The sequence below is a fragment of the Rugamonas sp. FW305-51 genome (genome assembly GCF_058786935.1).
On the sequence record NZ_JBYSZG010000003.1, the window covers coordinates 224,950 to 281,195 of the forward strand.

Sequence of the window (56,246 nt, forward strand, 5' to 3'; positions counted from 1 at the left end):
CTGGGTTCTCTCCCGATTTTGTAACATGCTTCAGCCCTTGTGGCGTCAGCCGATATTTTTGCAGGCTGCTTTGAGGCTTGCCCGGAATGGTCATCTCTATCAATCCGGCCTCAATGGCAGGGCGAAGGTAGGTGTTGCGGAGGTGTTTTTCGTCTCTCAAGCCGAGTGCCGCCAGAATATCGGCCCGCTTCATCTCGCCCCGCAGCACAGCCACAAGCCGTGCGACTTCGGGGGTGACTTCGGGGGTGACTTCGGGGGTGGCTCTGGCGCTCACGGTCCGCGATGCCGGCCGTGCAATGACTACGCGGAACTGGTTGGCGGCCATGTCTTCGATCAGCTCAATCGCGGGCCAGTCATGCAATGCCCGGGGAATGCCCGTGCCCAATCCTCGATAGGGCAGGATATGGACGGCGTGTTCAGTGAGCGTGGGATTGCGGCGATTGGTCGCGCCACGACGGATCGCCTCGGTATTCAAGCTGTCGGGCAGATGGCCGGGGCTGACGATCTCTACCCTGTCGGCAAACACCATCAGCCGGATCGAGGCGCTGGTGAAATAGTCGCGGTGTATCAGCGCGTTGACCAGTAACTCCTCCACGGCCGGTTCCGGAATTTCCAACTGCCCCAGCGTATTGAAGCCTTGTTCGCCCTGCACATGGCGCAGGTTGCGACGGATAAAGGCAAAGCTGCGCTGATATTGCTCCAGCAATGGGCCGTCGATGTCTTCGCTATCGAGGTAACGCGCATCGTGCAATGCCGTGCCGGGGAAGGCCACGGCCTTTACCTCGAAAGCTGGGCGAAACTGTTGCGGATGTTTGCCAAACAGTAGCAGGCCCGCCAGGTTCAGTTCGCTCCCGTCGCCCAGGCCCAGGTTGCGCAACATCTGCTCCAGCGGTTGGCCGGCGAGCTCGCTGTTATTGGCATAACGGCGGTTGAAATAGGCATTGAAAGCCTTGTTGTCGATATCCGCCGCCGAGCTGCCGGCCACGCGCACTACATCGGCGTAGACCAAGCCGGCGCGCTGGAACATGCGCTGCAATTCTTCACGGGCCGTCACATGGCGTTTGTCGGCACCGTTCTTGACCCATACCCGGCCTTGCAAGTCCATGTAGGGCTTGCTCAAACCATCGGCTACTGTCACCACCAGCACGACGCCCTGCGCCGTCTGGATGTTCTCGGTCAGCGGATGCACGGGCGGGCGCATATGCTGGCTGGCGGCGTTGCTGAGCAGCTGGTTCAGGCGCCGCACCGCCGCGGCATCCAGGCCGGCAATGCTGCCGTCATCGGCCACGCCGATAAACAAGCGGCCGCCACCGCTGTTGGCGAAAGCCGCCAACTCGGCCGCCAGACCGTCGGCGTTGGTGGCATCGCGCTTGAACTGGTGGCGGCTGTCTTCGCCACCAGCCAGCACTTGCCGCAGTTGTGCCTCCGTCATGGGGGTCATATCAGTCGCGTCCTCCCGGTCAGCAGTTCTTGCATCATGCCTTGCTTGATGGCTCGGGTTTTGGCGAGGCGGGATTCGAGGGCGGCGAGCTCGGCGCGCTCGTTGTAAATTTAGTCCCAGCGACTTTATCCATACTGACCAACCAGTTTTTGTGGCCGATTCCTCTTGTTCGCGGCCCGCGCCATGGCTCCGGTGTTATTTGTGACTTTAATTGTCGTCAACGGTGATTTGCACATCGGGGCGCTGATACTCCGCATGGCCTCAACCGGGGTGCGGATGCCCCCCATGCTTGGATGCTTTGGTCCGGGCTGGCGGCGTGGTATGCGCAAGGGCACGGTAGCTCCACCTTAGCCTTGCAATGGCCAGAGTCCGTTGATAATCGGCAGAGCGATTACAGAAAAGTTGGACCGATGTGACGGCTTGCCACAACGCCGCTAAAACACTCCGCCACGAGCTGCGGCGGCAAGCCGGCCGGGATTCGCTTGCGGAGCTGCCTCCGCCCGCCTAACCCGGCACCACGCAGCGCGCCACCAGGCCGCCGCCGGGGCGGTTCGATAATTCGAGCGTGCCGCCCATGGCGGTCAGCAGCTGGTGCACGATCGCCAGTCCCAGGCCCGCGCCGCCCGTGTCGCGGTTGCGTGACGCTTCGAGCCGGTAGTAGGGTTGGATGACGCTGGCCAGTTCACCCTCAGGTATCCCCGGTCCCCGGTCGCGCACTTCCAGTTCGAGCGCGCCGCCTGCGCCCACGCCCAGGCCGATCTCTACGTCGCCGGCGTAGCGCAAGGCATTGTCCACCAGGTTGGTGACGATGCGGCGCAGCGCTTGCAGGCGCACGCGCAAGGCCTTGCCGCAGGCGCCGTCGATGCGGATCACTTGCCCTGCATCGCGGTAGTCGCAGACCAGCGCGTCGATAAACGCGTCCACGTCCAGCCGCACCGCCGCCTCGCTGGCGCTGTTCGCCGTGCGCGCGTAGGCCAGGCCCTGTTCCACCAACGCCTGCATCGCGTCGAGGTCCGCTTCGATCCGGTTGCGCTGGCTGGCGTCGTCCATCAGGTCCGCCCGCAGGCGCATGCGGGTGATCGGCGTTTGCAGGTCGTGCGCGATGGCGGCGAGGATTTGCAGGCGCTCCGCGAGGTGGGCGGTGATGCGGCGTCCCATCGCATTGAAGGCGCTGGCGGCGCGCCGCACTTCGAGCGGGCCTGCTTCCGCCAGCACCACCGGGTCCGCCGTCGTGCCCAGCCGGTCCGCCGCGTCGGCCAGGCGCGACAACGGCATGGTGGCCTGTCGCACGGCCAGCCAGGTGAAGAAGACGATCGACACCAGTTGCACGACCACGTACACGCCGGGCCAGAGCCGGTCCGGCGGCGCGGGCGGCGCCACGTCCACGTGCAGCGGCGTGCCGTCCGCCAGCGTGACGCCGAGCGACAGCGCCGCCTCCGGCCGCGCGGCTTCGCTCGCGCGCACCACGTATGGCGGACCGAGCGCCGCTTGCACCCCGGCCGCGAAGCGTGCCGCGTTTTCCGATGCCAGCGCCTTCCCATCCGGTCCGCCCAGGCGGTAGGTGTATTCGCGCCGCGCCAGGTGCCGCAGCCACGCCGCGCGCTCGGCGGCGGGGCTTTGTTCCAGCACGCCGATCAGCGCCGCCATGTCGCGCCCGACGGTGTAGCTCGCGCCGCTGCGCGCGGCATGGCTCTGCACGTAGAACGCCACCGTGAAGTTGAGCACGTGCGCCGCCAGCAGGGCCAGTACGGCGATGGCCACCAGGCGGCCGAACAGCGTGCGCGGCCAGGCTCTCATTCGGAACCTCCCCCTTCCACCGTCGCCGCAAACACATAGCCCTCGTTGCGCACCGTCTTGATGTAGGCGACGTCGCTCTGGCCGTCGCGCAGGCGGCTGCGCAGGCGCGAAACGAGGATGTCGATCGAGCGGTCGTAGGCGTCGGCGTCCCGTCCCTGGGTCAGGTTGAGCAACTGGTCGCGGCTCAGCACCCGCTGCGGGTGGTCGAGGAAGACGCGCAACAGGCGGTATTCGGCGCCCGACAGCACCACCGTGGTGCCCTGCCGGTCGAGCAGGTTGCGCGCGTGCGTGTCGACCCGCCAGCTGCCGAAGGCCAGCATGCCCGTGTCCTCGCGCCGCGCCAGGCCGGGCGGCAGCGCGCGGGCGCGGCGCAGCACGGCGCGGATGCGCGCCAGCAGCTCGCGCGCGGCGAAGGGCTTGGCGAGGTAGTCGTCGGCGCCCATCTCCAGCCCGAGGATGCGGTCGGCCTCGTCGCCGCGCGCCGTCAGCATGACCACCGGCAGGTGCGCGCCCGCGCCCGCGCGCAGGTCGCGGCACAGTTGCAGGCCATCTTCGCCCGGCAGCATCAGGTCCAGCACCACCAGGTCCACCGCGCCGGCGGCGAGGGTGGCGCGCATCTGGCGGCCGTGGGCGGCCAGGCTCACCTTGAAGCCGTTGCGCTCCAGGTATTGCGCGAGCAGTTCGCGGATGTCGGCGTCGTCGTCGACGATCAGGATGTGGTCAGTGGGGGGCATGCCGTTGTTATAGCCGAAAACCTTGATGGAACGCTATCGTTTTGTTTCCCAATGTTGCTGGCCGGGAGCGGGAAATCTTCGGAAGAAAAAATGCGGAGGCCAGACATGTGCCAGCAATGCGGCGGCGTTCCAATGGCGTCACTGTCACCACCGAGGGAACCACCATGACCAAACCACCATTGATCACCATGCGGCGCGTCGGCAAGCGCTATCCTGTCGCCGGGCGCAGCTTCACGGCGTTGCGCGACGTCGACCTGCAGGTGCAGGCCGGCGAATTCGTCGCCATCGTCGGCAAATCCGGCAGCGGCAAGTCCACCCTGCTCAACCTGCTGGCCGGCATCGACAGTCCCAGCGCGGGGGAGATCCACGTCGCCGGCACCGCCGTGCACGCGCTGGACCAGGAGCAGTTGTCCGCGTGGCGCGGCCTGAACGTGGGCATCGTGTTCCAGTTCTTCCAGCTGCTGCCCACGTTGACGGTGGTGGAGAACGTCATGCTGCCGATGGACTTTTGCCAGCGCTGGCCCAACGCCGAGCGCCGCCCGCGGGCGCTGGCCCTGCTCGACAAGCTGGGCATCCGCGAACAGGCCGACAAGCTGCCCTGCGATCTGTCCGGCGGCCAGCAGCAGCGCGCGGCCATCGCGCGCGCGCTCGCCAACGACCCGCCACTGCTGGTCGCCGATGAACCGACCGGCAACCTCGATACCCACACGGCCGGCGAAGTGATCCGCCTGTTCCAGTCGCTGGTCGGCGAGGGCCGCACCATCATCATGGTGACGCATGAGCGCGAATACGCGCCGCGCTTCTCGCGCGTGCTCACGCTGGTGGACGGCGCCTTCGTGGCGGAAGCGAGCCCGCAGCGTGTGGAGGAGCTGAGCCATGACTAGTCCGCGCTGGACCAAGATCGCCCGCGACCTGTGGCTGGCGCGTGGCCGCATGCTGATGATGGTGGCCGCCATCGCCGCCGGCGTGGCGGGCGTGGGCACCCTGCTCGATGCGTACACGGTGCTCACGCGCGAGGTCAACCGCAATTACATGGATACGCGGCCGGCCTCGGCCTCGCTCGAAGTCGATGCGATCGATGACGCCTTGCTGGCGCAGGTGCGGGCCCTGCCCGGCATCGCCGCCGCCGAGGTGCGCGCCACCGGGCAGGCCCGTGTGCAGAGTCCAGGCGGCCAGTGGTACGGCATGAAGGCGTTCATCGTGCCGGACTTCCGCGCCATGGGGATCAGCCGCTTCTTCCCCAACAGCGGCGCCTGGCCGGCGCCGGACGGCGCCATCCTGCTGGAACGGGAGGCGGCCGCCATGCTGGACGCGAAGGATGGCGCCACCCTGCAGGTCAAGGATGGCGAGGGACAAACGCATGCCGTCGTCCTGGCCGGCACCGTGCATGACCCCAGCCTCGCGCCGGCCGGCCAGGAGCAGGCCGCCTACACCTACATGACGCCGGCCACCGCCGCCGCGCTGGGCGACATCCACCTGCAAGCCATCCTGAAGATCATGGTCGCCGGCGATCCGATGAGCGAGCAGTCGATTACCCGCATCGCCGGCCAGACGGCCAGCTGGCTGCGTGCCCGCGGCCACACCGTCCACGCGATCTACGTGCCGCCGCCCGGCAAGCATCCGCACCAGGGCCAGATGTCGGGCATGTTGTTGATGCTGCTGATGTTCGGCGTGCTGGCGCTGGTGGTCAGCGCCATCCTGTCGGCCACCATGGTCAATGCCATGCTGGCGCAGCAGGTGCGCCAGATCGGGGTGATGAAGACCGTCGGCGCGCGCTCCTGGCAGATCGCCCGGCTGTACCTCGGCGCCGTCGCCGCGAGCGCCGTCCTGGCCTGCGCCATCGGCATACCGCTCGGCGCCGTGGCGGGCGATGCGCTGACCGGCGCCGTCGCCAGACTGCTGAACTTCACGCTCGCCAGCCGCGCCGCGCCGCATTGGGTCTATCTGGTGCAGTTCGCGGCCGGCACGTTGGTGCCGCTGGCCTTCACGCTGCCGCCGGTGCGGCGCGCCAGCCGCATCACGGTGCGCGCGGCCATCGACGACACGGGCGTGGGCAACAAGGACTTCGGCCGCCACCGCATCGACGCCCTGCTGGGCCGTGTGCGCGGCGTGGACCGCACGTTGTTGCTGGCGCTGCGCAATATGTTCCGCCGGCGTGGCCGCCTGCTGCTCACGGTCGGGCTGCTGGCGACTGCCGGCGCACTGTTCATCGCCAGCCTGGATGTGACGGCGGCATGGAAGCGCAACATCGCCATGTCGGCGGACGAGCGCCATTACGACCTGGAGGTGGCGCTCAACCACGTCCAGGACGCAGCGGCCGTGATGCCGCTGTTGCGCGGCCTGCCCGGCGTGCGGGCGGTCGAGGCATGGGACACCGTCGCCGCCAGCCGCGCGCGCGCGGACGGGCAGTCCATCGAGCGCACCTATCCCGACGGCGGCCACGGCAGCCTGGACCTGCGCGCGGCGCCGGCCGGCAGCACCATGCTGGCGCTGCCGGTGCTCGCAGGGCGCTGGCTCGCACCGGACAGCGGCGACGAGATCGTCCTCAATCCCGGCGCGCGCGCCCGCTTCCCCGAGGCCCGTGTTGGCCAGCCGCTCATGGTCGACGTGGAAGGCCGCGCCATACGGTTGCAGGTGGTCGGCATGGTGCGTGAAATCCTTTCGCCGGCGCAGGGCTTCGTTTCGCCGCGCGCCCTGGCGCTCGCCGGTGGCCGGCCGGACGGCCAGGTCGCCCTGCTGCGCGTCGCGCTGGACCGGCATGACGCCGCGAGCCGGGCCGGCGCGGCCGCGCTGGTGGAACGGCGCCTGGAACAAGCCGGCGTCGGCGTGCGCCGCGTGATCACGGAGTCGGCCCTGGACACGGCGCTCAATGGCCATGTGTTCATCCTGATCTTCAACCTGGTCGCCATCTCGGTGGTGATGGCATTGGTGGGCGTGCTGGGATTGGGTTCCTCGATGGCGACGGCGGTGGTCGAACGGACGCGCGAAATCGGCATCATGCGCGCCATCGGGGCGCGCGGGCCCACCTTGATGCGCAACATCCTGGGCGAGGGCCTGGCCATGGCGGGCCTGAGCTGGGTGGCGGCTGTGCTGCTGTCCTTGCCGCTGTCGGCGGCGCTGGGCGACTTCCTGGGGCGCGCGTCGTTCGGCATGCCGCTGCCCTTCGTCGTCTCGGCGCAGGCATCGGCGCTTTGGCTGGCCCTGGTGCTGGCCGGCGCGCTGATGGCCGGCTACCTTCCCGCCCGCCGCGCCGCCGCTTTGCCGGTGCGCGTGGCACTGGCCCACGCTTGAGGAGCTACCATGAAAAAGACCATTGTCGTCACCGCCGCCGCCGTGCTGGGTGTGGCCCTGCTGTTCCACCTGTCGCGCGGATTCGATTTGCTGGGAATGTTAAAGGCGATGCACGGCAGGTAGGCGTAGTCGAGGAGGTAAAACGAAAACGCCCCGGGCGGGGCGTTTTTTTTCAGCTGCGGCCGCGGTCGGGGGCCTTATGCGCTCGCCTTGAGCGCCTCCAGCTCGGCGCGCAGCGCGATGCGCTCGGCGTTGGATTTGTCGAGCTTGCTGCGCAGTTCCTTCGCATCGGCCTCGAAGTTGTCGCGCGCCGTGGCGGCGCCCACCAGATCCATTTCGGCCTTCAGGCGGGCGTCCGACAGCGCGGCCGACGAGGCCACGTTGCGCTCCATCTGCTGGCGCAGGTCGGCCAGCTGGGCGTCCTTGCCCTCGATGGCCAGCTGGTCCTTGGCCTTGCCCACCAGCGCGTCCGTCGCCACCTGGCGCGCGTCGCGCAGTTCGGCCCGCAGCCGCTCGATGTCTTCCGTCTGCTCGGCCGACAGCGCCAGCGCCTGGTCGCGCGCGATCGTCACGCTGGCCAGCTGCGCCTTCAGTTCGTCGCGCTCGCTTTCGAGCGTTTCGCCGGCCTTGGCCAGCTCATCCATGTCGCGCTCGGCCTGGATCAGCGCTTCGCGACCGCGCCATGCGGCCAGGTGCCGGTGGATGGCGCCCGCCGAGCCGGTGCCCAGTGCTTCGCGCACCGTGTCGGGCGACACTTCCTTGCCCTCGTTCCGCAGGTCGATGGCCGCCGCCGTGACTTCGTCGAGTGTGACTTCTTGGCGTGGCATAGCTGTCTCCAGAAAAAGGTTGGGTTTTGGTAAAGTTCAATGGTAGCGCATCGCCTGCGCGCTGGCGACCAATACGATACCGTACATTCTTGCCTCATAGCAAGGTGAGACGGCGTGCGCCGTGCCCGCCAGCCATGCCGCTCGGGCATGGCGCGGGCCGGGCGCCGCCAGTTGTTGTTTCCATGCTGCGTGGCCGGCATGGCCCGCCTTGGGACGCCTTGCCCCGGGCGGCAATATCCTGTTGCCGCCCGGGTACAAGATATTGACCAGTGGCACGCCGCAGAGTACAACGGATATTCATCGGCGACTTGCATTGCCAGCTGCGCCATGCCACGGAGGATCAGCGTGAAACGATTTATACCGATATGCCTGGCGCTGGCGTTGCAGCCCATGCTGGCGCACGCGCAGGTCCAGGTGTACGGCGTGCTGGACCTGGCCATCACCTCCGACAGCGATTCCGGCAAGCGCCTGACCCGGGTCGACAGCGGCCAGCAGACGGCCAGCCGGCTCGGCATCAAGGGCACGGAAGACCTGGGCAGCGGCTTGCGCGCCATCTTCGTGGTCGAATCGCAGATCGAGGCCGACACGGGCCAGCCTTCGTTCGCCGGCCGTCCGTTCGGCAGCCAGTCCTGGGTGGGCCTGAGCGGCGCGTTCGGCGCCGTGCGCGCGGGCCGCATGTTCACCCCCTATTTCGGCGCCATCGCCACCAACGACCCGTTCGACGCCAAGGGGCCGGGCGAATCGACCCGGGTGTTCTACGACTCCGGCGTGCGCATGGATAACACGGTCAAGTATTCGCTGCCGTCCACACTGGGCGGGGTGTATGGCGATTTGGCCTACGGCGCCGGCGAAGTGGCGGGCAACAGCCAGGCCAACCGCCAGCTCAGCGGCGACATCGGCTACGCGGCCGGCCCGCTCAACGTGGTGCTGGCTTACCACAACGCCAACGACCTGCTGGGCATGAAGCTGGCCCGCAGCCACCTGCTGGGCGGCAGCTACGATTTCGGCCGCTTCAAGGGCTGGCTGGTGCTGGCCCGCAGCCGCAACGACACGACGCTCGACACGCGCGACACCCTGTTCGGCCTCAGCCTGCCGGTCGGGCGCAACCTGATCGCGGCCGACTATGTGCACAAGAGCGACTTCTACAATCGCGACGCGGACGCCACCCAGCTGGCGTTGGCCTACTATCACACGCTGTCCAGGCGTACCAATTTGTACCTGATCGGCTCTCATTTGAGCAACGACGGCGGGGCCAGTTACCAGGTCTCGCTGCCCGGCGGCGCGCGGCGCGTGATCGCGGCGGGGATGCGTCACCAGTTTTGAACGGAGTGTGTCATGTGGGCGGAAAGCGGTGGACCTGGCCGGCGGCTGCGGTGGGCGGCGGCAGCGTCGTTGTGCCTGTGGACGGTGCTGGCGCGCGCCGACGAGATCACCATGGCGTTCGGCGAAAAGATCCCGCCGTTCTGCTTCCCCGAAACCAATTCGGGCATCGAAATCGAAGTGCTGGGCCAGGCGCTGGCCTACCGCGGCCACGTGCTCAAGCCCATCTACTATTCGTTCGCCCGCATCCCCGTCGCCTTCAAGGCGCATCAGGTGGACGCGGCCATGACGGACCTGGGGCAGGACATGCGGGCCGTGGGCGCCTACTACGGCGACCCGGCCGTGTTCTACGATAACGTGTTCATCACGCTCAAGGAGCGCAACCTGGTGATACGCAAGCCCGAGGATTTGCGGGGCCTGAGCGTGCTGTCCTTCCCCGGCGGCGCCAAACGCTATCCCGACTGGCTGGGTCCGGTGGACAAGGCGGGCCGCTACTTCGAGCAGAACGACCAGGCGCTGCAAGTGCTCACGCTCGACAAGGGCCGCTATGACGTGGTGCTCAGCGACCGCAACATCTTCCGCTATTTCACCCTGCTGCTGTCGCTGAACAAATCGATCCAGCTGCGGCCCGTGGCGGAGCAAAGCTTCGTCAAGTTCAACCCCATGGACTACCGCCCCGTGTTCTGGAACAAGCGCTACCGCGACGACTTTAACGCCGGCCTCAAGCACATCAAGGAAAACGGCCACTTCGACGCCATCTACCGCAAATACCTGGGCGACAACAAGGCCGAGCCGAAGGCCGACTAACGGCGGGCGCCGCGGTGGCGCCGGCCATGACGCGCCATCAGCCCTGTTCGCGTGCGAGCCAGGCGCGGGCCTGGCTCAACGTGTCGGACAGTGCGGCATGGACGGCTTGCCAGTGGGCCTGGGCGGCGTCGTCGTTCTGCTCGGTGATGCCGCTTTCGGCCGCGATGGTGGCCTGCACCAGGCGCTTGGCGCCCAGCACGCCGACGGCGCCCCGCAGGCTGTGATAGAGGCGGGCCGCGTCTTCCGTGCGGCCTTCCCGCAGCGCCGTGGCCGCGTCAGTCAGGGGCTGCAGGCCCGTGTCGAGTACGCCCTGCACCATCTTGTACATCACCTGGCGGCCCTTGGGGTCCTTGCCCATCACGCGCATCAGGCTGTCCATGTTGAACGCGCTGTCGTCGGCGGCGGGCGGCGCCGCTGGCACCGCGGATGCCACCGCCGCTGGCACCGCGGATGCCGCCGCCAGCGCCGGCAACTGGCGCGCGATCACGGCCAGCATCTGTTCCACTTCGATCGGCTTGGGAATGAAGTCGGAGATGCCGGCTTCGACGCAGCGGCTGCGTTCGGACGCCAGCACCCCGGCCGTCATGGCGATCACGGGCAGTCGCAGGCCCAGCTCCTGGCGCAGGATGCGGGTGGCGCTGAAGCCGTCCAGCACCGGCATCTGCATGTCCATCAGCACGGCGTCGTAACGGCCCGCCGAGCTGCGCAGCAAGTCCACCGCCTGCTGGCCGTCGCCCACCACGTCCAGCGTGGCGCCGGCCTGCTCCAGGATGCCGCGCGCCACCGTCTGGTTCAGCAGGTTGTCCTCCACCAGCAGCAGGTGCACGCCGCGCAGGCGGCCGCCGATGCCGCGTTCCGGCGCCGGCCCATCGTCGCCGCCGGCCTTGGCGGCCAGCGCCTGGTGCAGCGCGTCGAACAGATTGGAACTGGTGATGGGCTTGACCAGCACCACGTCCGCCTCGGGCGCGCTGGAAATCTCTTCCAGCCGGTCCAGCGCGAAGGCGTTGATCATCACCACGATGGGCTGCTTGCCGTGGGCCGCCTGGCTGATGGCCTTGGCCGCCGTCAGGCCGCCCATGTCGGCCATGTGCCAGTCGGCCAGCACCACGTCGTAGGGCTGGCCCGCTTCGCGCTGGGCCCGGTAGCGGGCCAGGGCGGCCGTGCCGGAGTCGGCCTCGTCGGCCTGCCAGCCCCAGGCCCGGATCAGCTTGCCGATCAGTTCGCGGCTGGTGCGGTTGTCGTCCGCCACCAGCACGCGCAGCGGTCCCAGCGCGGGCGTGCGGCGCGGCCGGCCCTGCTCCGGCAGCACCTCGAACGGCAGCGTGAACCAGAAGCGCGTGCCCTGCCCGGCCACACTGCTGACGTCGATCTGCCCGCCCATCAGTTCGATCAGGCGCTTGCTGATGACCAGCCCCAGGCCGGTGCCGCCGAAGCGGCGCGTGATGCTGACGTCGCCCTGGGAAAAGGCCGCAAACAACTGGCCCTGCTGCTGCGCCGTGATACCGATGCCCGTGTCGCGCACCTCGAAGCGCAGCCGGGCCGTCTGGCCGTCGCGCTGCGCCAGCGCCACGCTCACCACCACCTCGCCCTGGGGCGTGAACTTGATGGCGTTGCCGGCCAGGTTGACCAGCACTTGCTGCAACCGCAGGGCGTCGCCGTGCAGCAGGCACGGCACTTCCGGCTCCACCATGATGGCCAGCTCCAGTTCCTTGTCGCCGGCGCTCATGGTCATGGTGGTGGCCAGCGTGTTGAGGATTTCATCGAGCTCGAATTCGGCCGGCGACAGTTCCATGCGGCGCGCCTCGATCTTGGAAAAGTCGAGCACGTCGTTGAGGATGGCCAGCAGCGACTGGCCCGACATGCGCACCATGGTCAGGTATTTGCGCTGCTGCGCCGTGAGCGGCGTGTTGGCCAGCAGGTAGACCATGCCCAGCACGCCATTCATGGGGGTGCGGATTTCATGGCTCATGTTGGCCACGAAGTCGCTCTTGGCCCGGTTGGCCGCCTCGGCCCGGTCCCGTTCGCGTTCGAGCTCGCGCGCGCGCGCCTCCAGCTCGCCGCGCAGGCGGTGCTGCTCGGTGACGTCGGCGATCACGGCCAGCACCTTGGTGCCCTGGTCCGTGCGCACGGCGCTCAGGTTGATTTCGACGGGGAACTCGGTGCCGTCCTGGCGCAGGCCCAGCAACTCGCTGCCCTTGCCCATGCGCACCGGCTCGTCGCTCAGGCGGACGGTCACGAACTGCAGGCGGTGCGCCGCGTGGCGATCCCGCAGCCGGGCCGGCATCAGCATTTCCAGCGGCTGGCCGATGACGTCGGCCCGCCCGTAGCCGAAGCAGCGTTCGGCCTCGCGGTTGAAGGTTTCGATGTGGCCGGCGCCATCCACCACCACGATGGCGTTGGGCGCCAGTTCGATCAGGCGCTGCAGGCGGGCGTCGGCCGCCAGCCGTTCGCGCATCAGGCTGTTGAAGGCCGTCGTCAGCTGGCCGATCTCGTCCTGGCTTTGCACCGGCAGCGGGCTGAAATGGCTGGTGTCGCGCCGCAGCCGGACAATGGCTTCATGCAGGCGCAGCAGCGGCGCCACCAGGTGCAGGGTGAGCCAGCCGATCAGGATCGCACCGAGCGCGGCGGCCAGCGCGCTCCACAGGGCCACGCGGTACAGCACGCCGTCGAAGGGCTCGAACGCTTCCTCGGCCGGCAGCGAGGCGCCCAGCACCCAGTCGACCGACTTCAGGGCCTTGAGGCTGGTCAGGGCCCGCACCCCGGCGCTGTTGGCGGAGATCACCGTGCCTTCGTAGCCATCGCGCAGGGCGCGCGTGGTGGCCGGGTTGGCGTTGGGGGGGCGGGGCTGGAGCAGCCGCTTGAGGTCGGGATGGAGCACGTACACGGGCGCCGGACCGCGCGTGAGGGCAAAATAGTAGCCGCTGCGGCCCACCTTGGCCGTGCGCAGGTGGCCCAGCAGGTTGTCCTTGTACAGCCGCAACACGCCCACCAGCACGCATGCCACCTGGCCGTGCGCATCGAACACGGGCGCGGCCATCTGCACGATCGGTTGCTTACCGATCTTGCCCACCAGCGGCTCCGTGATCATCGGTTTATGGGTACGCATGACCTGCTGGAAGAAGGCGCGGTCGGCGGCACTGGTACCGGTGCGCCCCGGCACGGCCGGCAGGTCGGCCACGATGGCACCGTCCGGGCCCAGCACCAGCAAGTCGTCGAACAGCGACAGCACGGCGCGCTCGCGGTAATAGGCCCGCAGCTGGTCCGTCGAAGCGGCGATGGCGGGCGGCTGCAGCTTGGCCGACCGCTCCACGATGGCCAGCAACATCAGCAACTTGTCGTCCAGTTCCTCGGCCGTGCGGTTGACCAGGGCCGTCTGCTGGTCGAACAGCACCTTGGTGAAATCGTCGCGCATGCGTTGCGTCTGCACCACGGTCACCAGCGCGATCATCAGGATCGAGGTGAGACTGGTGGCCAGGGCGACTTTGGCTTTGATGCCGAGCGGCTTCATGAGGTCCTTGCTTGGGGAGTGGAACGGTCAGCAGTGTGCGCGGCCGCGTAGGAATTCTCCTATCATTGACTGTGCATGGCAAGAACGATAACAGCCGCGGCGCGCTACTTGCAAGCCGCAAGTTTCAGGCTTGAATACCTGATTGGATGAGTGTGGCATTGCCGGAATTTGGCGGCAAATAGGCTACACTGGCAGCATGATACAAGCTCTTCCCTCCCTCGTTTTGCCGGGTGTATCGGTAGAAGCGTTGCGCGCGCGCTGTTCCAGTTGCAGCATGCACCAGCTGTGCTTGCCCATGGGGCTGGACACGGCCGACATGGACCGTCTCGACCAGATCATCGGCCGGCGCCGCAAGGTGCCGCGCGGCGGCACCCTGTTCCGCATCGGTGATCCGTTCGCCAGCCTGTTTGCGATCCGCCTCGGGCATTTCAAGACGTTCCAGGTCAACCCGGACGGCGCCGAACAGATCACGGGTTTCCAGATGGCCGGCGAGTTGCTGGGCATGGACGCCATCAGCACCGACCGCCACCATTGCAATTCGATCGCCCTGGAAGACAGCGAAGTGTGCGAGATCCCGTTCGGCAGCCTGCAGCAATTGCTGGTCGATATGCCAACCTTGCTGCGCCACTTCCACCGCATGATGAGCCAGGAGATCACGCGCGAGCAAAGCGTCATGCTATTGCTGGGCAATATGCAAGCGACGCAGCGTTTCGCCGCCTTCCTGGTCAACCTGTCGTCGCGCTACGAGGCGCGCGGCTACTCGGCCACCACCTTCCAGCTGCGCATGACGCGCGAGGAAATCGGCAACTACCTGGGGCTGACCATCGAAAGCGTCAGCCGCCTGCTGTCCAAGTTCAAGAAGGAAGGCATGCTACGGGTCAGCAACCGCGAAATCGAGCTGCTCAATCCCGCCATGCTGAAAGCCATCACGGCCGGCACCCAGACCTGCGGCTGAAAAAAAATCGGGGGTTCTCAAACTGACCCTCAACACGCAAAAAAAGGGGGACGTAACGCAGTTACGTCCCCCTTTTTTGTCCGGCGCCGCCGTTATTCGGCCGGTGCGGCGGCGGGCGTGTCGGCATGCATCTGGATTTCCCGTTCGGCTGGCCAGTTCCAGGTGCCGTCCAGGCGCCAGTCGCGTTTTTCGTTTTCCACCTGTACCAGCCAGCGGCTGCGCTCGAGCATGGGCAAGGCGATCGTGAAGCCGCCGTCCGCGTCCGGCTGCACCACCAGCTGCACATCCTTTTCCGGCAGCGTGGCGTGGGCCAGGTGCAGCAGCAGGCGGCCGGGCTGGGCCTTGACGGGACTGTCCAGACGGCCCATCAGCACGCCCTGTTCCGGGTTGTAGCGCAGCGCCACGGCCAGCTTCAGCGCCGTGGCCACGCGGTCGCGCCGCAAGTCCTGGTTGATGGCCTTGCCCTGCTTGTAATAGTCGCCCACCACCAGCGCGTCCTGGCGCGTGTAGGCCAGCCACATGGTGTAGCTGCCGGCCACCACCACCAGGAACGGGCCCAGCATCAACAGCCAGGGCCAGCGGTGGCGGTACCAGGGCAGGTTGCGGGCGTGCTGGTCGATGGGTATCACTTGCGACATGCTGTTACTCCTTAGCGCGGTACGATGAAGACCGCATGTTCACGGACGTGCAGGCTGGGGTCGTCGATCGCTTCCAGCTCCACGTTGATCTTGTTCGAACCCTTGTGGCCGGCGCCATGCGCGGCGCGCAGGCGGATCGGGTGGGCCAGCGTTTCCGTCGGGCCCACCTTGACGGTGTCGGCCGTCACCTGGCTCAGCTGGTCCATGCCGGACACGCGGATGCGGTAGGTGTGGGCTTGCTCGGTGGTGTTCATGATCTGCAGCCGGTAGACGTTCTCGATCATGCCGTCCTCCACTTCGCGGCCCATGGCGCCGCGGTCGCGGATCACGTCCATCTTGAGCGGAGTGCGCAGCCACAGGGCGGTGCCCACGGCGGCCACGATCAGGCACAGGATGCCGGTGTAGATCAGCACGCGGGGCCGCAGGGCGTGGGCCCGGATCTGGGCCGTCGTGTAATTCTCCGCCATGGCGTGGTCCGTGCTGTAGCGGATTAGGCCGCGCGGCAGGTCGACCTTGTCCATCACGCCGTTGCAGGCGTCGATGCAGGCGGCGCAGCCTATGCATTCATACTGCAGGCCCTTGCGGATGTCGATGCCGGTCGGGCACACCTGGACGCACATGGTGCAGTCGATGCAGTCGCCCAGCTTGCTGGCGTCGGCGTTCTTGCTGCGGGCGCCGCGCGGTTCGCCGCGCTTGGTGTCGTAGGTGATGATGAGGGTGTCGCGGTCGAACATCGAGCTCTGGAAGCGGGCATAGGGGCACATGTATTTGCACACCTGCTCGCGCATCCAGCCCGCGTTGCCGTAGGTGGCGAAGGCGTAGAACACGACCCAGAACCATTCCCACGGACCGAAACTGAGGGTGGTCACTTCCGCCGCCAGTTGCTTGATGGGGGTGAAGTAGCCGACAAAGGTGAAACCGGTCCACAGCGCCAGGGCGCCCCAGACCAGGTGTTTGGTGCTTTTCTTGAGGAATTTCTGCAGCGACGGGCCTTGCTTGTCGAGCAGCATGCGCGAACTGCGCTTGCCTTCGATCTGCCGTTCTATCCACAGGAAGATTTCCGTGTAGACCGTCTGCGGACAGGCGAAGCCGCACCACACCCGCCCGGCCACGGCCGTGGCCAGGAACAGCAGGTAGGCGCAGATGATGAGCAGTGCCGCCAGGTAGATGAAGTCCTGCGGCCACAACACCAGGCCAAAGATGTAGAACTTGCGGGCGGCCAGGTCGAACAGCAGGGCCTGGCGGCCATTCCAGGTCAGCCATGCCGTGCCGTAGAAGGCCAGCTGGGTCAGCCAGACGAAGACCCAGCGCAGGCTGGCATAGCGGCCCTTGGTTTCGCGCGGGTAGATTTCCTCCCGCGCCGCATACATCTTGATTACTTGGGGTTGTGGCGCATTCATCACATGGCTTCTTTACGGCTTGGCGGCAGTGGCTGAGGTGTCGGTATTGGCCGCCACCTCGGCTGTGCCGGGGGTGTTGGACAGGCTCCAGATGTAGGCGGCCAGCACATGGACCTTGCCTTCACCGAGGAACTCGCCAAAGGCCGGCATGGTGTTGTTGCGGCCTTTGCGGATGGTTTCCATGACCGTTTCCAGACTGCCGCCATAGAGCCAGATCTTGTCCGACAGGTTAGGCGTGCCCAGTGCCTGGTTGCCATGCGCGTCTGCGCCGTGGCACGCCATGCAGGCGCCGAACTTGGCCTTGCCGAATACGGCCTTGATGGGGTCGGCCGTGGAACCGGACAGGCTCAGCACGTAGTTTGCCACGTTTTCCACATCCTTGTCCCCGCCCAGGGCCGCACCCATCGGTGGCATCACGCCGTGACGGCCGCCCATGATGGTGGTCTTGATGATGTCGGGCGTGCCGCCGTGCAGCCAGTCCTTGTCCGTCAGGTTGGGGAAGCCTTTGTTGCCGCGGGCATCGGAACCGTGGCACTGGGCGCAGTAGGTCAGGAACAGGCGCTCACCCATGGCGTGTGCCTTGGGATCGGCCGCCACGGCCTTCAGGTCCTGCTTCAGGTACTGGTTGAACAGGGGACCGTAGTCGTTCTCGGCCTGCTTCAGCTCGGCCGCGTGCTGGCTGTGGGACGTCCAGCCCAGCTTGCCGGCGTAGGTGCCCAGGCCCGGATACAGGAACAGGTAGGCCAGGCCGAACACGATGGTGAGATAGAACATGATCATCCACCAGCGCGGCATCGGCGTGTTCAGCTCCGTCAAGTCTTCGTCCCAGATGTGGCCGGTGGTGCCGACCGGGCCGTCATGCTGCTCGGCGGCGTTGGCCTTGATCTTGGACTGCGAGTACAGCAGGATGGCGCAACCGAACACGCCCAGCAGCGTCAGTACGACGATGTAGATGTTCCAGAAACCGCTGGTGAAATCAGACATGGGTATTCTCCTCGTCATCGGCGAACGGCAGCTGGGCCGCGGTCGCGAAATCGGATGCGCGGTGGCCGGCGAAGGTCCACCACAGGATGCCGACGAAGGTGATGAAGGAAATCACCGTCATCACGCTGCTGGCGTGGTCAAAAATGGTATCGAGTGCCATTGCTAGTTCCTCGTCTTGATTACGGTACCCAGGCCTTGCAGGTAGGCGATCAGGGCATCTTCTTCAGTCTTGTCTTTCAGCTCTTCCGGCGCGGCCGCGATTTCCGCCTCGCTGTACGGGTCGCCCAGGCGGCGCAGGGCGCGCATCTTGGGCTGGATTTCCGTCGGATCGAGCTTGTTCTGCGACAGCCACGGGTAGTTCGGCATGTTCGATTCCGGCACCACGTCGCGCGGGTTGTTCAAGTGCGTCTTGTGCCATTCGTCGCTGTAGCGGCCGCCCACGCGGGCCAGGTCGGGCCCGGTGCGCTTGGAACCCCACTGGAACGGACGGTCGTAGACGTATTCGCCGGCCACCGAGTAGTGGCCATAGCGTTCCGTTTCAGCGCGGAACGGGCGGATCATCTGCGAGTGGCAGTTGTAGCAGCCTTCGCGCACATAGATGTCACGGCCGGCCAGGCGCAGCGGGCTGTAGGGCTTGAGGCCCGCCACCGGCTCCGTGGTCGACTTCTGGAAGAACAGGGGGATGATCTCGACCGCGCCGCCCACGCTGACCACCAGCGTGACCAGGGCGATCAGCAGCCAGGGCTTGGTCTCGATCCATTCATGCGTAAATTTCATTTGTCGGCTCCAGTGTTAGGCGTGCTTGGCGGCCAGCGCAGGGATGCGGGCCACGGCCGTTTCGCGGTTGCGCAGCGTCATGTAGGTGTTGTAGCCCATCAGGCACATGCCGGTCAGGTACAGCAGGCCGCCGCCGAAGCGCACCACGTAGTACGGATAGGTGGCCTTGACGCCTTCGACGAAGGTGTAGGTCAGGGTGCCGTCCGGATTGACTGCGCGCCACATCAGGCCCTGCATCACGCCGGCGATCCACATGGCGGCGATGTACAGCACGATGCCGATGGTGGCGACCCAGAAGTGCACGTCGATCAGCTTGGTGCTCCACATCTTCTGCTGGCCGGCCAGGCGCGGCAGCAGGTAGTAGATCGAACCCATGGTGATGAAGCCGACCCAGCCCAGGGCGCCGCCGTGGACGTGGGCGATGCCCCAGTCGGTGTAGTGCGACAGCGAGTTGACGGTCTTGATCGACATCATCGGGCCTTCAAAGGTGGCCATACCGTAGAACGACAGCGAAACGATCATGAACTTCAGGATCGGGTCGGTGCGCAGCTTGTGCCAGGCGCCCGACAGCGTCATGATGCCGTTGATCATGCCGCCCCACGATGGTGCCAGCAGGATCAGCGAGAACACCATGCCCAGCGACTGGGTCCAGTCCGGCAGGGCGGTGTAGTGCAGGTGGTGCGGGCCGGCCCACATATAGGTGAAGATCAGGGCCCAGAAGTGCACGATCGACAGGCGATACGAGTACACAGGGCGCTCAGCTTGCTTGGGGATGAAGTAGTAGACCATGCCCAGGTAGCCTGCCGTCAGGATGAAGCCCACGGCGTTGTGGCCGTACCACCACTGGATCATGGCGTCCTGCACGCCCGAGTAGGCCGAGTAGGACTTGAACAGCGAGGCGGGCATGCTGGCGCCGTTGACGACGTGCAGCAGCGTCACCGCCAGGATGTAGCCGCCGAAGAACCAGTTGGCCACGTAGATGTGCTTGACCTTGCGTGTCATCAGGGTGCCGAAGAACACGATGGCGTAGGCGATCCACACCACGGCGATCAGCAGCGTGATGGGCCATTCCAGCTCAGCGTATTCCTTGCCGCGGGTCAGGCCCAGCGGCAGCGTGACGACGGCGCTCAGGATCACAGCTTGCCAGCCCCAGAACGTGAAGGCGGCCAGTTTGTCGGAGAACAGGCGCACCTGGCAGGTGCGTTGCACGACGTAGTAGGACGTGGCGAACAAGCCACTGATGCCGAAGGCAAAGATGACGGCATTGGTATGGAGCGGGCGTATCCGTCCATAAGTCAGCCAGGGGATGTCCAGGTTCAGAGCTGGCCATGCCAGTTGGGCGGCGATGATGACGCCGACCAGCATGCCCACTATGCCCCAGACTACCGTAGCGATCGCGAACTGCTTCACGATCTTGTAGTTGTAGTTCAGTGCTTGATCCACTTGATGTTCTCCCGAGAACGCTTCGATGATGTGGATCAAAGGGTACGGGGAAGGACTTCAAAAATCTTTGATATGGATCAAAATTGCCCGAACCAACTATTGTGTACGGGGGTACACGCCCCATTTAGCCGGGCGTTTGGTCCTCGGGATGGGGCGGGCGGTCGTCGTCCTGCAGCACGCGCATGCCGGGGCCCACCAGGTCGTCGAACTGGCCATTGTCGGCGGCCCGGAAGAACAGCCACAGGGCGCCGAACACCAGCAGCACGCTGAGGGGGATGAGCAGGTACAGGGCTTCCATGTGAGGCTTTCGACAACGTTGCAGGTCAGGCGCGGCGCAGCCGCACGGCGTTTAGCACCACCACGGCCGAGCTGACGGCCATGCCGGCGCCCGACAGCCAGGGGTTGAGCAGACCCAGCGCGGCGGCCGGGATGGCCACCAGATTGTACAGCGTGGCCCAGGCCAGGTTCTGGCGGATCACGGCCATGGTGGCAGCCGCCGTGCGGGCCGTATCGGCCACGGCCGCCAGCGTACCGGACAGCAGCACGGCGTCGGCTTGGGCCTGGGCCAGGGCCGCACCCGAGCCCATGGCGAACGAGACGTCGGCCGCGCTCAGCACGGCCGCATCGTTGATGCCGTCGCCCACCATGGCCACCACGGCGCCTTGCTGTTGCAATTGCTGCACGCAGGCCAGCTTGTCGGCCGGCAGGCAGCCGCCGCGGGCGTCCGTGATGCCCAGCGCCTCGGCCACGTGGCGGGTCAGGCCGGGCGTGTCGCCGCTCAGCAGCACCACCGTCTTGCCGGTGGCGCGGAAATAGTCGACCGTGGCGCGGGCATCGTCGCGCAGCGCGTCCTGCAGCAGGAAGCAGGCCAGCCAGCCCTGGGAACTGCCCAGGAACACGGCCGTGGTGCCGGGCGCGCCGGCCACCAGCGGCCCGTCGCCGTTGGGCCCGGCCAGTCCCGCCACGAAGGCGGCGTTACCCAAGCGGTAAGCTTGTCCATCCACCATGCCGGCCAGGCCCTGGCCCGGCGTTTCCTCGACGGCCACGGCGCTCCACGGCAGGGGACCGTCGGCCGCCGCCGCCAGCGCGCGGGCCAGCGGGTGGGCGCTGGACGCTTCCAGCGCGGCGGCGATCCGCACGCAGTCGGCGCGGCGGGCGGCGCCGTACAGCAGCACGTCCTGCAGCACGGGCTTGCCCACGGTCAGGGTGCCGGTCTTGTCGAACACGATGTGGGTGGCGCGGTGCAGCGTTTCCAGCGTTTGCGGACCCACGGCCAGCACGCCGCGCCGCAGCAGGCGGTCGCCGGCGGCCGCCAGCGCCGTCGGCGTGGCCAGCGACAGCGCGCAAGGGCAGGACACGACCAGCACGGCAATGGCCACCGGCCAGGCCTGCGCCGGGTCGTACCACGACCAGAAGGCAAAACTGAGCACGGCGAAGACCAGCAGCGCCGTCACGAAATGGGCGGCCGCCTTGTCGGCCCACAGGGCGATGCGGGGCTTGCCCTGGCCGGCCCGTTCCACCAGCCGTATCAGATCCGACAGTGTGCTGTCGCGCGCCGGCCGCGTGACCTGGGCCAGCACGGCGCGGCTGGCGTTGATGGCGCCGCCCGGCACCGCGTCGCCCACCCGCTTGAGCTGGGGCGCGCTCTCTCCCGTCAGCAGCGACACGTCGAACGAGGTGTCGGCGTCGAGCAGCACGCAGTCGGCCGCCACCGCCTCGCCCGGCTTGACGCGGATCACGTCGCCGGCCGCCAGCGCGGCGGCCGGCACCACGGCCGCCTCCTGCCGCTCCGGATAGCCGGTGATGCGGGTGGCCGACGCGGGCAGCGCGTGGTGCAGCCGTTCCAGCGCCCCGGCCGCCTTGCGGCGCGCCTGCAGTTCCAGGTAGCGGCTGCACAGCAGCAGGAAGATGAACATGGTGACGGAGTCGAAATACACTTCGCCCGTGCCGCGCCAGGTGGCCACCACGCTGGCGCCGAAGGCGGCCACGATGCCCAGCGTGACGGGCACGTCCATGCCCGGCATGCGGGCCCGCACGCTGGCCAGCGCACCGCGGTAGAACGGCAGCGCCGAGTAGCAGATGGCCGGCAGCGTCAGCAGCAGGCTGGCCCAGCGCATCAGGGCCGCCATCGAGGCGTCCAGCGTACCGTCGTGGCCGGCCAGGTAGGCCGGCGCCACGTACATCATCACCTGCATCATGGACAGGCCGGCCACGAACAGCTGGCGGCCCAGGGTCTTGACGGCGCGCTGCAGTTGCGCGCCGTGGCGGTCGGCCTCGTAGGGATAGGCCGTGTAGCCCACTTCGCGCACGGCTTGCAGGATCTGGCCCGGCTGGCAGCGCTCCGGGTCCCAGCGCACGTGCAGCGTTTCCGTCGCCACGTTCAGGTTCGCTTCCAGCACGCCGAACTGCTTCTGCAGGCGGCGCTCGATCAGCCAGACGCAGGCGGCGCACCGTATGCCCTCCACCGACAGGGCGGCGGCGCGGCTGTCGGCGCAGTCGGCGAAGCGGGGATCGGCGTTGGTGTAGAGCTGCAGTTCGGGCGGCACCAGCTGCTCGGCGCTGGCGGTGGCGCCGTAGCCGGTGCGGTCGTGATAGTAGGCGCTCTGGCCGATGTCGACGATCGCTTGCGCCACGCTGGCGCAGCCGGGGCAGCACATGGGGCGTGCCACGCCGTCGATCCGTACCGACCAGCGGCCGTCGCGCGGCAGCGGCAGGCCGCAGTGGAAGCAGCCGGCCGGGGTGGCGACCTCGCCGGTGCCCGCGGCCGCATTGGCAACGGCAGCCGCACTGGCAACGGCAGCCGCATAGGCATCGTGGGTGTTCGCGCCCGTACCGGCAAGCGTGCCCGCCTCGGCGCCGGAAGCGCCGTCCGAACGGGCGGCGCCAGCGATGGATGGGATGCCGGGTGCGGTGCTCATGCTTGCCGGGACCTGGTCCGGCCCGGCGCGCAGGCCTGTACTGGCGTCATTGCTCATGCTGGCTGTCCGGCGCAGGTTCATGGATGCCCCGTCAGGCACAGGGCGTCGAGCCAGCCCAGCGAGGCGCCGTGGCTGGCCCGCACCAGGCCCAGCACGCCGAAGCCCAGCACCAGCAAGCCGCAAGCCAGGCGCACGGTGCGCTGCTGCAGGCGGGCCCGCACGCCGGCGCCCATCAGGCCCAGCGTGACGAGCATGGGCAAGGTGCCCAGCCCGAAGGCCAGCATGACGGCCGCGCCGTCCACGGCCGAGCCGCTCAGCAGCGCCGTCAGCAGCACGCTGTAGACCATGCCGCACGGCACCCAGCCCCACAGCCCGCCCAGCGCCAGCGCCTTGAGCTGGCTGTCCATGGGCAGCAGCAGCTTGAGCAGCGGCTGTACGCGGCGCCACAGCAGCTGGCCCGCGCTTTCCAGGTGGGCCAGGCCGCGCCACACGTCCATCAGGTACAGGCCCAGCGCCACCAGCATCAAGTTGGCCAGCCAGTAGAAGGCCAGCTGCAGCGTGGCCAGCCGGGCCAGGCTGGCCGCGCCCTGGGCCAGGCCGCCGGCCAAGGCGCCGGCCACCATGTAGCTGCTGATGCGGCCCGTGTTGTAGGCGGCCACGCGCAGCAGGCGCTGGCTGGCGGGGGCCAGCGCGGCGGCCGGGGTGATGGCGATCACGGCACGCGGCCGGGGAGTGGACGGGGCGGTGGCCGACAGGGCGCCGACGATGCCGCCGCACATGCCGATGCAGTGCACGCTGCCGGCCAGGCCGACGGCGAACACGGACAGGAGGTGCGCCCCGTTCATGATGGTGCTCAGATGGTGCGCGAGAAGCGCAGCGGCTGGCCCGGCTGCGGCTGGGCGCGCGCCATGCGCAGGTGGCGGTCGAACACCATGCAGATGTTACGGATCAGCAGGCGGCCCTTGGGCGTCACGCTCAGCCAGTGCGGTTCCAGCGTGACCAGGCCGTCCTGCTCCAGCGGCGCCAGCGCTTCCAGCTCGGTGGCGAAATAGGTGCGGAAGTCGATCGGGTAGGCTTGCTCGATGGAGTCGATCGACAGCTCGAAATTACACATCAGCATCTGGATGATGATGCGGCGCAGCAGGTCGTCGCTGGTCAGCTTGATGCCGCGCGCCACCGGCAGCTTGCCCTCGTCGAGCTTTTCGTAATAGGCGTCCAGCGTCTTTTCGTTCTGGCTGTAAGTGGCGCCCACGGCGCTGATGGCCGACACGCCGCACGCCACCAGGTCCGATTCCGCATGGGTGGAATAGCCCTGGAAGTTGCGGTGCAGCCGGCCCTGGCGCTGGGCCACGGCCAGGTCGTCCGTGGGCTTGGCGAAGTGGTCCATGCCGATGTAGACGTAGCCGGCCGCGCTCAGGCGGCGGATGCACAGGGCCAGCATGTCGAGCTTGACGGCGGCCGGCGGCAGGTCCGCTTCCAGGATGCGGCGCTGCGGCTTGAACAGGTGCGGCATGTGGGCGTAGTTGTACAGGGCGATGCGGTCCGGGCTGGCCGCGATCACCTGTTCCAGCGTGCGCGCCATGCTCTCCATGTTCTGCTTGGGCAGACCGTAGATCAGGTCGATGCTGATGGAGCGGAAGCCGGCGTCGCGCGCGGCCTGCATGATGGCCAGCGTATCCTCGGCCGGCTGGATGCGGTTGACGGCTTGCTGCACGGCCGGGTCGAAATCCTGCACCCCCAGGCTGATGCGGTTGAAGCCTTGCGAGCGCAGCGACTGCACCCGCTCGCGGCTGACCGTGCGGGGATCGATTTCGATCGAATATTCGCCGATGTCGTCCGGCGCGAACTCGAAGTTGTGGCGCAGGTGGGTCATCAGCTCGTCCATCTGGCGGTCGCTCAGGTAGGTCGGCGTGCCGCCGCCGAAGTGCAGCTGCTCGATGTGGTTCATGCCCGAGAACAACTTGGCCTGCATCTCGATTTCCTGCTTCAGGTAGCTGAGGTAGGTGGCGGCCTTGCTGCGGTCCTTGGTGACGATCTTGTTGCAGGCGCAGTAGTAGCAGATGGTGTCGCAGAACGGGATGTGGATGTAGAGCGACAGGGGACGGCGGCCGCCGCGCATGCGCAGGCCGGCCACCGCCTCCAGGTAGTTGCCGTAGCCGAAATCGTCGCTGAAGCGGTCGGCCGTCGGATACGATGTGTAGCGGGGGCCGGACTGGCTCAGCTTGCTGATGATGTCAGCGTCGAATTGCACCGTGGGGAAATACGCGACGCTGGACGTCGCGCTGGCTTCGGTATGGGACATGGTCATTTCTGTTTAACGGTGCAATGGGTGCAATAAGGGCAAAGGTACAAGGGTTCAGGCCGCCAGGCGCTTGAAGGCGCCGTTCTGGTGTGGCGCGGCCGCGGCCGGCCGGCCGCCGCGTTTCGGCCGCAGCGCGTGGCCGAAGTTGAACAGGCTGACGGCCTGGGTCAGGCCCGTCGCTTCCTGGGCCAGGCTGGCGGCGGCGGCGGCCGCCTCCTCCACCAGGGCCGCGTTCTGCTGGGTCACCTGGTCGAGGTGGGCGATGGCCGCGTTGACCTGGTCCACGCCGATGCTCTGCTCGCGCGAAGCGATGGAAATGTCCTGCATGATGGCCGTCACCTGCTGCACCGACTTGACCACCTGCTCCATGGTGGAGCCGGCCCGGTGCACCTGCACCATGCCGGCGCTGACCTTGCCGACCGACATGTCGATCAGGTTCTTGATGTCCTTGGCGGCCGTGGCGCTGCGCTGGGCCAGGTTGCGCACCTCGCCGGCCACGACGGCGAAGCCGCGGCCCTGCTCGCCGGCCCGGGCCGCCTCGACGGCCGCGTTCAGGGCCAGGATGTTGGTCTGGAAGGCGATGCCCTCGATCAGGCTGATGATGTCGACGATCTTCTTGGACGAGCTGTTGATGTCGTCCATGGTGGCAATCACGTCGGCCACGATCACGCCACCTTCCTGGGCCACGTTGGAGGCGTTGACGGCCAGCGCGTTCGCTTCCACGGAATTGTCGGCGTTCTGCTTGACGGTGGCGGCGAACTGCTCGACGCTGGACGCCGTCTCTTCCAGGCTGGCGGCCTGGGCTTCCGTGCGGCCCGACAGGTCGGCATTGCCGGCCGCGATCTGGCGCGTGGCCACGGCCATCGTTTCCACATTCATGCGCACGTCGCGGATGGTGGCGATCAGGTTGCTGTTCATTTGCTGCAGGGCGCGCAGCAGCTGGCCCACCTCGTCGGTGGACTTGGTGTCGAAACGGGCCGACAGGTCGCCGGCGGCAATGGCGCGGGCGCCCTGCAGGGCCCGGTTCAGCGGTTGCAGCATGCCGGTGCGCAGGGTGTACCACAGGAACACGTTGATCAGCAGGCCGATGAAGGTGGCGCCGAAGATGCCGTAGCTGAGGACGGTGTTACGGCCGTCCGAGCCCATCAGGCTGGCCAGGCAGACGCCGGCCAGCAGCGTGTTGACGAGACTGGTGCAGGCCCAGATGCGCATGGCCAGCGACACATGGCTCAAACGGGCCAGCAGGCCGCGCAGGCCGGGCTGCACCACCTCGCCGTGGCGTATCGTGAGGCCGGGCTGGTCCTTGGGCTGCTGGCGGATGGCGCGGTAGGCCTGTTCCGCCTTGGCCACCTGGCCCTGCTCGGCGCGCACCCGCACCGACATGTAGCCGATGGTGCGGCCGGCGTCGCGGATGGGGGTGATGTTGGCCTTGACCCAGTAGTAGTCGCCATTCTTGCAGCGGTTCTTGACCAGGCCGGTCCATGGATAGCCGGCCTTGATGGCGCGCCACAGGTCGGCGAATGCTTCGGGCGGCATGTCCGGGTGGCGCACGATATTTTGCGGCGAACCGACCAGTTCCTCGGACGTGTAGCCGCTCACTTCGCAGAAATACGGGTTGACGTAGGTGATGTTGCCGTCCAAATCTGTCTTGGACACGATGGCGTGGTCGTCCAGGACTTCCTGTTCGCGGTCGGTGACGGGCAGGTTGGTGCGCATGACGGCTATCTCCAAGGAAAAAAGTCTATTCTTGCTCTATCGCAAGGTATGACGTCAAGTGTACGGAGTCGGACTCGCAAATTTATTGATATAGATCAAAAATCTCCAGATTCGGATGGGGTAGCCGGTACCCCCGCCGGCGGGCCGCCGGCCCTGCCGCCATGCGGGGCGCGCCATGTTTTCAGGGAGTAATCCGGGCCGGGGCGGGCGCCCCGTCCGCTCAGTCGCTGCCGGCCAGCAGCGGCCGTAGCTGGCCGACCGCGTAACCTTGGGCATAATCGACGCCGATGTCGCGTACTTGCGCGAGGATGAGGTCATTTTCCACATATTCGGCCACCGTGCGGATGCCCATCACGTGCCCCACTTCGTTGATGGCCTTGACCATGGCGCGATTGATGGCGTTGGTGGCCAGGTCGCGCACGAAGATGCCGTCGATCTTCAGGAAGTCCACCGGCAAGGACTTCAGGTAGGCGAAGGAGGACAGGCCGCTGCCGAAATCGTCGAGCGAGAAGCAGCAGCCCAGCCGCTTGAGCTTGTGCATGAAATCTTGTGCTTTCGGCAAATTGCCGATGGCCGCCGTTTCCGTGATCTCGAAACAGATCTGTTCCGGTGCGATGTCGTACTGGCTGAATTGCTCGACGATGTAGTCATGCAGCGCGTCGTCGCCGATCGAGGTGCCCGACAGGTTGATGGCGTACTGGGCCGGGTGGCGCTGGCGGCTGTCGATGTAAGCCTGGGGCAAGTCCAGGCTGTCGCGCAGGCTCTGGATGTGGCGGCACACGGAGCGTATCACCCAGCGGTCGATGTCGAGCATCATGTCGTAGCGTTCGGCGGCCGGGATGAAGGCGCCGGGCAGGATCAGGTCGCCCTTGGGGCCCAGGATGCGGATCAGCACCTCGTCGTGCGGCTTGCCTTCGGCCGTCAGGCTGACGATGGGCTGGGCGTACAGGCGGAAGCGCTGCTGCTCGAACGCCTCGCTCAGGCGCGACACCCACAGCATTTCGCCGTGGCGCTGGGTCAGCCGCAAATCCGATTCCTGGTACTGGTGGACCCGGTTGCGGCCCCGTTCTTTGGCCAGGTAGCAAGCCTGGTCGGCCGCCACCAGCAGTTCGCTCAGGGACTTGCTGTTCTCGTTCACTTCCACCACGCCGATGCTCACGCCCAGCTCGAAGCTGCGGTTTTCCCACACGAAGCGGAAGCCCTTGACGGACTGGCGCAAGTCTTCCGCCACGTGCATGGCCTGGGCCGGCGGACAGTGGGGCAGCAGCACGCCCAGCTCGTCGCCGCCGAGCCGGGCCAGGATGTCGGAATCGCGCATCTGGGTCTGCAGCAGCTTGGCCAGCAGTTGCAGCAGCAGGTCGCCGGCGCCGTGGCCGCAAGTGTCGTTGACCACCTTGAACTGGTCCAGGTCCAGGTACAGCAGGGCGTGCACGTGGCCCTCCTCCTTGGCGCTGCGCAGGGCGGCGGCCACCTGGGACTCGAACTCGCTGCGGTTGATGAGGCCGGTCAAGGCGTCGTGCGTGGCCTGCCAGCTGAGCTGGCGGCTCAGCCGCCGTTCGTGGCTCACGTCGCGGAACACGACCACGGCGCCCAGCAGTTCGTTCTCGTCCGACCAGATGGGGGCGGCCGATTCCTCGACGGCGATGTGGCGTCCTTCGCGCGTGACGAGCTGGCTGTTGGACGTCACGCTGACGGTCTGGCGCAGCCGCAGGCATTTCAGGGCCACATGCTCGCCGACCGCACCCTGCTCCTCGTCCACCAGGCGCAAGGTGGTGCCGATGTCCACGCCCTGGGCCTGTTCGCTGGTCCAGCCCGTCAACTGCTCGGCCACCCGGTTCAGGTACAGGGTGTGGCCTTGGGCGTCGGTCGTGATGACGCCCTCGCCGATCGAGCGCAGCGTGACCTCGGCCAGTTCGCGCTGGCGCGCCGTGTGCCGCGCCTCGGACTTGCGGCGCGAGATGTCCCACATCATGCCCAGCGTGCCGCGCGCGTGGCGCTCCGGCGTGAACGTGATCCTGGCCTTGGCGGCCAGCCAGTGCTGGGTGGCGTCCGGCCACACGACGCGAAATTCCAGTTCATAGCCGTCACCCCGGTCCACCCCGGCCTGCATGGTGCGCAGCACGGCGTCGCGGTCGGCCGGGTGCACGGTGGCGAGAAAGTCGGAGAAGGGCTGGGCCAGGTCGTCCGGCGCCAGCCCCAGCAGCGCCGCGCCGGGCGCGATCCAGTTGACGGTGCTGTCCATGACGCTGCCGTCGTGTAACTCCGAATCCCAGATGGTCATTTGCGCCGCTTCCAGCGCCAATCCTAGTCTTGCTTCCAGCGTGTCCATGGCATGCTCCCCACAGCGGCGGCCTGGTCGGCGCCATATGCGCCCGCTCCTTTCGACCGGCTGTCGCCTATGGATTTGACAGCGACAACGGCACCAGGTTCCGTCCACAGGCGGTCGGCAGGCGATACCGCCGGCCCGGCGCGCCGGTTTCCTGCGCACGAGGCGAGCCGTTGTTCCAAATTTCGTCCAGCGGCGGCCTGGCACGCCCGGCAATGTGCCGCCGCCTGGCGCCGTGCTTGTCTGCGCACGAGGCAACGGCCGGCATGCCGTCCGTGCGGACTCAGCGGCCGGGCAGCAGCCGGCGCAAGCGGGCCGCCACTCCGGCCAGAACCAGGGCGGCGGCGCCGGCCACCACCCCTGCCAGACCGTTCAGTACAGCCGGCGTGACGGCCGCCAGCAAGGCGCCGGCCAGCGGCACCAGGCCGGCCGCGCGGGCCGCCGCTTCCATCATGATATGACTGCCCGGCACACCATGCAACAGGATGCCGCCGCCCACCATGAACATGGCCAGCGTGCCGGCCACGGACAGCAGCTTCATCAGTTTGGGGGCGGCCGCCAGCAGCACGGCGCCCAGCGCCCGCAGGGCGGCGCCGCCGCGCCGGCTCAGGTACAGGCCGGCGTCGTCGAGCTTGACGATGGCCGCCACGATGCCATACACGCCCACCGTCATCAGCACGGCCACCCCGGCCAGCACGGCCACCTGCTGGCCGAACGGGGCGCCGGCCACCGTGCCCAGCGCGATGACGATGATCTCGGCCGACAGGATGAAGTCGGTACGCACGGCGCCGGCGATCTTGTCGCGCTCCAGGGCCACCAGGTCGACGTCGGGATCGCTGACGGCGTCGGCCAGTTCACCCAGGTGCTGGTCGTGCTCGGCCGGATGCAGATAGCCGTGGGCCAGCTTTTCGAAACCTTCGTAGCACAGGTAGGCGCCGCCGGCCATCAGCAGCGGCGTCACGGCCCACGGCGCCAGCGCGCTGATGGCCAGCGCGGCCGGCACCAGGATCGCCTTGTTGCGCAGCGAACCGCGCGCCACGGCCCATACCACGGGCAGTTCGCGCTCGGCCTGCACGCCCGACACTTGCTGGGCGTTGAGGGCCAGGTCGTCGCCCAGCACGCCGGCCGTCTTCTTGGCCGCCACCTTGCTCATCAGGGCCACGTCGTCGAGGATGGCCGCGATGTCGTCGATCAGGGCCAGCAGGCTGGAGCCGGCCATGTCAGCGGCCCTCCGTGGGGGAAATGGTCAGTGTCGTGTTGCGCATGGCGGGGCTCCGGGATGAAAGTCTGGCAATCTTACCTCAGCCGGGGCGGGCAGCGGACGGCCAACGCCGCTACAATGTCCGTTACCGCGCGGCGCGTTGCCGGCGCGGCCAGAACCTTGGACGGAAAAACACCATGAGCTTTGCCACCTGGATCACGTTTGTCATCGCCGCCTCCATCATCGCCGTCTCGCCCGGATCGGGCGCCGTGCTGTCGATGTCGCACGGGCTGTCGTATGGGGTGCGCAAGACCAGCGGCACCATCCTGGGCCTGCAGGCCGGGCTGCTGCTGGTGCTGTTCATCGCCGGCGCCGGGGTCGGCTCGCTGCTGCTGGCGTCCGAAATCGCCTTCAACGTGGTCAAGACGGTGGGCGCGCTGTACCTGATCTACCTGGGCCTGAGCCAGTGGCGCGCCAAGGTCAGCGTGGAGGCGGCCGCCGTCGCGGCGCAGCCCGTGGCCGTGGTGCCGTCGCTGCGCAAGCGGGTGCTGACCGGCTTCCTGACCAATGCCACCAACCCCAAGGGCATCATCTTCATGGTGGCCGTGCTGCCGCAGTTCATCGCGCGCGGCGCGCCCGTGCTGCCGCAGCTGCTGATCCTGGCCGCCACCATGTGCACCATCGACCTGATCGTGATGCACAGCTACGCCTTCCTCGCCTCGTCCATGCAGCGCTTCTTCCGCGATGCGCGCGCCGTGCGCAAGCAGAACCGCTTCTTCGGCGGCCTGCTGATGGCCGTCGGCACGGCCCTGTTCTTCGTCAAGCGCGGCGCGGCGGCGACGGCGTAAACGCCTGATGCCGGCGACCGGACTAACGAATGTGCAAACATTTGTAACCCCGGTAGTCGGCAACGGCTGTGCAGCGTTAAATAATAACGATAAACAGGCGTGCCGCCCATGCCGGCGGCCGTCATACGCTTAGGAGCGCAGCCATGAGCCGCAGCACCCTCACCTCCGCCGTCCTCGCCGCGTTGCTGGCCTGGACTTTGCCCGCATTGGCCGACGATATTCCGGGCCGGGTGGGCCGTATTTCCAGTGTCGAAGGCCAGGTCACGGTGGTGGGCGCGGGCGATCCGGCCGACGCCATGCTGAACTGGCCTGTCACCACGGGCGACCACCTGAACACCGCCAGCAGCGCGCGCAGCGAATTTCGCGTGGGGCCGTTGGCCATCCGGCTGGACGGCGACTCCGACCTGGAAGTGGTGCAGCTGGACGACGACAACGTGCGCCTGCAGCTCAATTACGGCAGCGCCAGCGTCCACCTGCGCGACCGGAGCTTGCTGCGCGATTTCGAACTGAGCACGCCGCAGGCGCGCGTGACGATGGTCGAGCCGGGCACGGTGCGGGTGGATGCCGAACGCATCGCCGACACCACCGTCGTCAACGTGCAGTCCGGCGTGGCCAGGGTGGACGGCGCCGGCAGCCAGCTGGTGCTGCGGGCCGGCCAGCGGGCCGACGTGAGCAGCGAGGACGTGCGCACCGGCGCCGCCCTGCGCGACGGTTTCGACAGCTGGGCCGACTGGCGCGACCGCCAGTACGAATCGTCCATCGCCAGCCGTTACGTGCCGAGCGAAGTGACCGGCTACGAGGAGCTGGACCGCTACGGCAGCTGGACCGACAGTCCGGAATATGGCCCCCTGTGGGCGCCGCGCGTGGTGGCGGCCGACTGGGCGCCCTACCGCGACGGGCAATGGATCTGGATGGTGAGCTTCGGCTGGACCTGGGTCGACAGCGCGCCGTGGGGCTATGCGCCGTCCCATTACGGGCGCTGGGTGATGGTCAACCGCCGCTGGTGCTGGGCGCCGGGACGCTACGTGGGCCGGCCCGCCTGGGCGCCGGCCCTGGTGGGCTGGGTGGGCGGCGACCGGCTGGAGGCCGCGCACCGTGACGGCCGGCGCGGCCCGGCCACGGGGTGGTATCCGCTGGCGCCGCACGAACGGTACGTGGCGCCGTTCCACCTGTCGCCGGATCACGAGCGGCGCATGGTCTGGACCCACAACGGCCGCCCGGCCGAGTGGCGCAACGGCCCGCACGAAGGGGTGACGGTGGTGCCGCGCGACCAGTTCGAAGCCCGTCACGTGGTGCCGGTGCATGCCAGCCCGCAGGTGATACTGCCGCCGGCCGTGATACGCACGGCGCCGCTGGTGGCCGCCCCCGCCCCGGCCGCGCCGGTACACGGCTATGACCGCGGCTATGGCCGGCGCCGCATCGACGGCGATGAGCGGCGGACCGAACGCGGCGGCGCCGGCGCCGGCATGGCAGGGGCCGGCTATGCCCCGCAGGCCCAGGTGGTGCAGCCGCAGCAGCGCGTGGGCCAGACTGCCGTACCGGGGCAGGTGCTGACGGCGCCGGCCCGGCAGCCGAGTCAACAGTTGCCGCAGCCGGCGTATCAACAGCAGCAGTTGCAGCAGCAACAACTTCAGCAACAACAGCTGCAGCAACAAGTACACCAACAGCAACTGCAACAACAGCAAGTACAACAGCAGCAACTGCAACAGCAGCAACTGCAACAGCAGCAACTGCAACAGCAGCAACTGCAACAGCAGCGTCAGCAGCAACAATTGCAGCAACACCAACTGCAGCAGCAACAGCTGCAGTTGCAGCAACGACAACGACAAGAGGAGCAACAGCGCCAGCAGCTCGAGGAACAGCAACGGCATCAACGCCAGCAGCAGTTCCAGAACCAGCAGCAGGCGCAGCCTTTGAATGCCCAGCCGCCGGGCCGTCAGATCGAGCCGCGCGGCGCCCAGCAGCCGGCGCAGGATGAGCGCAGCCGCGAGCGCTTCGAGCGCGGCGACCGTGGCGAGTATCCCGTGCGCCATGACGATGGCCGGCGCCAGATCCGTCCGGAGGCGGAAGCTGCCCGTCCAGCCGCACAACCGTTCCAGGCGCCGTCCCAGCAGCAACCGATCCAGGCGCCGCCCCAGCGGGCGACGCAGCCGCAGCAGGCTCAGCCACAGGTATTCCAGGCCCCGGCCCGTCCCGCGCCGCAGGCACAGCCAGCGCAGCACGAGCAGGGTCATCCCGGCGGCGCGCATCCTGGCAACGAAGGCAACGACAAGCGCAAGGACGATGAGCGAGAAAAACGTGGCCGTCAGGTGGAGCGCTGACTACACCGGTAAGCGGATTCTTTTGCGTTTCAGGTCCGAAATTCAGTCGTTCAGGCCGCGAAAGTTGCAGTTCATCACAAAGTTGTAGCCAAAAACATTATATTTCTATACAGTATGTGTTTTAGGCAACAGCGGCGACAGCGCGGCAAGACAGGGAGAACACTCCCGCAACGCCAGATCGTCGGGATATCACCGAGTCTATCCCGACTATTTTCAAGACAGTGAGAATAGTTTTTTAAGCCAGCTTCTCCAGCTGGCTTTTTTTTGCCTGAAAAATGGGGACGTACCCCATTTTCAAAAAGGGGAAAGAAATGGGGACGTATCCCATTTTTTGCATACCCAATTTTCGGCGGTGGCCGGCCTGCAGGATCCGGGCGGCCCGCCGCCGCACTGGTAATTCCTGAATTGGCTACAATATGTGGGTGAGCGCCGCGTTGGCGCGACCTTTTTTACATTGATTGGAATGACCATGGCAGCGACCATCCCACCCGCAGTTCCCCCGTCGGAGTCCCTCATCGAGTACCCGAGCGACTTCCCGATCAAGGTGATGGGCCCGACGCACATCGAGTTCACCACCACCATCGTGCAGGTGGTGCAGAAGCACGACCCCACTTTCCATGAAGGCAAGCTGGAAGCACGTCCTTCGGCCAAGGGCAATTACACGGGCCTGACGGTGGTGGTGCGCGCCACCAGCCGCGCGCAGCTCGATGCCTTGTACACGGAGCTGTCCGGCCATCCCATGGTCAAGATCGTGATGTAATCAGCCGTCCTGCTGCTGCCGGAATTTGTCGATTTCGGCCAGCAGCCAGGCGCGGAACGCCTGCACCTGCGGCTTGACGGCGGCGGCGGGCGGGCTGACAAAGTAGTATTCGTCCGGGCACGGGGTGGCAATATCGAACAGCCGCACCAGCTGGCCGGACGCGATTTCCTGCATCGCCACCACATGGCGCACCAGCGCCACGCCGTTGCCGTCCACGGCCGAACGCACCAGCATCGACAAATCCTCGAACATCACCCCGCCGGATGGTTCGGCCAGCGCCAGCCCGGCCGCGCGGAACCACGGCGTCCACGGCTCCACCGAGCGCAGCAGGCAAGCCTGCTCCAGTTCCCGCGGCGTGGCCGGCAGATGGCCGCCCCGGTACGAGGGGCTGGCCACCGGATAGTACACATCCCCCATCAGGCGCTGCACCACCATGCCCGGATAATGGCCCCGTCCGAAACGGATGCCCACGTCGACCGCGTCGCGCACCAGGTCCTGCAGCTGGCCGCTGGCCTGCAGCACCACTTCCACGTCCGGATGCTGGTCGATGAACTGGCCCAGCCGGGGCGCCAGCCAGCGCGCCGCGAACGAGGGGATGGACGACACGGTCAGGCGGTGGCTGGCGCTGGCCGGCCGCAGTGCGTCGGCCGCCGTCGCAATGTCGCTGAAGGCCTTGCCCAACTGGCGGGCGAAGCGCAGGCCGTCCGCCGTCACCTTCACATGACGGCCGTTGCGCACGAACAGCGATGTGCCCAGTTCTTCCTCCAGCGCCCGCACCTGGTGGCTGATGGCGCCATGGGTCAGGTGCAGCTCCTCGGCCGCGCGGGAAAAATTCTGGTGGCGGGCCGCCGCCTCGAAAGCGCGCAGGGCGGAAAAATTGGGCAGGCGGCGTGTTCCGGACATGGTTTTATGTGAATAAAATTAGCTACAGTTGCCAAAATATATCGTTATGGCGTGTGTCAAGCAAGGCTTACCATGTGAAATCCATTCAATCAGCACCGCGGAGCCCCCATGCCTTTCAAATTGTATGTCGACAGCCTGTTTGCCAGCCCCTACGCCATGTCCGTCTATGTGGCGCTGACGGAAAAGGGGCTGCCCTTTGGCCTGGAAACCATGGATCTGGAGGCCGGCGTCCACCGTCGTCCCGCTTACCGTGACCTGGCGTTGACGGGCCGGGTGCCGGCCCTGGTGCAGGATGATTTCGTGCTGACCGAATCGAGCGCCATCGCCGAGTACCTGGACGAGGCCTACCCCGCCCCCGAGTACACGGCCCTGTATCCGCAGGAGCGCCACGCCCGCGCCCGCGCGCGCCAGCTGCAAGCCTGGCTGCGCAGCGACCTGATGCCGCTGCGCGCGGAGCGCAACACGGAGACGGTATTCTTCCGCCCCACCAGCGTGCCGCTGAGCGCCGAGGCCCAGGCCTGCGCCGACCAGCTGATCCGCGCCGCCGAGCGCCTGGTGGACGGCGCCAACCTGTTCGGCCGCTGGAGCATCGCCGACACCGACCTGGCCGTGATGCTGCACCGGCTGATCGTCAATGGCGACCCGGTGCCACAGCGGCTGCGCGATTACGCGGCCGGCCAGTGGCAGCGCCCGTCCGTGCAGCGCTGGCTGGCGCACCATCAGCCGAACTAGGGCGCCCTGCGTACCAGGGACAGCGCGGGCAGCGCGCTGCGCGCGTTGCAGGCCGGCGGCCGTGCCCTGTGCCCGTGTCGCGCTACGGCGGCACGACGGCGCCGGCCGGGCACGCGGGTCCGGCGTTCCTGTTTGGCCCCGGCTTGACGGGCCAAACAGCCCGAAACGCCCGGCTGGCTTATAATGCCGGGGTTCCGGTTTCCCGCCGTCCGGCTCCGAAACCAGCCTGCTGCCAGCCATTATGTCCACACTCCAAGCCGAACCGGCGCTGATCCGCCACCTGGGCCGCGCCGACTACGACGCCACTTTTGCGGCCATGCGCGCGTTCACCGACGCCCGCACCCCCGACACGCGCGACGAATTCTGGATCGTCGAACACCCGCCCGTGTTCACGCTGGGCCTGGGCGCCGACCGCGGCCACCTGCTGGCCGGGGCCGATTCGATACCTGTGGTACAGACCGACCGCGGCGGCGAAGTGACCTACCACGGCCCCGGACAGGTCGTGATCTACCTGCTGATGGACCTGCGCCGCAACAAACCGGGCGGCAAACTGTACGCCCGTCAATTCGTGCATAAAATCGAGCAAGCGATCATCAACGTATTAGGGGCGTATAATCTCGCAGGCGAGCGCATCGACGGGGCTCCCGGCATCTACATGGCCGACGGACCGAAGCGGGGCGCCAAAATCGCCGCCCTCGGCCTGAAAGTGCGCGGCAACGGCTGCACCTACCATGGCCTGTCGCTCAACGTGGCGATGGACCTGGCGCCGTTTTCCTGGATTAATCCCTGTGGTTATGCCGGCCTGGAAACGGTCGACATGCGCTCCATGGGGGCGGCGGCCGAACTGGCCGACGTGCAGCAGGCGCTGGCGCAGGAACTGGTGCGCGAGCTAGCGCGTACCGAAGCGGCACCACAAGCGGCGCCGCAAGCGGCAAGCATGCATAACAAGCAAGCCGACATCGAATAACCAAACTACCGCCCCTGTGGGCACGCAGCCAAATGACTTCTGATACCAACTCCAGCATTGCCCCCGCTTACAACCCGAGCGAAAAGCAAAAAGGCGCCAGCAAAACCGCCCGCATCCCGATCAAGATCGTGCCGATCGAGCAGGTGGAGCGCCTGAAAAAGCCGGACTGGATCCGCGTCAAGGCTGCATCCGCCTCGACCCGTTTCTACGAGATCAAGGACATCCTGCGCGAGAACAAGCTGGTGACCGTGTGCGAGGAGGCGAGCTGCCCCAACATCGGCGAATGCTTCGGCAAGGGCACCGCCACCTTCATGATCATGGGTGACAAGTGCACCCGCCGCTGCCCGTTCTGCGACGTCGGCCACGGCCGTCCGGATCCGCTGGACAAGGACGAACCGGCCAACCTGTCCAAGACCATCGCCGCCCTGCGGCTGAACTACGTGGTGATCACCTCGGTGGACCGGGACGACCTGCGCGACGGCGGCGCCGGCCACTTCGTCGAGTGCATCCAGCACACGCGCGGCCTGTCGCCCCACACCCAGATCGAAGTGCTGGTGCCGGACTTCCGCGGCCGCCTGGAAAAGGCGCTCGACCTGTTCAAGGACGGCCTGCCGGACGTGATGAACCACAACCTGGAAACGGTGCCGCGCCTGTACAAGGAAGCCCGTCCCGGTTCCGACTACCAGCACTCGCTCAAGCTGCTCAAGGACTTCAAGGCCATGTACCCGGACGTCAAGACCAAGTCCGGCATCATGGTGGGCCTGGGCGAGACCGACGAGGAAATCCTGCAGGTGATGCGCGACATGCGCGAGCACGACATCGACATGCTCACCATCGGCCAGTACCTGGCGCCATCGAACAGCCACCTGCCGGTGCGCCGCTACGTGCATCCGGACGTGTTCAAGATGTTCGAGCAAGAGGCGTACAAAATGGGCTTCAAGCACGCCGCCGTGGGCGCCATGGTGCGCAGCTCGTATCACGCTGACGAGCAGGCCCATAACGTGCTGGCGCCGCTGTAAGCGTTCCGCCCTGCCGCAAGAACAAGGCCGCTGTCGTCAGCGGCCTTTTTTTTGCGTCATCAGCCGCCCTCCTTACTGAAAGCGCTCGACCAGGAAGTCGACGAAGCTGCGCAGCTTGGGCGTGCGGTAGCGGTCCGGCAGGTAGACCACGCTGACGGGCCGGCTTGGCAGCGTGTGCCCGGGCAATAGCTGGACCAGGCGCCCGGCCCGCACGTCCTCCTGCAGCAGGAGGGCCGGCTGCAGCACGATGCCCAGCCCGTGCAGGGCAGCCACCCGCAGCGCCTGCCCATGGTTGACCTGCACCCGCCCCGCCACCGACACCACGCTCTCCCCATCGTCGCCCGTCAGGCGCCAGTGCGTCAGCGCGGACGGCGAGAACGACAGGCATTCGTGTCCGCTCAACTCGGCCGGCGTGGCCGGCGTGCCGCACCGCGCCAGATAGGCCGGTGCGGCGCAGATCATCAGCCGGTACGGCGCCAGCGGCCGGGCGATCAGGCCTGAATCGGGCAAGGGGCCGATGCGGATAGCCGCCTCGAATCCTTCCTCCACCAGATCCACCACCCGGTCGCACAGGGCGACGTTGACGCTCACGTCGGGATAGCGCTCCAGATAGTGCGCCAGGGCCGGCATCAGCGCCTCCGTGCCGAAGGTGACGGGGGCCGTGATGCGCAGCTTGCCCGCCGGCGCCAGCTGGAGCTGCTGGGCCTGGGCATCCGTTTCCGCCACCAGCCGCAGGATTTCCTTGCAGCGCGCGTAGTAGTCCTGGCCGAAGGCGGTCACGTGCTGGCGTCGCGTGGTGCGGTTCAGCAGGCGTGTGCCCAGCCGTGTTTCCAGGGTGCGCAGGTGGTTGCCCGCCATCGTGGCCGACATGCCGCTGGCGGCGGCGGCAGCGCTCAGGCTGCCCTTTTCCACAGCCAGCACATACACCTTCATGCTGTCGAGCAAATCCATTCACCACTCCTGCTTGTAAATGTTGAAAGAATTGCCTAGTTTATCTCCGATTGTTTTCAAATGAAACTGCTGCTTTCTCAACAACGCGCAATGCGGAGCACCGACCATGAACGCTATCGAACTGACCGCCCCCGACCTCAACGCCTTCCGCCGGACGGAATTGCCAACGCCCCGGCCGGGCCCCGGCCAGGTGCTGCTGCGCCTGCGCGCGGCCAGCCTGAACTACCTGGACGTGGCCGTGGCGACGGGCGCCTTTCCCGTCCCGAGTTGGCCCATGGTGCCGGTGGCCGATGGCGCTGGCGAAGTGGCCGCGCTCGGTGACGGCGCCGCCGAACTGGCCGGCCTCGCTGTGGGCGACCGAGTCGTTCCCCACTTCATGCCGAACTGGCAAGGCGGCGCCATCACGGCGCACCATGTGGCTGCGCTGCGGGGCATCAACCTGCCCGGCTCACTGGCCGAGTACGTGGTCGTGCCCGCCGCCAGCGTGGTGGCGTTGCCTGAGCATCTGGATTTCGTGCAGGGCGCGGCGTTGCCCGTCGCCGCCACCACGGCCTGGAATGCCGTGCGTTCGGCCCAGCTGCGTCCCGGCGCCGTGGTCGTGCTGCTGGGGACGGGAGGGGTCAGCATTTTCGCCCTGCAGTTCGCCAAGGCGTCCGGTGCCACGGTGATCCTGGCGTCGTCGTCCGATGAAAAATTGGAGCGGGCGCGCCAGCTGGGTGCCGATCACCTGATCAACTACCGTGCCACGCCAGACTGGGATGAACAGGTGCGCAAGCTGACGGCGGGCCGGGGCGCCGACCTGGTGGTGGAGACGGTGGGCGGCGCCACCTTCGCGCGCGCGCTCAACGCGGCAGCCATAGGCGGCACCGTGTTCACGGTGGGCTTCGTCACGGGCACGGCGGCGGCCATCGACCTGCTGCCCGTGATCGTCAAGGCCCTGCGCATCGTGGGCAACAACACCGGCTCCGTGGCCGACCTGGCCGAGGCGGTACGTGCCATCTCGGCCCACCGTATCGTGCCCGTGATCGACCGCGTGTACGATATCGACGACACGCGGGCCGCCTACGCCGACCTGGCGGCCGGCGGACGCCACTTCGGCAAGCTGGCCATCGTGCACTGAGCCGGGCGCGCATGACGCGGCGGGGCAAACCGGGCTGGCTCAGCCGGGCTTCAAGTCCAGCGCCCGCTGCGCCAGCCAGACCACCGCCACCAGGGCGATCAGCAGCGAGCCCCCTTGCATCAGGCGACGGTACAGCATGGTGGTGCGCAAAGTGTAGGCCGGCGGCAGGAACAGGGCGACGATGGCCAATTGCCCCAGTTCGACTCCGAGGTTGAAACCGAACAGGCTTTGCAGCAGGGCGTCCCTCGGCAGGCCGAGATCGGCCAGCACGCTGGCGAAGCCGAAGCCGTGGATCAGGCCGAATCCGAAGGCAGCCAATGGCCGGCGGCCCCGAAACAACGGCAGCAGGTTGTTGAGCGCGGCCAGCGCCACCGAGGCGGCGATGGCCGACTCCACCCAGCGCGATGGCAGCGCCACCGGCGACAGGCTGGCCAGCGTGAACGTCAGCGTATGGGCCAGCGTGAAGGCCGTGACGACCTGCAGCACGTCGATGAAGGCGGCGCGCAGCTGGCCGGAGGCGCCGGCCAGGACGGACGCGCGGGCGGTCGGGCCGTCCCGGGCCAGCACGGCCGGCAGCAGCAACGACAGCAGGAACAGGATGTGGTCGTAGCCGAGCCAGATGTGCCAGACGCCGTGCCGGACGTAGGCCGCGAACTGGCCCACGCGATCCGGCGCCTGCAGCGCCAGCGTCTGGCGCGCGTGTTCGGGATCGAAGATGGCGGTGGCGCTGCGGCCCGCGTAGTCGACCCGCAGCAAGCCCTTGTGCTGCGGGTCGAGTTCGGCGAACAGGCGGTAGCCTATGGTGAGCGCGCTGGCCGCGCCCGGACAGCGGGCATGGAAGCGCAATACGCTGTAGGCGCCATCCGTGTGGCGCGCGATCAGCTGCGCTGTGGCCACGGGCCGACATGAGCCCTGCCCGTCGGCCAGCGTCAGCCGCGCCAGCGCATAGGCGGCGATGGCGTCGTGACGGCCCCGGATTTCGTCCCACGTCAGCCGGCCGTCGCCATCGCCGTCGAGGCCGATGGCGTAGTCCAGGTCGCGCAGGGCGATGTCCCACTGACCGTCGATATCGCCATCGCGCACGGTCAGCGCCAGGTAGCTGTCGCTGGGCTTGTGTGCCCACGCGGCGGGGGCGCAGCAGCACAGCGCCAGCAGCAGTAGCAGTAGCCGCATCGGTAGCGGTAGAGGTAGAAGTAGAGGTAGAGGTAGAGGTTGAGGTAGCGGTAGCGGTAGCGGCTGCGGCTGCGGCTGCGCCAGCACATGCCGCTGCGAACGAGGATGCGGCTGCTGATCCGGACGCGGATACGGCCGCCACCGCCCCATCATGGCGTGCCCTGCAGCCGGGTGGCCAGGCGCGCCAGCACCACATCCTGCGTGCCGTGGCTTGCCAGCCAGTCGAGCACGGGGCGCGCGGCCGCCGGGGCGCGGGCGGCCCATGCCGCTTTCAGGCAGATGCGGCTGTCGGCCAGTTCCTTTTGCACTGCCCAGTTGGCGCGCGCCAGCGCCAGCGCGGCGACCGGGTCGTGCCGCAGATGCAGTGAGTAGCGGGCCTGTTCGCGCCGGTGGATGGTGTCGCCGCGCTGCCGGGCGGCGTCGAAGCGGGCCGCCAGTTCGGCCACGTCGGCGGCCAGCGCCGGCGCCGCATCGGGCAGCTGGCGCAGGGCCAGCGCGCGGCGCAGCAGCAGTGCGTCGATGCGGGTCTGGCCTTGCAGCAGCGTGATCACGGCGCGCGCCCGGCCCTGGTCCAGCAGGAAGTCGGCGTACGCGCCCAGCAGGTAGCTGTCGCGTGGACGCAGGGCCAGCGCACGCCGGTAATACGCCTCGGCCGTGGAGGCCGCGCCCTGGCGGGCCGCCATTTCCGCTAGCAACGTCAGTGCCCACGCTTGCTGTCCGTCCGGCGCGCTGGCGCTGCCTTGCAGTGTGAGCTTGAGCAGTTGTGCGCTGGCCTCCAGCTGGCCGGTCATGGCGCCGACGGCGGCGATGCAGGTGGCGGCGCTCAAGGGATCGGCCAGCGCGGCGACGCGGGCGCAGCTGGCGGTGGCGGCGCCATATTGGCCGCGCACGGTCTGCACGGTGGCACGCGTCAGCCACGCTTGCGCATTGGCGGGCTCGACGGCCAGCAAGCCGTCCAGGTCGGCCAGGGCGGCCTCGAACTGGTGGCTGCCCTGCAACAGCGTGGCGCGCAGCAGGCGCACGGACGGCGGCGCCGCCGCCAGCGTCCACCACGGCGCCAGCGCGGCCTGGGCGTAGCCGAAGTAGCGCGGGTCTGTTTCGGCCCGGCCTATGGCGATATAACGCTGGGCCAGGGTGGTGGCCAGGGCCACATCGCGCGGGTGGGCGGAGAGTTGAGCGCGCAGGCGGCGCAGCTCCTGCTGCTCGGGATCGGTGGCGCGCGGCAGCAGCTCGAGCACGTCGGTGCCATGAGCCGGCAGGAAGGGGCCGGCCGGGGCGGCCGACGCCAGCGCGGCCCACGCCAATACGGCCGCCATCAGAACCCACCGCGCCATCGGGGCGACGAGGCGCCCGGGCGGGCGGTGGCGATGCGTTCGCCACTCGCGCTCCGTTTGCGAACCTGACACGCGCCGGGGCGCCGGACCGATGGCAAGCCCAGTTGCCATGTCCTGCCCCGGCCGCACCGTCATTGCGACACCAGCGGCAAGGCGGCCGGTTCGCCCTCTGCGCTGGAGGCGGTGGCGAAGGTGTCGGCGGTGGCCGGTTCGCTGTCGTCGTTGCCGGTGGCGACCATGGCCAGCACGGCCGCGATGTAGGCATCGACCGCCGGCGCTGCGGACGGCGCCGGCCCCGTGCCGCCGCAGCCGCTGAGCACCACCGCCATCGCCAGTGGCAGGATCAGTGTCGACATCGCCCTCTGAATCGGCTTCGACACCGACACCGGGACCGGGATCGGCGCTGGCGCTGGCGCCAGTAACTCTATGCGTTGTTTCAAGGTCAACTCCTGTGTCCCGTTAGCGCGTTATTGCTGCGGCGAACCGGGGATCGGTGTTTTCAGATAGGGGAAGGCGGCCGTGAAGAAGCTGTCGTCCAGGTAGGCACCGTCCGTGAAGTGCAGCCCGCCGGCCGGTGCATCGGCCGGCGCGCAGCCTATGCCCAGCGTGCACAGCTTGCCCATCGCCACCCGCAGTTCGATATCGACCACGTCGTCGCCGGGCCGGCGGCCGTTGGGGAAGCCGGCGTTGTCGCCGCCGATCACACCCAAGCGGTTCTGCGCGCCCTTGGCCATGGGCGCGATGGCCGTATTCAGGCGCAGCATTTCGGCCGGCGTCACCCGGACCGGCTGGTTCAAGCCCTTGATCCCGGTGAGGAAGGTGGCCACCAGGTCGTTGCGGGGGAAGTTGGTGGGCGCCCTGGCCCCCGCGCTGCCAAACAGGATTTCCACCAGCGCCGGCAGCGTAGGGTGGGTGACGTAGGTGGCGAACCGGGCGTCGCCGGCCGGCTGGCTGGCGTTGAAGGCATCCTTGTCCTTGAGGCCGATCACCAGCTCGTTGACCAGCGGCATGCCAAGGCGCGATACCTGGGTCCAGGCCCCGCCCTCGCGCACCGGGCCGCCGTTGGCCGGGGCGGGATTGAGCACGCGGGCCTGGCGCAGGCTGGCCGTGGTCCAGCCACCCAGCACGGGGTCGCCGCCGCGCCCCAGCAGGCAGGCGGTGGCCACCTCCAACGCGATGGTGGTCACGTTCTTGTCGTCCAGGTCGTCCCGGGCGGCCCGTTCCGCATTGGCGGCAAACTCCGTCGCCGGGGCCTTGATGTTGATGAGGTCGAACGTCTCGCCCAGGTTGACGGCGAAGGGATCCTTGCGCTGGCCGACGAACATGCGCCCCGGCGTGGCGCAGCCGGGGATGGCGATGCGGTAGATGTGGGCCGCCGCATAGGTCGCGTAATCGGGGATGGATTTATTGCCAATGTTGTCGACCGGTTTGTCGAACACGGCGCTGCCGGTGTCGGCGTTGACGACAGGGGCGCGGCTGCCGGCCCGCCGTCCGTTGCGCGCCACGGTGACCATGTAGGTTTCCCGCACGTTCAGGCCGGGTGGATTGACGCCGTTGATGGGCCCGCCGTTGATGATGAGCGGGATGGCCACCTGTTTGCCGCCCACCGCGAACTTGCCGTCCTTGTTGGTGTTGGTGAAGCGGAACTGGAAGCTCAGGTCTTCCTTGCCGTCGCCGTCATTGTCGATGTGGATTTCGTACAGGGCGCCGGGATCGAGCTGGAAGAAATTGGGACCGCCATAGGCATCCTGTAACGGCAGGTAATTGGCCAGCATGGTGACGAAACCTTCCCGTCCCGGTTCGTAGCTGCGGAACAGGTAGAAATCGGTGCCGTCCGTCTTGGGGTGCTGGGTGATGAACGGCGCCTCGCGGTGGCTGGACGCGAGGGCGGCCGGCGCCGGCAGCACGGCGGCCAGCAAGGCCGCGGCCAACGCCCGTTGTATGATGGTGGACATCATTTCCCTCCCTGAGTGATGGATAGGCACGATACGCCTCGATGCTAGCGCCGCGCATCGGCCCCGCTTTGCGCTGCGTATATGGTGCGCGGGGGGCTGGCGCGGAACTTTATGGCCGAGGAAATGGTCGCGGCCCCATCCACGGGCATGGCCGGCGTTGCTTGCCGGCGGCGCCGGTGGACCGGCAGCGCCGTCTCCGCCGGGCCGTGACGGCCTGAAAAACAGGAAACAGGCGGCCGGCCACGCGCGGCGGCAAAAGTTGCTATCATCGTTGCAGCCCTCGGGCCAGCACCGTGCTGCACCCTACCCGCAACCGATTTCGACAGAGCTGCCATGGACGACAATAAACTCACCCCAGCCTATTTCAACCAGTTCGGCGTCGGCACGCTGACGGACCACCTGGGCATCGTCGTCACCGACGTCAGCGAAGGCAGCGTCACGGCCGAATTCGAGGTCACGCCCCAGCATCTGGCGCCCAATGGCTTCCTGCACGCGGGCAGCGTCGTCACCCTGGCCGACACGGCCTGCGGCTATGCCTGCGTGGCCCACCTGCCGGAAGGCGCGTCCAGTTTCACCACCATCGAGCTCAAGTCCAACCACCTGGGCACGGCGCGCGAAGGCACGGTGGTGGCCACGGCCAACGTGGTCCACCTGGGCAAGACCACCCAGGTGTGGGACGCCACGGTGCGCAACAAGGCCAGCGGCAAGACCATGGCGCTGTTCCGCTGCACGCAGATGGTGCTGTACCCGAAATAAGGAAGCAGGATGCGCAAATCGACCACGCTGGCGGGACTGGCCCTGCTGCTGTCGGCCACGCTGGCCACGGCGCAGGCGCGCGCCGTGGACGACAGCGTCTACCGCGGCCTGGGCGGCCAGGATGGCATACGCAAGATCGTCGCCACCTTCATTCCGCTGGTGCTGGCCGACCCCGCAATCGGCGCCACCTTCGACGATTTCGACATGGAGCAGCTGGCACGGCGCCTGGGCGAGCAGTTCTGCGAAGTGAGCGGCGGCCCCTGCACCTACACGGGCAAGTACCGCGACAAGACCATGGACGGCGTGGGCACCGTGCGCGACATGACCACCGTGCACCAGGACCTCAAGATCACCAACGCCCAGTTCAATGCGCTGGCCGAGGACCTGCAGACGGCGCTGGAGCGCAACGATGTGCCCAACGGCGTGGCCAACAAGCTGCTGGCCAGGCTGGCGCCCATGCAGCGCATGATCGTAACCAGATAACCGGCACTGGCCCGGCAAGGTGACTATCCGATGAAGCAAGCAAACCTGACCAGCCCCCGTGGCGTGCGCGCCCTGCTGGCCATGGGCGCCCTGCTGGCGGCCGGCGCCGCGCAGGCGGACCTGGGCCGGCCGGATATGGGCAAGTTCCTGGCCACGGGCGGCGTCAGCCAGCTGGAAGGCGCGGCCGGTGGCGGCCTCACGCCGTGGGCCCTGATCGGCGGCTACGGCACGCGCGACAGCTGGGGCGCCAACGTCCACTACACGGGCGTGCGCACGCAGGACTATGCGCTCGACAGCAGCGGCGTGGCCGTGGGCCTGGCCGACCGGCTGGAATTGTCGCTGGCCGGGCAGACCTTCACGGGCAGCCTGGCGCCGCTGGACCGGCTGCGCCTGCGCCAGGACATCGTCGGCCTCAAGCTGCGCGTGGCCGGCGACGCCGTCTACGACCAGGACCGCCTGATGCCGCAGCTGGCCGTCGGCGTGCAGTACAAGCGCAACAAGGGCGTGGGCGGCCTGGCCGCGCTGGGCGTGACGAACGTGCGCCAGCTGGGCGCCCGGGACGACCACGGCTACGACTACTATCTGGCGGCCACCAAGATCGTGTTCGAACACAGCCTGCTGTTGAACGGTACGCTGCGGGCCACCCGCGCCAACCAGATGGGATTGCTGGGCTTCGGCGGCGACCGGGGGAACAGCCTGCGCCTGATGCCGGAAGCATCGCTGGCCTGGCTGGCCGACCGCAAGCTGGTGCTGGGCGTGGAATACCGCCGCAAGCCCCACAACCTGAGCGTGGATTACGAGCAGGCCTATTACGACGCCTTCGTGGCCTGGTTCCCGAACAAGCATGTGTCGCTGACGGCGGCCTACGCGGTGCTGGGCGAAATCACCGTGTTCAACCCGGTGCGCCAGCGCGGGCCCTACCTGTCGCTGCAGGCGGGCTTCTGACGTAAAAAAAGGAGCCGGCGGCTCCTTTTTGCATCTTGCTGGCGCTTATCCCTGCAGCGCCTTTTCCAGCAGCTTGTGCAGGGCCGGGAATTCCGGCTGGCCCACATAGCGCTTGAGGATCTTGCCATCCTTGTCGATGACGAAGGTGGTGGGCGTCATGGCCACGTTGCCGTAGGCCTTGGCCGCATCGCCGGCCACGTCCAGCGCCACCTTGAACGGCAGCTGGCGCGTCTCCGCATAGTTGACGACGTAGTTGGGCGGATCGTCCTTCATGGCCACGGCCACGAATTCCAGCCCCTGCGACTTGTACTTATTGTACGTTTCCACCATCTGCGGCATCTCGGCCACGCAGGTGGCGCAGGAGGTGGCCCAGAAATTGACCATCACCACCTTGCCGTGCAGGCTCTCCGGCGAAATCTTCTCGCCCTTGATGCTCATGAAGGTGACGGCCGGCGCGCTGCTGCGCTGGTTCAGCGTGGCGTAGGCGGCCAGGCCGGCGCCGGCGATGAGCACGGCGGCCAGGGCGGGCTTGACCCACGCTTTGGAGGAGGAAGTTGTCGCTTGCATGGTCGGGATCGGGCTGCTGGAAACGGTACGGGCCATTATAGACCCGTATTCTTAAGCGTGCCTTGCGTGCCCCTCCGCTTCAGTTATGGCCGCCCTGCGCGGCCTGGGCCGGGGTCGGCTTGGGCTGGTAGGACTTCCATTCATCTTCCGAGATGTACTCGAATACCTTGACCACTTTGGTCACGCCGCTCACGCCGCGCGCCACTTCGGCCGCGATCGCGCCTTCGCGCTGGGTCACGCGGCCCATCAGGAACACGGCGCCGCGCTCGGTGACGACCTTGAAGGTGTTGGCCGAAATGTCCTTCTGGTCGACCAGGCTGGCCTTGACCTTGGTGGTGATCAGGGTGTCGTTGGAGCGCGAGGTGAAGCTGCTCAGGCCCGCGATTTCCAGTTCGTTGACGATGAAGGCCACGCCTTCGATGCCGCGCACTTCGCGCTCGACCTGTTCCTTCATGGCCTGGTCGCGCACTTCGCCCGTCAGCAGGGCGCGCCGGTTGAAGCTGCTGATGTTGACATGGCCGGCGTCGCCGACCAGGTTGTGCACCTTGATCTCGGCCTTGACGACGATCGCCTGGTCCTCGGTCTGGGCGCCGAAGGTGCGGCGGTCCGAGGCGGCCACGGTGCCTACCACCGCGCTGCCGACCATCATCTCGACGCAGCCCGACAGGGTGGCCAGCATGGCGCCGCACAGCAGCGTCATGGCCAGGGGGCGCTGCCAGCGTTGGCCGGTGCGGGAATTATTCATTGACGTCTCCTCCGAACAGGGCGACGTCGATGCCGTCGCAGATGCAATGTATGGTCAACAGATGGACTTCCTGGATGCGTGCGGTGCGGTCGGCCGGCACGCAGATGTGGACGTCGGCGTCGGTCAGCATCTTGCCGATGGCGCCGCCGCCCTTGCCGGTCATGGCCACCACGCGCATCTCGCGCTCGAGCGCCGCCTCGATGGCCGCCATCACGTTGCCCGAGTTGCCCGAGGTCGACAGCGCCAACAGGATGTCGCCGGCCTGGCCGAAGGCCTGCACCTGTTTGGAGAAGATTTCGCGGTAGCTGTAGTCGTTGGCCACCGCCGTCAGGATAGAGGTATCGGTGGTCAGCGCCAGCGCCGGCAGCGGGAAGCGTTCGCGCTCGAAGCGGCCCACCAGCTCGGCGGCGAAGTGCTGGGCGTCGGCGGCCGAACCGCCGTTGCCGCACACGAGGATCTTGTTGCCGTTCGAGAGCGCGGCGAACATCATCTCGATGGCCTGCGAGATCGGCTGGGCGAGGACGGTGGCGGACTGGATCTTGAGTTCGGCACTTTCGTGGAAGTGCGAGAGGATGCGTTGAGTATTCATAGTCGGGGATTATAGTGCAATGGCCGCGCGCGCCGGACAAGCGCGGTAAAAAATGCTTACATTTGCAGCACGTTGCGCAGCCAGCTAAGGCGGCCGGCGTCGATGGCCACCACGTCGAAGCGGCAAGGCGGCACGGTGGCGCAGCGCTGCAGGTAGACTTGGGCCGCGCGCACCATGCGCTGCTGCTTGCGCGGGGTGATGCTGGCGGCGGCCCCGCCATGGCGGGTGTCGGCCCGCTGCCGCACTTCGACGAACACCAGGTGGGCGCCGTCGCGCATGACCAGGTCGATCTCGCCGCATTTGCACAGGAAATTGCGGGTCACCAGCGTCAGGCCGTGCAGCGTGAGGTGGGCCAGGGCTTCGTCCTCGCCCTGCTGGCCCAATCGCTGGCGGTCGGTGCGCGCCATGGGCCGCTCACGGGGTCACCGGCTGCGGCACGCCGTTCTTGTAGACGGCCGCCTGTTCGATGCGCTCGAAACTGGCCGGGCCCTGGCCGAAGCTGACCGTCAGCCGGCCCGTCACGCCGTCCAGCTGGAAGCGCACGCCGTCGTGGTGGCCGATTTCGCGCGCCACGCGGTAGGCGTCGATGCCCAGCGCGTACAGGCGCTCCAGGTCGGCCGCGCCGGGTTTGCGCTCCTCGGACTGGGGCGGATGGGGATAGACCATCACGGCCGGATGGTCCGCCTGCAGCTGCCAGGGCAGGTCCAGCAGGCGCACGCCGTCCAGGTCCTGGGTGGGGAAGCTGTTGCCGTTGCCGGGGTTGAGCGAGGAAGTGCCGTAGATGGGCAGCGCCTCGGGCAGCGCCCCTTCCAGCGCGCCGCGCAGCTGGCGGGTCTGGGCCGCGTCCAGCGCGGAGAACAGCAGGCCGGGCGTATCGGTCTGCAGGCGGGCCCGCAGCTGCACCAGTTCCGGGTCGTTCAGATAGCCGTTGGCGGCGCCCAGTTCCACGCTCTTGACGGCCAGCCCCTGGCGCTGCCACTGGGCGGCGAAGGCGGCGCCGATGCGGCGCTGCCAGGGCGTGCTGGTGGCCAGCACCAGCGCGCTGGCGCCGGGGCGCTCGGCGGCGGCCCAGTTGGCGGCCTGGCGCGCCTCTTCCTCGATCGACAGGCCCATGGCCAGCATGCGCGCCGGCAGCGGCGGCTGGCCGGGATTGCCGTAGCCTTCCGGCGTGTTGAGGGCGATGGTCGGTTTGCGCAGCAGGGGGCTGGCGGCCAGTGCGCCGACGGCGGAACGGGCCAGCGGGCCGACCACCAGGTCCGCCTTGTCCTGGGCGATGGCATAGCTGGCCAGCACGTCCTGGGTGGCATCGCCCGTGTCGACCACGCTGACATTCACGCCGTCGCGGTCGCGGTCCCAGGCGGCCAGGAAGCCGGCCTTGACGGCGGCGGCGGGCTGGCCCAGCGTGTCCGAGTGCAGCGGCAGCAGCAGCGTCACGCGCAGCGGGGCGTTGGAAGGGATGGCATCGATGCCGGCCGGTTGGGCGGCGGCCGGGGCGGCCTGGGCCGACAGGGACGGCAAAGCCTTGCCCGTCACGCCGGACTGGCCTTCGGCGCCGGGCAGGGCGACGGCAAACGTTTCCACCGGGGCCGGTGGCGGCTCGGCCGCGGGCTGGGGCGCGGGAGCGGCGACCGGGGCGGCGGGCGCCGGACTTGTAATTGACGTGATAGGCGCGCACAATCGGCCGGGCGCGCCGCAGGGCGTGCTGCAGCCGGCCAGCCCGGCCGCCATGCCCAGCACCAGCAATCTCACATTCTTAGCCAGCATCCGACCCCCAATGACAGTACAAGATTCCAGCACCGTTGCCACCATCGCTACCCTGCCCGTGATGGGCGAAACGGCGCACCAGACCTATCCTAGCGCAACATTGTATGTAGTGGCGACCCCGATCGGCAATGTGACGGACATTAGCCTGCGGGCGTTGCACGTGTTGAGTATGGTCAACGCGGTGGCCTGCGAGGATACCCGCAACACGGCCCAACTGATGACGCGCTTCGGCCTGCACAAGCCCCTGATCGCGGCCCACCAGCACAACGAGCGCGAAGTGGCCGAGACCCTGATCGCGCGCCTGCAGGCGGGCGAGCGCATCGCGCTGGTGTCGGACGCGGGCACGCCGGCCGTGTCCGACCCCGGCGCGCGCATCGTCGACGCCGTGCGGGCGGCCGGCCTGCGCGTGCTGCCGCTGCCGGGCGCCTCGGCGGCCGTGACGGCGCTGTCGGCCAGCGGCCTGGTGAACGACCAGTTCTATTTCGTCGGCTTCCTGCCGGCCAAGGCCAAACAGCGCGAATCGTTCCTGCAGTCGCTGCGGGCGGTGACGGCCACCATGGTGTTCTACGAGGCGCCGCACCGCATCCTCGATTGCGCCGGCGCGCTGGCGGCCGCCTTCGAGCCGGAGCGCCAGGTGGTGTTCGCGCGCGAGCTGACCAAGATGTTCGAAGAGATTCACCGCTGCCCCCTGTCCGAGGCCGAGGCCTGGATCAAGGCCGACCCGCACCGGGAAAAAGGCGAGTTCGTCGTGCTGCTGGCCGGCGCTCCGGCCGCCGACGACGCGCAGGACGCGGAGGCCGAGCGCATCCTATCCATCCTGCTGGCCGAATGCTCGGTCAAGCAGGCCGCCAGCCTGGCGGCCCAGATCACGGGGCGCAAGAAGAATGCGCTGTACGAGCGGGCCTTGCAGCTGAAGGGCGACGCCAGCCAGTAAGCACAGGCGGCGCCGGCCTGTGGCGTGGTGGCGTCAATCTTGAATTTTTTATCATTCGACCTTGAAAAAACCGCGCCATGGTACATACTGTTTGGCACGCCCCTTGACGGATGGTGCCTGAACCGGTATGATTCTCTTTATTCGGAGTGTAGCGCAGCCCGGTAGCGCACCTGGTTTGGGACCAGGGGGTCCAAGGTTCGAATCCTTGTACTCCGACCAAAATTTAAAAGCCCGTGTGATGGAAACATCACACGGGCTTTTTCCATTCCGCCGCCGTTTTGTTCCGCGTGCATAGAAATGGGGTACGTCCCCATTTTCTAAAAATGGGGACGTACCCCTTTTTAAGACGGCCGGACGCCATGGCCCGGCCCCACCGTCCGCCCGCCTTACCCTGCCCGCTTGGCCGCGATGGCGTTACCGGCCCGGCTGGCGCCCTTGCGGCCCAGGAACTGCGAAATGTACTGGCCGGCGTCGACCACGATGTCGAGATCGATGCCCGTCTCCACCCCCAGCCCCTGCATCATGTACAGCACGTCCTCGGTGGCCACGTTGCCGGTGGCGCCCTTGGCGTACGGGCAGCCGCCCAGGCCAGATACGGACGAGTGGAAGATGGCGATGCCCACTTCCATGCTGGCGTAGATGTTGGCCAGCGCCTGGCCGTAGGTGTCGTGGAAGTGGCCGGACAGGCCATCCACGCGGAACGCTGCGATGGCGCGCTCCATCACCGCCTGCGTCTTGCGTGGGGTGGCCACGCCGATGGTGTCGGCGATGTCGATCTCGTCGCAGCCCAGGTCGCGCATGCGGCCCACCACGTCGGCTACCGCATCCAGCGGCACCTCGCCCTGGTAGGGACAGCCGAAGGCGCAGCTGATGCTGCCGCGCAGGCGCAGGCCGTGTTCCTTGGCCGCCTTGGCCACGCCTTCGAAGCGGGCGATCGATTCGGCGATCGAGCAGTTGATGTTCTTCTGCGAGAACGCCTCCGAGGCCGATCCGAAGATCACCACCTCGTCGGCGCGCGCCGCCAGCGCCGCCTCGAAGCCCTGCATGTTGGGCGTGAGGGCCGAGTAGATCACGCCCGGCTTGCGCACGATGGCATCCATCACCTCGCGGCTGGTGGCCATCTGCGGCACCCACTTGGGCGAGACGAACGACGCCGCTTCGATGTTGGGGAAGCCGGCGCTGGTGAGACGGTTCACCAGCTCGATCTTGACCTCGGCCGGGACGCTTTCCTTTTCGTTCTGCAGGCCGTCGCGCGGCCCCACTTCGACGATCTTGACCTGCTTGGGCAGGCTTGCTTGCTTGTTCATGATGTCAATATCCCAGGTTGCGGTCGACGATGCCGTCGACCATTTCGCCGTTTTCGATCTTGCGTATCTTTTCCGCGATCTGCTGCACGCTCTCGCGGCGCAGCGTGAGCGCCGAAATGTGCGGCGTGATGGTGATGCGCGGCTCCTGCCAGAACGGGTGCTGGGCCGGCAGCGGTTCGTTGCGGAACACGTCCAGCGTGGCGCCGGCGATGTGGCCGGCCTTGATCAGGTTGAGCAGGTCCGGCTCGGCCAGGTGGGCGCCGCGCGCCACGTTGATCAGGTACGCCCCCTGCGGCAGCTTGGACATGTTGCTGCGGTCGATGATGTTGCTGGTGTCGGGCGTGAGCGGCAGCATGCACACCAGCACGCGCGTGCCGCGCAGGAAGGTGTCCAGTCCGGCCGGGCCGTGGTAGCACTGCACGCCGGCGACGCTTTTTTCGGTGCGGCTCCAGCCGCGCAGCGGGAAGCCGAACGGCGCCAGCGCCTTGAGCACCTGGCTGCCCAGCGCACCCATGCCCAGCACGCCGACCGTGAAGTCTTCGCGGTGGAACTGCGGCAGCGTGGCCCAGGTGCCGGCGCGCGCTTGCGTCTCGTACTGGTCGAAGCGGCGGAAGTAGCGCAGCACGCCATGGACCACGTATTCGGCCATCTGCGCGCCCATGCCGGCGTCGCCCAGGCGGATGACGGGCACGTGGCGCGGCAGCGCGTCGCCGAACTTGAGCAGCGCATCGACCCCGGCGCCCGTATTGAAGATGGCCTTCACCTCGCCCAGCTCGGACAGCATGGTCTCCGGCGGCGTCCATACCACGGCGTAGTCGCACGGCCTGGCCTTTTCGCCGGCGTGCCAGATTTCCACCTCGGCCTCCGGCAGGAACTTGCCGAAGTCCTTGATCCACGGCTCGGTCTTGCCGTCCGCCCGGTGCAACAGTATGCGCATGATGCCCTCCGCTTACGCAGCCTTGAAGGCCAGCAGCGGCGCGCCGTCCGCCACCTGGTCGCCGACGTTGTACAGGATTTCTTCCACCAGGCCGTCGTGCGGCGCGGCGATGGTGTGCTCCATCTTCATCGCTTCCATGATGACGAGCGCATCGCCCTTCTTCACGTCCTGGCCCTTGGCGGCCAGCACGGCCACCACCTTGCCCGGCATGGGCGCCGTCAGGCGGCCGCCTTCGGCCTCGCTCTCGCCGGCGTGGGCCATCGGATCGTTGTAGTGCAGCGGATAGTGGTGGCCGCCCGTGAACACGTGCAGCAGTTCGCCGTCGCGGCGCACGGTGCCGTGCACGGCGGTGTCGCCCAGCTTGATGCTCAGGTCACTGCCGTCCTGCTGCATCAGGCTCAAGACCTGCTGCTGGCCGCCGTCGCGGCTGAACAGCCAGTCCGTGGCGCGGTAGGTCACGGCCGCTTCGTAGGCCTTGTGCGGCAGCGTGGCCGCGTAGTCGTCCGAGAACGACAGCTTGCGCGCGTACGGGAAGTTCATGCGCCAGCCCAGCGCCTGGCCCCACGGGTCGGCGCGGTTGGCGCCCGACTGCAGGGCCGAGGCATCCTTTTCCGCTTCGATCAGGGCCACGGCGGCCAGCGCCAGCGCAGCCGACGGCGCCGCATGGGCGGCCGGGAACAGGCTGTCCTGGTTGCGTTCGATCAGGCCCGTGTCGAGATCGGCGTTGGCGAAGGCGTCGCCTTCCACCAGGCGTTTGAGGAAGGCGATGTTGGTGGCCAGGCCGACGATCTTGTACTGCGCCAGCGCCTGCGCCATGCGGGCCAGGGCCTGCTTGCGGTCGGCGCCCCACACGATCAGCTTGGCGATCATGGGGTCGTAGTAGGGCGAGATGGCGTCGCCTTCGCGCACGCCCGAGTCGATGCGCACGGCGGCCGGCACGCCGGTGCCGGGGGCGCCACCCAGTTCGAAGCCGACGGCGGCCGGGGTGTCCATGTGGCGCAGCGTGCCGATCGAGGGCAGGAAGCCCTTTTCCGGATTCTCGGCGTAGATGCGGGCCTCGATGGCGTGGCCGTGGATGGCCAGGTCCTGCTGCCTGCGCGGCAGCGCTTCGCCGGCGGCCACGCGGATCTGCCACTCCACCAGGTCGGTGCCGGTGATCATTTCGGTGACGGGATGCTCGACCTGCAGGCGGGTGTTCATCTCCATGAAGTAGAACGAGCCGTCCTGGTTGGCGATGAATTCCACCGTGCCGGCGCCCACGTAGCCCACCGCCTTGGCGGCGGCCACGGCCGCCTCGCCCATGGCGGCGCGGCGTTCCGGCGGCATGTTGGGGGCCGGCGCCTCTTCCAGCACTTTCTGGTGGCGGCGCTGCACCGAGCAGTCGCGCTCGAACAGGTAGATGCAGTTGCCCAGCGTGTCGGCGAACACCTGGATTTCGATGTGGCGCGGACGCAGCAGGTACTTTTCGGCCAGCACCTTGTCGTCGCCGAAGGAGCTGATCGCTTCGCGCTTGCACGAGGCCAGCGCGGCCTTGAAGTCGGCCGTGTGCTCGATCACGCGCATGCCCTTGCCGCCGCCGCCGGCGGAGGCCTTGAGCAGCACCGGATAGCCGATGCGGTCGGCCTGCTGGTGCAGGAAGTCGGCGTCCTGCTCGTCGCCGTGGTAGCCGGGCACCAGCGGCACGTTGGCCTGTTCCATCAGCGACTTGGCGGCGGACTTGGAGCCCATGGCGCGCATGGCCGATGCCGGCGGGCCGATGAAGACCAGGCCGGCCGCGGCGCAGGCGTCGGCGAATTCCGCGTTCTCGGACAGGAAGCCGTAGCCGGGGTGGATGGCCTGGGCGCCCGTGGCCAGCGCCACTTCGATGATCTTGTCGCCGCGCAGATAGCTTTCCTTGGCCGGCGCGGGCCCCAGCAGCACGGCTTCGTCGCACACGGCCACGTGTTTGGCGCTGGCGTCGGCTTCGGAATAGACGGCGACCGTCTTGATGCCCATGCGGCGCGCGGTGGCGGCGACACGGCAGGCGATTTCACCGCGGTTGGCGATCAGGATTTTTGTGAACATAGTCTCTCTCTGGGCAGCTCGTGGCTGGAAGTTTTCTGTTTGTGTGCACCGCCGCGGCGCCGTTCCCGGGTGCGGGAACGGCGCCGCATGACCGTCAACTGCTTAGCAGCCGCACTTCTCTTTGGGCGCCTTGTCGAGCACTGCGCCGCGGGTTTGCAGGCCCAGCTTGGCCAGCAGCGCGCGGTCGTCTTCCGCTTCCGGGTTGCCGGTGGTGAGCAGCTTGTCGCCGTAGAAGATCGAGTTGGCGCCGGCCAGGAAGCACATCGCTTGCACCGCTTCGCCCAGCTGGCGGCGGCCGGCCGACAGGCGCACGCGCGCTTTCGGCATGGTGATGCGGGCCACGGCGATGGTGCGCACGAATTCGAACGGGTCCAGCGGGTCCAGGCCGAACAGCGGCGTGCCTTCCACCTGCACCAGGTGGTTGACGGGCACCGATTCCGGGTACGGATTCAGGTTGGCCAGCTGGGCGATCAGGCCGGCGCGCTGCAGGCGCGATTCGCCCATGCCGACGATGCCGCCGCAGCAGACCTTGAGGCCCGCTTCGCGCACCCGGCCCAGCGTGTCCAGGCGGTCCTGGTATTCGCGGGTGGAGATCACGTTGTCGTAGAACTCGGGCGCGGTGTCGAGGTTGTGGTTGTAGAAGTCCAGGCCCGCTTCCTTCAGGCGCATGGCCTGGCCTTCTTCCAG

Annotated in this window: 49 protein-coding genes and 1 tRNA gene (2 of these 50 only partly in view); 17 read left to right on the forward strand and 33 right to left on the reverse strand. The window is 67.6% G+C overall.

All coding sequences use genetic code 11. From position 1 onward, the window contains the following. The 3 genes from AC3WOS_RS03605 to AC3WOS_RS03615 all read right to left on the reverse strand — a co-directional run. Window positions 1-1,441: the 5' portion of a Fic family protein gene (locus tag AC3WOS_RS03605; protein ID WP_492714461.1), read on the reverse strand. It extends 11 nt beyond the left edge of the window; only the first 1,441 of its 1,452 coding nucleotides appear in the window; it begins with the start codon at window positions 1,439-1,441; the stop codon falls past the left edge of the window. Between the two features lie 504 nt (window positions 1,442-1,945). Next, the gene (locus AC3WOS_RS03610; RefSeq protein WP_492714462.1) at window positions 1,946-3,238 is read right to left on the reverse strand and encodes an ATP-binding protein; all 1,293 of its coding nucleotides are present in this window, start codon (window positions 3,236-3,238) and stop codon (window positions 1,946-1,948) included. Further along, a complete protein-coding gene (locus AC3WOS_RS03615) occupies window positions 3,235-3,972 on the reverse strand; it encodes a response regulator (RefSeq protein ID WP_492714463.1) in 738 nt (245 codons plus the stop codon). The genes AC3WOS_RS03610 and AC3WOS_RS03615 overlap by 4 nt, the downstream gene beginning before the upstream one ends. A 164-nt stretch (window positions 3,973-4,136) precedes the next feature. Between AC3WOS_RS03615 and AC3WOS_RS03620 the strand changes: the two genes are divergently transcribed. Then, window positions 4,137-4,856, forward strand: a complete 720-nt coding sequence (locus tag AC3WOS_RS03620) for an ABC transporter ATP-binding protein (RefSeq protein WP_492714464.1) — start codon at window positions 4,137-4,139, stop codon at window positions 4,854-4,856. Continuing rightward, window positions 4,849-7,263, forward strand: coding sequence for an ABC transporter permease (locus tag AC3WOS_RS03625; RefSeq protein ID WP_492714466.1), 2,415 nt, complete (start codon window positions 4,849-4,851; stop codon window positions 7,261-7,263). Before AC3WOS_RS03620 ends, AC3WOS_RS03625 begins: the two co-directional genes overlap by 8 nt. A 197-nt stretch (window positions 7,264-7,460) precedes the next feature. Here the strand turns inward: AC3WOS_RS03625 and AC3WOS_RS03630 are convergent, their stop codons facing one another. Further along, window positions 7,461-8,090, reverse strand: a complete 630-nt coding sequence (locus AC3WOS_RS03630; protein ID WP_492714467.1) for a DNA-binding protein — start codon at window positions 8,088-8,090, stop codon at window positions 7,461-7,463. 345 nt (window positions 8,091-8,435) lie between these two features. On the opposite strand from AC3WOS_RS03630, the gene AC3WOS_RS03635 reads away from it, so the two are divergent. Together AC3WOS_RS03635 and AC3WOS_RS03640 are read left to right on the forward strand one after the other, a co-directional pair. Next, the gene (locus tag AC3WOS_RS03635; RefSeq protein WP_492714468.1) at window positions 8,436-9,413 is read left to right on the forward strand and encodes a porin; all 978 of its coding nucleotides are present in this window, start codon (window positions 8,436-8,438) and stop codon (window positions 9,411-9,413) included. Between the two features lie 12 nt (window positions 9,414-9,425). Beyond that, window positions 9,426-10,217 carry a substrate-binding periplasmic protein gene (locus AC3WOS_RS03640; RefSeq protein ID WP_492714469.1) on the forward strand — a complete coding sequence of 264 codons (792 nt, stop codon included), beginning with the start codon at window positions 9,426-9,428 and terminating at the stop codon, window positions 10,215-10,217. Between the two features lie 37 nt (window positions 10,218-10,254). Here the strand turns inward: AC3WOS_RS03640 and AC3WOS_RS03645 are convergent, their stop codons facing one another. Continuing rightward, the gene (locus AC3WOS_RS03645) at window positions 10,255-13,725 is read right to left on the reverse strand and encodes a response regulator (RefSeq protein WP_492714470.1); all 3,471 of its coding nucleotides are present in this window, start codon (window positions 13,723-13,725) and stop codon (window positions 10,255-10,257) included. A gap of 196 nt (window positions 13,726-13,921) precedes the next feature. Here AC3WOS_RS03645 and fnr point away from each other — a divergent pair, with 196 nt between their 5' ends. Continuing rightward, a complete protein-coding gene (gene fnr, locus AC3WOS_RS03650) occupies window positions 13,922-14,680 on the forward strand; it encodes a fumarate/nitrate reduction transcriptional regulator Fnr (protein WP_492714471.1) in 759 nt (252 codons plus the stop codon). A gap of 92 nt (window positions 14,681-14,772) precedes the next feature. On the opposite strand, the gene AC3WOS_RS03655 is transcribed toward fnr, so the two are convergent. The 13 genes from AC3WOS_RS03655 to AC3WOS_RS03715 all read right to left on the reverse strand — a co-directional run bounded on the left by AC3WOS_RS03655 (window position 14,773) and on the right by AC3WOS_RS03715 (window position 30,403). Then, a complete protein-coding gene (locus AC3WOS_RS03655) occupies window positions 14,773-15,318 on the reverse strand; it encodes a FixH family protein (RefSeq protein ID WP_492714472.1) in 546 nt (181 codons plus the stop codon). Window positions 15,319-15,329: 11 nt separating this feature from the next. Next, on the reverse strand, window positions 15,330-16,718 hold the full coding sequence (gene ccoG / locus AC3WOS_RS03660; RefSeq protein WP_492714473.1) for a cytochrome c oxidase accessory protein CcoG: 1,389 nt from the start codon (window positions 16,716-16,718) through the stop codon (window positions 15,330-15,332). A 12-nt stretch (window positions 16,719-16,730) separates the two neighbouring features. Then, the gene (gene ccoP / locus AC3WOS_RS03665; RefSeq protein ID WP_492714474.1) at window positions 16,731-17,702 is read right to left on the reverse strand and encodes a cytochrome-c oxidase, cbb3-type subunit III; all 972 of its coding nucleotides are present in this window, start codon (window positions 17,700-17,702) and stop codon (window positions 16,731-16,733) included. Further along, the gene (locus AC3WOS_RS03670; RefSeq protein ID WP_492714475.1) at window positions 17,695-17,862 is read right to left on the reverse strand and encodes a cbb3-type cytochrome oxidase subunit 3; all 168 of its coding nucleotides are present in this window, start codon (window positions 17,860-17,862) and stop codon (window positions 17,695-17,697) included. Before AC3WOS_RS03670 ends, ccoP begins: the two co-directional genes overlap by 8 nt. A 2-nt stretch (window positions 17,863-17,864) precedes the next feature. Then, entirely contained in the window at window positions 17,865-18,479 is a 615-nt protein-coding gene (gene ccoO, locus AC3WOS_RS03675) for a cytochrome-c oxidase, cbb3-type subunit II (protein ID WP_492714476.1), read from the reverse strand. 15 nt (window positions 18,480-18,494) lie between these two features. Further along, window positions 18,495-19,922, reverse strand: a complete 1,428-nt coding sequence (gene ccoN / locus AC3WOS_RS03680) for a cytochrome-c oxidase, cbb3-type subunit I (protein WP_492714477.1) — start codon at window positions 19,920-19,922, stop codon at window positions 18,495-18,497. A gap of 124 nt (window positions 19,923-20,046) precedes the next feature. Continuing rightward, on the reverse strand, window positions 20,047-20,220 hold the full coding sequence (ccoS, locus tag AC3WOS_RS03685; protein ID WP_492714478.1) for a cbb3-type cytochrome oxidase assembly protein CcoS: 174 nt from the start codon (window positions 20,218-20,220) through the stop codon (window positions 20,047-20,049). A 25-nt stretch (window positions 20,221-20,245) separates the two neighbouring features. Then, entirely contained in the window at window positions 20,246-22,897 is a 2,652-nt protein-coding gene (locus AC3WOS_RS03690; protein WP_492714479.1) for a heavy metal translocating P-type ATPase, read from the reverse strand. 20 nt (window positions 22,898-22,917) lie between these two features. Next, a complete protein-coding gene (locus AC3WOS_RS03695) occupies window positions 22,918-23,685 on the reverse strand; it encodes a sulfite exporter TauE/SafE family protein (RefSeq protein ID WP_492714480.1) in 768 nt (255 codons plus the stop codon). 8 nt (window positions 23,686-23,693) lie between these two features. Further along, complete coding sequence (gene hemN / locus AC3WOS_RS03700) at window positions 23,694-25,148, reverse strand: oxygen-independent coproporphyrinogen III oxidase (protein WP_492714481.1); 1,455 nt, start codon at window positions 25,146-25,148, stop codon at window positions 23,694-23,696. 48 nt (window positions 25,149-25,196) lie between these two features. Further along, entirely contained in the window at window positions 25,197-26,858 is a 1,662-nt protein-coding gene (locus tag AC3WOS_RS03705) for a methyl-accepting chemotaxis protein (protein WP_492714482.1), read from the reverse strand. Between the two features lie 220 nt (window positions 26,859-27,078). After that, window positions 27,079-29,187: an EAL domain-containing protein gene (locus AC3WOS_RS03710; protein ID WP_492714483.1), complete on the reverse strand. Its 2,109-nt coding sequence runs from the start codon at window positions 29,185-29,187 to the stop codon at window positions 27,079-27,081. Window positions 29,188-29,467: 280 nt separating this feature from the next. After that, window positions 29,468-30,403: a DUF808 domain-containing protein gene (locus AC3WOS_RS03715; protein ID WP_492714484.1), complete on the reverse strand. Its 936-nt coding sequence runs from the start codon at window positions 30,401-30,403 to the stop codon at window positions 29,468-29,470. A gap of 179 nt (window positions 30,404-30,582) precedes the next feature. Here AC3WOS_RS03715 and AC3WOS_RS03720 point away from each other — a divergent pair, with 179 nt between their 5' ends. From AC3WOS_RS03720 to AC3WOS_RS03730, 3 genes are all read left to right on the forward strand, one after another. Beyond that, entirely contained in the window at window positions 30,583-31,233 is a 651-nt protein-coding gene (locus tag AC3WOS_RS03720) for a LysE family transporter (protein ID WP_492714485.1), read from the forward strand. Between the two features lie 143 nt (window positions 31,234-31,376). Next, window positions 31,377-33,554 carry a DUF6600 domain-containing protein gene (locus AC3WOS_RS03725; protein WP_492714486.1) on the forward strand — a complete coding sequence of 726 codons (2,178 nt, stop codon included), beginning with the start codon at window positions 31,377-31,379 and terminating at the stop codon, window positions 33,552-33,554. Window positions 33,555-34,017: 463 nt separating this feature from the next. Continuing rightward, a complete protein-coding gene (locus AC3WOS_RS03730; RefSeq protein ID WP_492714487.1) occupies window positions 34,018-34,314 on the forward strand; it encodes a DUF493 family protein in 297 nt (98 codons plus the stop codon). Here the strand turns inward: AC3WOS_RS03730 and gcvA are convergent, their stop codons facing one another. Further along, window positions 34,315-35,217 carry a transcriptional regulator GcvA gene (gene gcvA, locus AC3WOS_RS03735; protein ID WP_492714488.1) on the reverse strand — a complete coding sequence of 301 codons (903 nt, stop codon included), beginning with the start codon at window positions 35,215-35,217 and terminating at the stop codon, window positions 34,315-34,317. 108 nt (window positions 35,218-35,325) lie between these two features. On the opposite strand from gcvA, the gene yfcF reads away from it, so the two are divergent. The 3 genes from yfcF (at window position 35,326) to lipA (ending at window position 37,935) form a co-directional block, all read left to right on the forward strand. Beyond that, window positions 35,326-35,949 (forward strand): glutathione transferase, encoded by a 624-nt coding sequence (gene yfcF, locus AC3WOS_RS03740; RefSeq protein ID WP_492714489.1) that lies wholly within the window; start codon window positions 35,326-35,328, stop codon window positions 35,947-35,949. A gap of 241 nt (window positions 35,950-36,190) precedes the next feature. After that, window positions 36,191-36,916: a lipoyl(octanoyl) transferase LipB gene (lipB, locus tag AC3WOS_RS03745; protein WP_492714490.1), complete on the forward strand. Its 726-nt coding sequence runs from the start codon at window positions 36,191-36,193 to the stop codon at window positions 36,914-36,916. A 32-nt stretch (window positions 36,917-36,948) separates the two neighbouring features. Then, window positions 36,949-37,935: a lipoyl synthase gene (gene lipA / locus AC3WOS_RS03750; protein ID WP_492714491.1), complete on the forward strand. Its 987-nt coding sequence runs from the start codon at window positions 36,949-36,951 to the stop codon at window positions 37,933-37,935. Between the two features lie 72 nt (window positions 37,936-38,007). Here lipA and AC3WOS_RS03755 read toward each other — a convergent pair whose 3' ends face one another. After that, window positions 38,008-38,886, reverse strand: coding sequence for a LysR substrate-binding domain-containing protein (locus tag AC3WOS_RS03755; RefSeq protein ID WP_492714492.1), 879 nt, complete (start codon window positions 38,884-38,886; stop codon window positions 38,008-38,010). A 106-nt stretch (window positions 38,887-38,992) separates the two neighbouring features. On the opposite strand from AC3WOS_RS03755, the gene AC3WOS_RS03760 reads away from it, so the two are divergent. After that, window positions 38,993-40,006 (forward strand): zinc-dependent alcohol dehydrogenase family protein, encoded by a 1,014-nt coding sequence (locus tag AC3WOS_RS03760; protein ID WP_492714493.1) that lies wholly within the window; start codon window positions 38,993-38,995, stop codon window positions 40,004-40,006. A 39-nt stretch (window positions 40,007-40,045) separates the two neighbouring features. Here the strand turns inward: AC3WOS_RS03760 and AC3WOS_RS03765 are convergent, their stop codons facing one another. The 4 genes from AC3WOS_RS03765 to AC3WOS_RS03780 form a co-directional block, all read right to left on the reverse strand. After that, window positions 40,046-41,179, reverse strand: coding sequence for a HupE/UreJ family protein (locus AC3WOS_RS03765; RefSeq protein WP_492714494.1), 1,134 nt, complete (start codon window positions 41,177-41,179; stop codon window positions 40,046-40,048). 149 nt (window positions 41,180-41,328) lie between these two features. Further along, the gene (locus AC3WOS_RS03770) at window positions 41,329-42,495 is read right to left on the reverse strand and encodes a tetratricopeptide repeat protein (protein ID WP_492714495.1); all 1,167 of its coding nucleotides are present in this window, start codon (window positions 42,493-42,495) and stop codon (window positions 41,329-41,331) included. Window positions 42,496-42,644: 149 nt separating this feature from the next. Beyond that, window positions 42,645-42,869: a hypothetical protein gene (locus tag AC3WOS_RS03775; RefSeq protein ID WP_492714496.1), complete on the reverse strand. Its 225-nt coding sequence runs from the start codon at window positions 42,867-42,869 to the stop codon at window positions 42,645-42,647. A gap of 111 nt (window positions 42,870-42,980) precedes the next feature. Further along, the gene (locus AC3WOS_RS03780; RefSeq protein ID WP_492714497.1) at window positions 42,981-44,468 is read right to left on the reverse strand and encodes a DUF4331 domain-containing protein; all 1,488 of its coding nucleotides are present in this window, start codon (window positions 44,466-44,468) and stop codon (window positions 42,981-42,983) included. A gap of 333 nt (window positions 44,469-44,801) precedes the next feature. Between AC3WOS_RS03780 and AC3WOS_RS03785 the strand changes: the two genes are divergently transcribed. The 3 genes from AC3WOS_RS03785 to AC3WOS_RS03795 are packed head-to-tail and all read left to right on the forward strand — an operon-like array spanning window position 44,802 to window position 46,652. Beyond that, a complete protein-coding gene (locus AC3WOS_RS03785; RefSeq protein ID WP_492714498.1) occupies window positions 44,802-45,224 on the forward strand; it encodes a PaaI family thioesterase in 423 nt (140 codons plus the stop codon). Between the two features lie 9 nt (window positions 45,225-45,233). Beyond that, window positions 45,234-45,707, forward strand: a complete 474-nt coding sequence (locus AC3WOS_RS03790; RefSeq protein WP_492714499.1) for a group I truncated hemoglobin — start codon at window positions 45,234-45,236, stop codon at window positions 45,705-45,707. 30 nt (window positions 45,708-45,737) lie between these two features. Continuing rightward, complete coding sequence (locus AC3WOS_RS03795) at window positions 45,738-46,652, forward strand: DUF3034 family protein (protein WP_492714500.1); 915 nt, start codon at window positions 45,738-45,740, stop codon at window positions 46,650-46,652. A 45-nt stretch (window positions 46,653-46,697) separates the two neighbouring features. Here the strand turns inward: AC3WOS_RS03795 and AC3WOS_RS03800 are convergent, their stop codons facing one another. From AC3WOS_RS03800 to AC3WOS_RS03820, 5 genes are all read right to left on the reverse strand, one after another. Continuing rightward, window positions 46,698-47,219, reverse strand: coding sequence for a TlpA disulfide reductase family protein (locus AC3WOS_RS03800; RefSeq protein WP_492714501.1), 522 nt, complete (start codon window positions 47,217-47,219; stop codon window positions 46,698-46,700). A 79-nt stretch (window positions 47,220-47,298) separates the two neighbouring features. Continuing rightward, a complete protein-coding gene (locus AC3WOS_RS03805) occupies window positions 47,299-47,964 on the reverse strand; it encodes a BON domain-containing protein (RefSeq protein WP_492714502.1) in 666 nt (221 codons plus the stop codon). Further along, complete coding sequence (locus tag AC3WOS_RS03810; protein WP_492714503.1) at window positions 47,957-48,553, reverse strand: phosphoheptose isomerase; 597 nt, start codon at window positions 48,551-48,553, stop codon at window positions 47,957-47,959. The genes AC3WOS_RS03805 and AC3WOS_RS03810 overlap by 8 nt, the downstream gene beginning before the upstream one ends. 56 nt (window positions 48,554-48,609) lie before the next feature. Beyond that, complete coding sequence (locus AC3WOS_RS03815) at window positions 48,610-48,960, reverse strand: YraN family protein (RefSeq protein ID WP_492714504.1); 351 nt, start codon at window positions 48,958-48,960, stop codon at window positions 48,610-48,612. Window positions 48,961-48,967: 7 nt separating this feature from the next. After that, complete coding sequence (locus AC3WOS_RS03820; protein WP_492714505.1) at window positions 48,968-50,317, reverse strand: penicillin-binding protein activator; 1,350 nt, start codon at window positions 50,315-50,317, stop codon at window positions 48,968-48,970. Window positions 50,318-50,327: 10 nt separating this feature from the next. On the opposite strand from AC3WOS_RS03820, the gene rsmI reads away from it, so the two are divergent. Continuing rightward, window positions 50,328-51,251, forward strand: a complete 924-nt coding sequence (gene rsmI, locus AC3WOS_RS03825) for a 16S rRNA (cytidine(1402)-2'-O)-methyltransferase (protein WP_492714506.1) — start codon at window positions 50,328-50,330, stop codon at window positions 51,249-51,251. A gap of 142 nt (window positions 51,252-51,393) precedes the next feature. Further along, window positions 51,394-51,470 (forward strand) — tRNA-Pro (locus AC3WOS_RS03830). A gap of 167 nt (window positions 51,471-51,637) precedes the next feature. On the opposite strand, the gene AC3WOS_RS03835 is transcribed toward AC3WOS_RS03830, so the two are convergent. The 4 genes from AC3WOS_RS03835 to bioB all read right to left on the reverse strand — a co-directional run. Further along, window positions 51,638-52,558, reverse strand: coding sequence for a hydroxymethylglutaryl-CoA lyase (locus AC3WOS_RS03835; protein WP_492714507.1), 921 nt, complete (start codon window positions 52,556-52,558; stop codon window positions 51,638-51,640). Window positions 52,559-52,562: 4 nt separating this feature from the next. Then, entirely contained in the window at window positions 52,563-53,495 is a 933-nt protein-coding gene (locus AC3WOS_RS03840; protein WP_492714508.1) for a 2-hydroxyacid dehydrogenase, read from the reverse strand. 12 nt (window positions 53,496-53,507) lie between these two features. Then, window positions 53,508-55,559: an acetyl/propionyl/methylcrotonyl-CoA carboxylase subunit alpha gene (locus tag AC3WOS_RS03845; RefSeq protein WP_492714509.1), complete on the reverse strand. Its 2,052-nt coding sequence runs from the start codon at window positions 55,557-55,559 to the stop codon at window positions 53,508-53,510. Between the two features lie 102 nt (window positions 55,560-55,661). Next, window positions 55,662-56,246 carry the 3' portion of a biotin synthase BioB gene (gene bioB / locus AC3WOS_RS03850; RefSeq protein WP_492714523.1) on the reverse strand. It continues 453 nt past the right edge of the window, so the window shows 585 of its 1,038 coding nt (coding positions 454-1,038); its start codon lies off the right edge, out of view; the stop codon is at window positions 55,662-55,664.

Excerpts from the sequence above, each read along its gene's own strand:
- AC3WOS_RS03610 (WP_492714462.1), bottom strand. The coding sequence starts at position 3,238 with ATGAGAGCCTGGCCGCGCACGCTGTTCGGCCGCCTGGTGGCCATCGCC.
- AC3WOS_RS03615 (WP_492714463.1), bottom strand. The coding sequence starts at position 3,972 with ATGCCCCCCACTGACCACATCCTGATCGTCGACGACGACGCCGACATC.
- AC3WOS_RS03620 (WP_492714464.1), top strand. The coding sequence starts at position 4,137 with ATGACCAAACCACCATTGATCACCATGCGGCGCGTCGGCAAGCGCTAT.
- AC3WOS_RS03625 (WP_492714466.1), top strand. The coding sequence starts at position 4,849 with ATGACTAGTCCGCGCTGGACCAAGATCGCCCGCGACCTGTGGCTGGCG.
- AC3WOS_RS03630 (WP_492714467.1), bottom strand. The coding sequence starts at position 8,090 with ATGCCACGCCAAGAAGTCACACTCGACGAAGTCACGGCGGCGGCCATC.
- AC3WOS_RS03640 (WP_492714469.1), top strand. The coding sequence starts at position 9,426 with ATGTGGGCGGAAAGCGGTGGACCTGGCCGGCGGCTGCGGTGGGCGGCG.
- AC3WOS_RS03645 (WP_492714470.1), bottom strand. The coding sequence starts at position 13,725 with ATGAAGCCGCTCGGCATCAAAGCCAAAGTCGCCCTGGCCACCAGTCTC.
- fnr (WP_492714471.1), top strand. The coding sequence starts at position 13,922 with ATGATACAAGCTCTTCCCTCCCTCGTTTTGCCGGGTGTATCGGTAGAA.
- AC3WOS_RS03655 (WP_492714472.1), bottom strand. The coding sequence starts at position 15,318 with ATGTCGCAAGTGATACCCATCGACCAGCACGCCCGCAACCTGCCCTGG.
- ccoG (WP_492714473.1), bottom strand. The coding sequence starts at position 16,718 with ATGAATGCGCCACAACCCCAAGTAATCAAGATGTATGCGGCGCGGGAG.
- ccoP (WP_492714474.1), bottom strand. The coding sequence starts at position 17,702 with ATGTCTGATTTCACCAGCGGTTTCTGGAACATCTACATCGTCGTACTG.
- AC3WOS_RS03670 (WP_492714475.1), bottom strand. The coding sequence starts at position 17,862 with ATGGCACTCGATACCATTTTTGACCACGCCAGCAGCGTGATGACGGTG.
- ccoO (WP_492714476.1), bottom strand. The coding sequence starts at position 18,479 with ATGAAATTTACGCATGAATGGATCGAGACCAAGCCCTGGCTGCTGATC.
- ccoS (WP_492714478.1), bottom strand. The coding sequence starts at position 20,220 with ATGGAAGCCCTGTACCTGCTCATCCCCCTCAGCGTGCTGCTGGTGTTC.
- AC3WOS_RS03690 (WP_492714479.1), bottom strand. The coding sequence starts at position 22,897 with ATGAGCAATGACGCCAGTACAGGCCTGCGCGCCGGGCCGGACCAGGTC.
- AC3WOS_RS03695 (WP_492714480.1), bottom strand. The coding sequence starts at position 23,685 with ATGAACGGGGCGCACCTCCTGTCCGTGTTCGCCGTCGGCCTGGCCGGC.
- hemN (WP_492714481.1), bottom strand. The coding sequence starts at position 25,148 with ATGACCATGTCCCATACCGAAGCCAGCGCGACGTCCAGCGTCGCGTAT.
- AC3WOS_RS03705 (WP_492714482.1), bottom strand. The coding sequence starts at position 26,858 with ATGCGCACCAACCTGCCCGTCACCGACCGCGAACAGGAAGTCCTGGAC.
- AC3WOS_RS03710 (WP_492714483.1), bottom strand. The coding sequence starts at position 29,187 with ATGGACACGCTGGAAGCAAGACTAGGATTGGCGCTGGAAGCGGCGCAA.
- AC3WOS_RS03715 (WP_492714484.1), bottom strand. The coding sequence starts at position 30,403 with ATGGCCGGCTCCAGCCTGCTGGCCCTGATCGACGACATCGCGGCCATC.
- AC3WOS_RS03720 (WP_492714485.1), top strand. The coding sequence starts at position 30,583 with ATGAGCTTTGCCACCTGGATCACGTTTGTCATCGCCGCCTCCATCATC.
- AC3WOS_RS03725 (WP_492714486.1), top strand. The coding sequence starts at position 31,377 with ATGAGCCGCAGCACCCTCACCTCCGCCGTCCTCGCCGCGTTGCTGGCC.
- AC3WOS_RS03730 (WP_492714487.1), top strand. The coding sequence starts at position 34,018 with ATGACCATGGCAGCGACCATCCCACCCGCAGTTCCCCCGTCGGAGTCC.
- gcvA (WP_492714488.1), bottom strand. The coding sequence starts at position 35,217 with ATGTCCGGAACACGCCGCCTGCCCAATTTTTCCGCCCTGCGCGCTTTC.
- yfcF (WP_492714489.1), top strand. The coding sequence starts at position 35,326 with ATGCCTTTCAAATTGTATGTCGACAGCCTGTTTGCCAGCCCCTACGCC.
- lipB (WP_492714490.1), top strand. The coding sequence starts at position 36,191 with ATGTCCACACTCCAAGCCGAACCGGCGCTGATCCGCCACCTGGGCCGC.
- lipA (WP_492714491.1), top strand. The coding sequence starts at position 36,949 with ATGACTTCTGATACCAACTCCAGCATTGCCCCCGCTTACAACCCGAGC.
- AC3WOS_RS03755 (WP_492714492.1), bottom strand. The coding sequence starts at position 38,886 with ATGGATTTGCTCGACAGCATGAAGGTGTATGTGCTGGCTGTGGAAAAG.
- AC3WOS_RS03760 (WP_492714493.1), top strand. The coding sequence starts at position 38,993 with ATGAACGCTATCGAACTGACCGCCCCCGACCTCAACGCCTTCCGCCGG.
- AC3WOS_RS03765 (WP_492714494.1), bottom strand. The coding sequence starts at position 41,179 with ATGCGGCTACTGCTACTGCTGCTGGCGCTGTGCTGCTGCGCCCCCGCC.
- AC3WOS_RS03770 (WP_492714495.1), bottom strand. The coding sequence starts at position 42,495 with ATGGCGGCCGTATTGGCGTGGGCCGCGCTGGCGTCGGCCGCCCCGGCC.
- AC3WOS_RS03775 (WP_492714496.1), bottom strand. The coding sequence starts at position 42,869 with ATGTCGACACTGATCCTGCCACTGGCGATGGCGGTGGTGCTCAGCGGC.
- AC3WOS_RS03780 (WP_492714497.1), bottom strand. The coding sequence starts at position 44,468 with ATGTCCACCATCATACAACGGGCGTTGGCCGCGGCCTTGCTGGCCGCC.
- AC3WOS_RS03785 (WP_492714498.1), top strand. The coding sequence starts at position 44,802 with ATGGACGACAATAAACTCACCCCAGCCTATTTCAACCAGTTCGGCGTC.
- AC3WOS_RS03790 (WP_492714499.1), top strand. The coding sequence starts at position 45,234 with ATGCGCAAATCGACCACGCTGGCGGGACTGGCCCTGCTGCTGTCGGCC.
- AC3WOS_RS03795 (WP_492714500.1), top strand. The coding sequence starts at position 45,738 with ATGAAGCAAGCAAACCTGACCAGCCCCCGTGGCGTGCGCGCCCTGCTG.
- AC3WOS_RS03800 (WP_492714501.1), bottom strand. The coding sequence starts at position 47,219 with ATGCAAGCGACAACTTCCTCCTCCAAAGCGTGGGTCAAGCCCGCCCTG.
- AC3WOS_RS03805 (WP_492714502.1), bottom strand. The coding sequence starts at position 47,964 with ATGAATAATTCCCGCACCGGCCAACGCTGGCAGCGCCCCCTGGCCATG.
- AC3WOS_RS03810 (WP_492714503.1), bottom strand. The coding sequence starts at position 48,553 with ATGAATACTCAACGCATCCTCTCGCACTTCCACGAAAGTGCCGAACTC.
- AC3WOS_RS03815 (WP_492714504.1), bottom strand. The coding sequence starts at position 48,960 with ATGGCGCGCACCGACCGCCAGCGATTGGGCCAGCAGGGCGAGGACGAA.
- AC3WOS_RS03820 (WP_492714505.1), bottom strand. The coding sequence starts at position 50,317 with ATGCTGGCTAAGAATGTGAGATTGCTGGTGCTGGGCATGGCGGCCGGG.
- rsmI (WP_492714506.1), top strand. The coding sequence starts at position 50,328 with ATGACAGTACAAGATTCCAGCACCGTTGCCACCATCGCTACCCTGCCC.
- AC3WOS_RS03835 (WP_492714507.1), bottom strand. The coding sequence starts at position 52,558 with ATGAACAAGCAAGCAAGCCTGCCCAAGCAGGTCAAGATCGTCGAAGTG.
- AC3WOS_RS03840 (WP_492714508.1), bottom strand. The coding sequence starts at position 53,495 with ATGCGCATACTGTTGCACCGGGCGGACGGCAAGACCGAGCCGTGGATC.
- AC3WOS_RS03845 (WP_492714509.1), bottom strand. The coding sequence starts at position 55,559 with ATGTTCACAAAAATCCTGATCGCCAACCGCGGTGAAATCGCCTGCCGT.